Annotated in this window: 54 protein-coding genes and 3 pseudogenes (2 of these 57 only partly in view); 35 read left to right on the top strand and 22 right to left on the bottom strand. The window is 70.4% G+C overall.

Going from position 1 to position 56281, the window contains the following annotated elements; translation table 11 throughout:
* Positions 1-1131, top strand: the 3' portion of a protein-coding gene (locus OG607_RS16385; RefSeq protein ID WP_405723891.1) for an epoxide hydrolase family protein. The gene continues 12 nt to the left of window position 1, outside the view; only the last 1131 of its 1143 coding nucleotides appear in the window; its start codon lies beyond the left edge, outside the window; its stop codon occupies positions 1129-1131.
* A 64-nt stretch (positions 1132-1195) separates the two neighbouring features.
* Here OG607_RS16385 and OG607_RS16380 read toward each other — a convergent pair whose 3' ends face one another.
* A complete protein-coding gene (locus tag OG607_RS16380; RefSeq protein ID WP_405723890.1) occupies positions 1196-2686 on the bottom strand; it encodes a chitinase in 1491 nt (496 codons plus the stop codon).
* A 253-nt stretch (positions 2687-2939) separates the two neighbouring features.
* Here OG607_RS16380 and OG607_RS16375 point away from each other — a divergent pair, with 253 nt between their 5' ends.
* The 12 genes from OG607_RS16375 (at position 2940) to OG607_RS16320 (ending at position 12830) form a co-directional block, all read left to right on the top strand.
* Entirely contained in the window at positions 2940-3806 is an 867-nt protein-coding gene (locus tag OG607_RS16375) for a hypothetical protein (protein WP_405723888.1), read from the top strand.
* A 12-nt stretch (positions 3807-3818) separates the two neighbouring features.
* A complete protein-coding gene (gene cpaB / locus OG607_RS16370) occupies positions 3819-4532 on the top strand; it encodes a Flp pilus assembly protein CpaB (RefSeq protein ID WP_405723886.1) in 714 nt (237 codons plus the stop codon).
* 76 nt (positions 4533-4608) lie between these two features.
* A complete protein-coding gene (locus tag OG607_RS16365; protein WP_405723884.1) occupies positions 4609-6186 on the top strand; it encodes a CpaE family protein in 1578 nt (525 codons plus the stop codon).
* Positions 6183-6566: a TadE/TadG family type IV pilus assembly protein gene (locus tag OG607_RS16360; protein ID WP_405723882.1), complete on the top strand. Its 384-nt coding sequence runs from the start codon at positions 6183-6185 to the stop codon at positions 6564-6566. Before OG607_RS16365 ends, OG607_RS16360 begins: the two co-directional genes overlap by 4 nt.
* Entirely contained in the window at positions 6563-7903 is a 1341-nt protein-coding gene (locus OG607_RS16355; protein WP_405723881.1) for a CpaF family protein, read from the top strand. Before OG607_RS16360 ends, OG607_RS16355 begins: the two co-directional genes overlap by 4 nt.
* Positions 7904-7905: 2 nt before the next feature.
* A complete protein-coding gene (locus OG607_RS16350; protein ID WP_405723879.1) occupies positions 7906-8844 on the top strand; it encodes a type II secretion system F family protein in 939 nt (312 codons plus the stop codon).
* Between the two features lie 14 nt (positions 8845-8858).
* Positions 8859-9761 carry a DUF5936 domain-containing protein gene (locus tag OG607_RS16345; RefSeq protein WP_405723877.1) on the top strand — a complete coding sequence of 301 codons (903 nt, stop codon included), beginning with the start codon at positions 8859-8861 and terminating at the stop codon, positions 9759-9761.
* Positions 9762-10051: 290 nt separating this feature from the next.
* Entirely contained in the window at positions 10052-10261 is a 210-nt protein-coding gene (locus OG607_RS16340) for a hypothetical protein (protein ID WP_405723876.1), read from the top strand.
* Between the two features lie 32 nt (positions 10262-10293).
* Positions 10294-10851, top strand: a complete 558-nt coding sequence (locus OG607_RS16335) for a pilus assembly protein TadG-related protein (RefSeq protein ID WP_405736820.1) — start codon at positions 10294-10296, stop codon at positions 10849-10851.
* Positions 10852-10865: 14 nt separating this feature from the next.
* Positions 10866-11471 (top strand): hypothetical protein, encoded by a 606-nt coding sequence (locus OG607_RS16330; protein ID WP_405723874.1) that lies wholly within the window; start codon positions 10866-10868, stop codon positions 11469-11471.
* Positions 11472-11474: 3 nt separating this feature from the next.
* Positions 11475-12149, top strand: a complete 675-nt coding sequence (locus tag OG607_RS16325) for an OmpA family protein (protein ID WP_405723872.1) — start codon at positions 11475-11477, stop codon at positions 12147-12149.
* Positions 12150-12281: 132 nt separating this feature from the next.
* A complete protein-coding gene (locus tag OG607_RS16320) occupies positions 12282-12830 on the top strand; it encodes a Uma2 family endonuclease (RefSeq protein ID WP_405723870.1) in 549 nt (182 codons plus the stop codon).
* Positions 12831-12891: 61 nt separating this feature from the next.
* Here OG607_RS16320 and OG607_RS16315 read toward each other — a convergent pair whose 3' ends face one another.
* Positions 12892-13596 (bottom strand): class I SAM-dependent methyltransferase, encoded by a 705-nt coding sequence (locus OG607_RS16315; protein WP_405723868.1) that lies wholly within the window; start codon positions 13594-13596, stop codon positions 12892-12894.
* A gap of 114 nt (positions 13597-13710) precedes the next feature.
* Here OG607_RS16315 and OG607_RS16310 point away from each other — a divergent pair, with 114 nt between their 5' ends.
* Entirely contained in the window at positions 13711-13920 is a 210-nt protein-coding gene (locus OG607_RS16310) for a DUF397 domain-containing protein (protein WP_405723866.1), read from the top strand.
* 676 nt (positions 13921-14596) lie between these two features.
* Positions 14597-15808 carry an RNA-guided endonuclease InsQ/TnpB family protein gene (locus OG607_RS16305; RefSeq protein WP_405723864.1) on the top strand — a complete coding sequence of 404 codons (1212 nt, stop codon included), beginning with the start codon at positions 14597-14599 and terminating at the stop codon, positions 15806-15808.
* A gap of 85 nt (positions 15809-15893) precedes the next feature.
* On the opposite strand, the gene OG607_RS16300 is transcribed toward OG607_RS16305, so the two are convergent.
* A complete protein-coding gene (locus OG607_RS16300; protein ID WP_405723862.1) occupies positions 15894-16256 on the bottom strand; it encodes a DUF192 domain-containing protein in 363 nt (120 codons plus the stop codon).
* A 32-nt stretch (positions 16257-16288) separates the two neighbouring features.
* Between OG607_RS16300 and OG607_RS16295 the strand changes: the two genes are divergently transcribed.
* Positions 16289-17002: a prepilin peptidase gene (locus OG607_RS16295; protein ID WP_405723860.1), complete on the top strand. Its 714-nt coding sequence runs from the start codon at positions 16289-16291 to the stop codon at positions 17000-17002.
* A gap of 22 nt (positions 17003-17024) precedes the next feature.
* Here OG607_RS16295 and mgrA read toward each other — a convergent pair whose 3' ends face one another.
* Positions 17025-18089: an L-glyceraldehyde 3-phosphate reductase gene (gene mgrA, locus OG607_RS16290; protein ID WP_405736818.1), complete on the bottom strand. Its 1065-nt coding sequence runs from the start codon at positions 18087-18089 to the stop codon at positions 17025-17027.
* Positions 18090-18205: 116 nt separating this feature from the next.
* On the opposite strand from mgrA, the gene OG607_RS16285 reads away from it, so the two are divergent.
* The 7 genes from OG607_RS16285 to OG607_RS16255 all read left to right on the top strand — a co-directional run bounded on the left by OG607_RS16285 (position 18206) and on the right by OG607_RS16255 (position 26756).
* Positions 18206-18979 (top strand): isoprenyl transferase, encoded by a 774-nt coding sequence (locus OG607_RS16285; RefSeq protein WP_405736816.1) that lies wholly within the window; start codon positions 18206-18208, stop codon positions 18977-18979.
* A 270-nt stretch (positions 18980-19249) separates the two neighbouring features.
* The gene (locus OG607_RS16280) at positions 19250-20569 is read left to right on the top strand and encodes a PhoH family protein (RefSeq protein WP_405723858.1); all 1320 of its coding nucleotides are present in this window, start codon (positions 19250-19252) and stop codon (positions 20567-20569) included.
* A 417-nt stretch (positions 20570-20986) separates the two neighbouring features.
* Positions 20987-21667 carry a transglycosylase SLT domain-containing protein gene (locus OG607_RS16275; protein WP_405723857.1) on the top strand — a complete coding sequence of 227 codons (681 nt, stop codon included), beginning with the start codon at positions 20987-20989 and terminating at the stop codon, positions 21665-21667.
* Positions 21668-21845: 178 nt separating this feature from the next.
* A complete protein-coding gene (locus tag OG607_RS16270; RefSeq protein ID WP_405723855.1) occupies positions 21846-23186 on the top strand; it encodes an AI-2E family transporter in 1341 nt (446 codons plus the stop codon).
* Between the two features lie 173 nt (positions 23187-23359).
* Positions 23360-24943 carry a circularly permuted type 2 ATP-grasp protein gene (locus OG607_RS16265; RefSeq protein WP_405723853.1) on the top strand — a complete coding sequence of 528 codons (1584 nt, stop codon included), beginning with the start codon at positions 23360-23362 and terminating at the stop codon, positions 24941-24943.
* Between the two features lie 26 nt (positions 24944-24969).
* On the top strand, positions 24970-25905 hold the full coding sequence (locus OG607_RS16260; RefSeq protein ID WP_405723851.1) for an alpha-E domain-containing protein: 936 nt from the start codon (positions 24970-24972) through the stop codon (positions 25903-25905).
* Positions 25906-25913: 8 nt separating this feature from the next.
* The gene (locus OG607_RS16255; protein ID WP_405736814.1) at positions 25914-26756 is read left to right on the top strand and encodes a transglutaminase domain-containing protein; all 843 of its coding nucleotides are present in this window, start codon (positions 25914-25916) and stop codon (positions 26754-26756) included.
* 136 nt (positions 26757-26892) lie between these two features.
* Here OG607_RS16255 and OG607_RS16250 read toward each other — a convergent pair whose 3' ends face one another.
* The 9 genes from OG607_RS16250 to OG607_RS16210 form a co-directional block, all read right to left on the bottom strand.
* Positions 26893-29250, bottom strand: a complete 2358-nt coding sequence (locus OG607_RS16250) for an FtsX-like permease family protein (protein ID WP_405723849.1) — start codon at positions 29248-29250, stop codon at positions 26893-26895.
* Positions 29247-29948 (bottom strand): ABC transporter ATP-binding protein, encoded by a 702-nt coding sequence (locus OG607_RS16245; protein ID WP_405723847.1) that lies wholly within the window; start codon positions 29946-29948, stop codon positions 29247-29249. Before OG607_RS16245 ends, OG607_RS16250 begins: the two co-directional genes overlap by 4 nt.
* Positions 29945-30469, bottom strand: coding sequence for a PadR family transcriptional regulator (locus OG607_RS16240; RefSeq protein ID WP_405723845.1), 525 nt, complete (start codon positions 30467-30469; stop codon positions 29945-29947). The genes OG607_RS16245 and OG607_RS16240 overlap by 4 nt, the downstream gene beginning before the upstream one ends.
* 165 nt (positions 30470-30634) lie before the next feature.
* A complete protein-coding gene (locus tag OG607_RS16235) occupies positions 30635-31339 on the bottom strand; it encodes a hypothetical protein (RefSeq protein WP_405723843.1) in 705 nt (234 codons plus the stop codon).
* Positions 31336-32700, bottom strand: a complete 1365-nt coding sequence (locus OG607_RS16230; RefSeq protein ID WP_405723841.1) for an AAA family ATPase — start codon at positions 32698-32700, stop codon at positions 31336-31338. The genes OG607_RS16235 and OG607_RS16230 overlap by 4 nt, the downstream gene beginning before the upstream one ends.
* 191 nt (positions 32701-32891) lie before the next feature.
* Complete coding sequence (locus OG607_RS16225; protein ID WP_405723839.1) at positions 32892-35156, bottom strand: SpoIIE family protein phosphatase; 2265 nt, start codon at positions 35154-35156, stop codon at positions 32892-32894.
* A gap of 91 nt (positions 35157-35247) precedes the next feature.
* Positions 35248-35919, bottom strand: a complete 672-nt coding sequence (locus OG607_RS16220; RefSeq protein WP_405723837.1) for a class I SAM-dependent DNA methyltransferase — start codon at positions 35917-35919, stop codon at positions 35248-35250.
* 184 nt (positions 35920-36103) lie between these two features.
* A complete protein-coding gene (locus tag OG607_RS16215; RefSeq protein ID WP_405723836.1) occupies positions 36104-36775 on the bottom strand; it encodes a DUF402 domain-containing protein in 672 nt (223 codons plus the stop codon).
* A gap of 78 nt (positions 36776-36853) precedes the next feature.
* Entirely contained in the window at positions 36854-38263 is a 1410-nt protein-coding gene (locus OG607_RS16210) for a class II fumarate hydratase (protein WP_405723834.1), read from the bottom strand.
* Between the two features lie 189 nt (positions 38264-38452).
* Here OG607_RS16210 and OG607_RS16205 point away from each other — a divergent pair, with 189 nt between their 5' ends.
* Complete coding sequence (locus OG607_RS16205) at positions 38453-39121, top strand: hypothetical protein (protein ID WP_405723832.1); 669 nt, start codon at positions 38453-38455, stop codon at positions 39119-39121.
* Between the two features lie 17 nt (positions 39122-39138).
* Here the strand turns inward: OG607_RS16205 and OG607_RS16200 are convergent, their stop codons facing one another.
* Positions 39139-40800, bottom strand: a complete 1662-nt coding sequence (locus OG607_RS16200; protein WP_405723830.1) for a fumarate hydratase — start codon at positions 40798-40800, stop codon at positions 39139-39141.
* Positions 40801-41133: 333 nt separating this feature from the next.
* Between OG607_RS16200 and OG607_RS16195 the strand changes: the two genes are divergently transcribed.
* From OG607_RS16195 to OG607_RS16185, 3 genes are all read left to right on the top strand, one after another.
* A complete protein-coding gene (locus OG607_RS16195; protein ID WP_405723828.1) occupies positions 41134-41808 on the top strand; it encodes a DUF1707 domain-containing protein in 675 nt (224 codons plus the stop codon).
* A 137-nt stretch (positions 41809-41945) separates the two neighbouring features.
* The gene (locus tag OG607_RS16190; protein ID WP_405723826.1) at positions 41946-43061 is read left to right on the top strand and encodes an amidase domain-containing protein; all 1116 of its coding nucleotides are present in this window, start codon (positions 41946-41948) and stop codon (positions 43059-43061) included.
* A 166-nt stretch (positions 43062-43227) separates the two neighbouring features.
* Positions 43228-43584 (top strand): WhiB family transcriptional regulator, encoded by a 357-nt coding sequence (locus OG607_RS16185; RefSeq protein WP_405723824.1) that lies wholly within the window; start codon positions 43228-43230, stop codon positions 43582-43584.
* Between the two features lie 72 nt (positions 43585-43656).
* Here the strand turns inward: OG607_RS16185 and glpX are convergent, their stop codons facing one another.
* A complete protein-coding gene (gene glpX, locus OG607_RS16180; RefSeq protein ID WP_405723822.1) occupies positions 43657-44697 on the bottom strand; it encodes a class II fructose-bisphosphatase in 1041 nt (346 codons plus the stop codon).
* 175 nt (positions 44698-44872) lie between these two features.
* Between glpX and OG607_RS16175 the strand changes: the two genes are divergently transcribed.
* Positions 44873-45391, top strand: a complete 519-nt coding sequence (locus tag OG607_RS16175) for a DUF4245 domain-containing protein (RefSeq protein WP_405736811.1) — start codon at positions 44873-44875, stop codon at positions 45389-45391.
* Positions 45392-45658: 267 nt separating this feature from the next.
* Here the strand turns inward: OG607_RS16175 and OG607_RS16170 are convergent, their stop codons facing one another.
* From OG607_RS16170 to OG607_RS16155, 4 genes are all read right to left on the bottom strand, one after another.
* Positions 45659-46252: a malonic semialdehyde reductase gene (locus tag OG607_RS16170; protein ID WP_405723820.1), complete on the bottom strand. Its 594-nt coding sequence runs from the start codon at positions 46250-46252 to the stop codon at positions 45659-45661.
* A gap of 110 nt (positions 46253-46362) precedes the next feature.
* The gene (locus OG607_RS16165; RefSeq protein WP_405723819.1) at positions 46363-46605 is read right to left on the bottom strand and encodes an exodeoxyribonuclease VII small subunit; all 243 of its coding nucleotides are present in this window, start codon (positions 46603-46605) and stop codon (positions 46363-46365) included.
* A 9-nt stretch (positions 46606-46614) separates the two neighbouring features.
* Positions 46615-47832, bottom strand: a complete 1218-nt coding sequence (gene xseA / locus OG607_RS16160) for an exodeoxyribonuclease VII large subunit (protein ID WP_405723817.1) — start codon at positions 47830-47832, stop codon at positions 46615-46617.
* A 58-nt stretch (positions 47833-47890) separates the two neighbouring features.
* Entirely contained in the window at positions 47891-49252 is a 1362-nt protein-coding gene (locus OG607_RS16155; protein WP_405723815.1) for an APC family permease, read from the bottom strand.
* 52 nt (positions 49253-49304) lie between these two features.
* On the opposite strand from OG607_RS16155, the gene OG607_RS16150 reads away from it, so the two are divergent.
* A complete protein-coding gene (locus OG607_RS16150) occupies positions 49305-50297 on the top strand; it encodes a 4-hydroxy-3-methylbut-2-enyl diphosphate reductase (RefSeq protein ID WP_405723814.1) in 993 nt (330 codons plus the stop codon).
* 10 nt (positions 50298-50307) lie between these two features.
* The gene (ppgK, locus tag OG607_RS16145; protein WP_405723812.1) at positions 50308-51057 is read left to right on the top strand and encodes a polyphosphate--glucose phosphotransferase; all 750 of its coding nucleotides are present in this window, start codon (positions 50308-50310) and stop codon (positions 51055-51057) included.
* 12 nt (positions 51058-51069) lie between these two features.
* On the opposite strand, the gene OG607_RS16140 is transcribed toward ppgK, so the two are convergent.
* On the bottom strand, positions 51070-51546 hold the full coding sequence (locus OG607_RS16140) for a DUF6542 domain-containing protein (RefSeq protein WP_405723810.1): 477 nt from the start codon (positions 51544-51546) through the stop codon (positions 51070-51072).
* A gap of 169 nt (positions 51547-51715) precedes the next feature.
* On the opposite strand from OG607_RS16140, the gene ychF reads away from it, so the two are divergent.
* Entirely contained in the window at positions 51716-52804 is a 1089-nt protein-coding gene (gene ychF / locus OG607_RS16135) for a redox-regulated ATPase YchF (RefSeq protein ID WP_405723808.1), read from the top strand.
* 80 nt (positions 52805-52884) lie between these two features.
* Here the strand turns inward: ychF and OG607_RS16130 are convergent, their stop codons facing one another.
* Positions 52885-53322 carry a hypothetical protein gene (locus OG607_RS16130; protein ID WP_405723806.1) on the bottom strand — a complete coding sequence of 146 codons (438 nt, stop codon included), beginning with the start codon at positions 53320-53322 and terminating at the stop codon, positions 52885-52887.
* Positions 53323-53703: 381 nt separating this feature from the next.
* Here OG607_RS16130 and OG607_RS16125 point away from each other — a divergent pair.
* Together OG607_RS16125 and OG607_RS16120 are read left to right on the top strand one after the other, a co-directional pair.
* A pseudogene (locus OG607_RS16125) lies at positions 53704-53907 on the top strand (helix-turn-helix domain-containing protein); the annotation flags it as partial.
* A gap of 153 nt (positions 53908-54060) precedes the next feature.
* Positions 54061-54822 (top strand): peptidoglycan-binding protein, encoded by a 762-nt coding sequence (locus OG607_RS16120; RefSeq protein WP_405736808.1) that lies wholly within the window; start codon positions 54061-54063, stop codon positions 54820-54822.
* Between the two features lie 67 nt (positions 54823-54889).
* On the opposite strand, the pseudogene OG607_RS16115 reads toward OG607_RS16120, so the two are convergent.
* A pseudogene (locus OG607_RS16115) lies at positions 54890-55406 on the bottom strand (Uma2 family endonuclease).
* Between the two features lie 107 nt (positions 55407-55513).
* On the opposite strand from OG607_RS16115, the pseudogene OG607_RS16110 reads away from it, so the two are divergent.
* Positions 55514-55744, top strand: a pseudogene (locus OG607_RS16110) (DUF933 domain-containing protein); the annotation flags it as partial.
* A gap of 74 nt (positions 55745-55818) precedes the next feature.
* Positions 55819-56281 carry the 5' portion of a YceI family protein gene (locus tag OG607_RS16105; RefSeq protein ID WP_405723804.1) on the top strand. 110 nt of this gene lie beyond the right edge of the window, so only the first 463 of its 573 coding nucleotides appear in the window; its start codon is at positions 55819-55821; its stop codon lies beyond the right edge, outside the window.

Genomic DNA, 56281 nt, shown 5'->3' with positions numbered 1-56281 from the left:
ACCGCACTGCGGCCCTACCGGATCGACTTCCCCCAGGCCGACCTCGACGATCTCGTCGAGCGCCTGGCCCGCACCCGCTGGCCCGACGAACTGCCGGGCGCCGGGTGGGAGTACGGCGTCCCGCTCGGCTGGGTGAAGGAGGTGGCCGAGTACTGGCGGACCGCGTACGACTGGCGGGGGCAGGAGGCCCGGCTGAACGCACACCCCCAGTACGTCACCGGGATCGACGGCGCCGATGTGCACTTCCTGCACGTCAGGTCACCCGAGCCGGACGCGCTCCCGCTGGTGCTCACCCACGGCTGGCCGGGGTCGGTGTTCGAGTTCCTCGACATGATCGGCCCGCTCACCGATCCGCGCGCCCACGGCGGCGACCCGGCCGACGCCTTCCATGTCGTCGTACCCTCCCTCCCCGGCTTCGGGCTGTCCGGGCCGACCCGCGAGGCGGGCTGGGACCGCTCGCGGATGGCGCGGGCCTGGACCGAGCTGATGGACCGGCTCGGCTACGGCGGGAGATGGGGCGCCCACGGCGGCGACATGGGCTCGCTGATCGGACGCGAGCTGGGCGTGCAGCACCCGGAAGGGCTGATCGGCACGCATGTCACCCAGATATTCGCCTTCCCGTCCGGCGACCCTGCGGAGTTCGCGAAGCTGACGGAGGAGGACCACCGGCGGCTCGGGATCCTGGCCGGATTCCGGACCCGCAACGGCTATCAGGCGATTCAGTCCACCCGGCCGCAGACCCTCTCGTACGCCCTCACCGACTCGCCCGCCGGCCAGCTGGCCTGGAACGCCGAACTGTTCAACGGCTTCGGCGACGTCGCCGACTCCATCGACCGCGACGCCTTCCTGGCCAACGTCACCCTCTACTGGCTCACCGGCACGGCCGGCTCGGCCGCCCGCGTGTACTTCGAGGACGCCCGGGCGGGCGCCTGGGAGAAAGAGGAACACAACCCCGTCCCGACCGGGGTCGCCGTCTTCCCCGATGATTTCAACTCCATCCGGCTCTTCGCCGGGCGGGCCAACAACATCGTCCACTGGAGCGAGTTCGGGGAGGGCGGGCACTTCGCCGCCCTGGAGAAGCCGGAGCTGCTGAGCGGGGACATCCGGGCCTTCTTCCGCGGGCTGCGCTGAGCGGGTGGCGCTGAGCGGTGGCCGGGCGGGCGGGGCCTACCCAGGGCCCGCTCGGCCACCGGGCCTACGGCAGCGTGTCGAGGTGGGCGCCGACCGTGCCGGAGAAGGAGTTGCCGTTGGACGCGTCCCAGTTGGTGGACCAGGTCATCGCCCCGCGCAGTGCCGGGTACGTCGTGGACGGCTTGAAGGAGCCGCAGTTCGTGCCCAGGGTGAGGCAGTCGAGCGCGGCGTTCACCACGCTCGGTGACACATAGCCGCTGCCGGCCGCGCTGCTCGACGCGGGCAGGCCCAGGCCGACCTGGGAGGGCGCGAGGCCGCTCTGGAGCTGGATGCAGGCCAGGGCGGTGATGAAGTTGACGGTGCCCTGGGAGTAGACGTTGCCGTCGCAGCCGTTCATGGAACCACTGTTGTAGTACTGGGTGTTGACGACGGTCAGGATGTCCTTGATGTTGAGCGCGGTCGCGAAGTAGCCGCTGGATGTGGACTGCATGTCGATGGTCTGCGGGGCCATGGTGATGACCAGGCCGGAGCCGGCCTTCGCGTAGAGCGCTCGCAGGGCCTGGGTCATGTAGGTGGCGTTGAGGCCGTTCTCCAGGTCGATGTCGACCCCGTCGAATCCGTAGGTCTGCATCAGCGCGTAGACGCTGTTGGCGAAGTTGGTGGCCGAGGCGGAGTCGCTGACGCTGACGGTGCCGTTCTGGCCGCCGACCGAGACGATCACCTTCTTGCCGGTCGCCTTCTTGGCCGCGATGTCGGCCTTGAACTGCGACACCGAGTAGTTCAGCGACGAGTCGAGGGTGAAGGAGACCGCGCCGGCCGTGGTCGTGGCGTCGGCGAAGGCGACGGCGATGATGTCGTACTGGTCCTGCACCTGGGCGATGGTCTGGACGGTCGCGCCGTTATTGAAGTTCTGCCAGTAGCCGGTGAGGGCGTGCTTGGGCAGGGCGGTGCCGCCGGTGCTGGTGGCGGTGGGGGTCGGGGTCGGGGTGGGCGTGGGCGTCGGTGTCGGTGTCGGCGTGGTGGTCGTCGCTGTCGCCGTCGGGGTGGCGGTGCCCGCCGGGCCGGTGAGGCTCACGTCGTCGGCGTAGTAGGCGGGCTGGGCGTACCAGCCGTGCAGGTACAGGGTGACGGAGGTGGTGCTCGCGCCCGTCGTGAAGCTGGTGCTGATCTGGGTGTACGAAGTCGCGGACGGCGTCCAGGTCGACGGGTCGGCCGTGCCGGTGCCGGTGGCGCCGAGGTAGACGTACGAACCCTGGACGTAGGCGCTCAAGGTGTAACTGGAGCTGGGCTTCACGCTGACGGTCTGGGTGCACTGGGCGTTGTCGGACGAGGTGGGGGTGCCCGTGAGTGCGGCGGCGCCGCCGTGCACGGGGCTGCTGACGGCGGCGCCGCTGGACGACGTACACGTCCAGCCGGAAAGGCCGCTCTCGAAACCGGGGTTGGTGACGAGGTTGGTGTCGGCGGCCCTGGCGGTGCCGGTGGTGCCGGTGACGAGGCCGGCCACGGCGAGCGCGGCGGCCGCCACGAGGGCTGGAGCTCTGAGCGCACGTTCCACTACTGCCTCCTGGGGGAGAGGAGTTGGGACCAGGGCCGGGCCCTGGGGAGGTGAAAGAGCTGCACGAGTGGCCACCCTGCGCGGAGCAGTCTGGTCCAGACCAATGGATTGGTCAATACCTTTGGGGTGAGGGGGCGTTGGGGGTGGTGAGTTCGCCAACTGTTCGGCAACTTTGTGCGCAGGTCCGGTCACCCACCGATAGGCTCTGCCCGCGGGCCGGTCATATGCCCGGCCGTAGGGAGGTGCGGAAGCGGTGTCGAGCGTCATTGCGGTCACGGCGGACGATCTTGCGCTCTCGCTCGAACATCACCTCATGCGCATCGTCGCCTCCCTTGAGGCATACGGGCACGTCGTCGCCCTCGTGCCCCCCGATCCGGCCGACCCCGTACGCCGCCGTATGCACACCCTGCGCGCCGCGCTGGACGCGGACCGGGTGGCCATCGTCCCCGTCGACCTGCCGCCGCTGGCGGGGGCGCTGCTCGTCGAGCAGCTCCGGCAGCTGGCCAACACCGACCTGGGCCCCGGCGTGCTGGCCGGCGCGGCCCGGCTGCTGTCGCACTACCTCTACTCGGGCGCGCTGCTCGGCTCGGTCGCCAAGCTGGACCGCATCGACGTCCCCGTAGGCGCCCACCTGAAGTCCCTGGTCCCCGGGCGGCACTTCGCGGCGCTGGCCCACCCGGAGCCGTACCTGGGCGTGGCCGACGTGACCGCCATGCCGTCGGGGCCGTCCTTCCTCACCCAGCTCGCGGTGGCCACCGGGCACGGGGTGGACCCGGGGTGGGTGAAGGGCGCGCTGGCGCAGGCGTGGCGTACGCAGTTCACCCGGGACGTCCCGCTGCCGCCGGACTCGGCGAGCTGGTGGGGGACGGGCCGGCTGGTCGAATTCGTGGCGTACATCGCGGATGTGGGCGTGCTCTATCAGGTCGTGACGTCGGTGCGGCGGGACACCTGTGGCTGGTGCGGACTGGAAGTCATCGGAGATCAGTGCCTTTTCTGCTCTGCGAAGGTCGATGGGCGGGTAAGGACACCGCAACCGGTGGTAGTAGCAAGCAACAGCGGCAGCAGCATTCGCAGCAGCGGTAGCACCAGCAGCAGCGGCAGAAGAGCGATAGAGCGTTAGGGCCCCACACCTATGAATTCACGTCAGCGTCGCGGCATCGTCCTCCTCGTGGTCTCCGCCGTGTGCGCGATCGCCGCCTTCGCCGGAGTGCTCGCGGTCATCGGCGACACCCGGTCCGAGGTGGGATCGAAGGTCACCGCCTACCGGCTGACCAAGGACGTACCGGCGTACGAGTCCGTGACCGCCGCCCAGGTCAAGAAGGTCCAGATCCCCAAGCGCTGGCTGCCCAGCACCGCCGTGCACAGCCTGTCCGAGGTGACCGGGAAGATCGCCGCGACCGAGCTCAAGAGCGGCTCGCTGCTGCAGACCGACATGGTCGCCGCCCGGCCCGCGCTCCAGGCCGGGCAGATGGAGATCGCCATCATGATCGACGCGGAGACGGGCGTGGCGGGCAAGATCCGGCCCGGGGACAAGGTCAACATCTTCGCGACCTTCGCCGGCCGCAAGGACACCGACCCGGACATCTCCCAGATCATCGTCACCAGCGCCCAGGTCATCGACGTCGGCGAGATCAAGGCGTTCGAAAGCAACTCCGACTCCACGCGGGTCGCCGACCAGGGCGTCCCCATCACCTTCGCCCTCGACGCCGCGAACGCCCAGCGCGTCGCCTACGCCGAGTCCTTCGCCAAACACGTACGCCTGGCGCTGGTCGCCCCCGGCGACACCACCGTGCCCAGCCCGCGCGACCGCACGTACACCCTGGCGGGCGACGGGGTGACGTCGTGACACGGGTGGTGACACGGGTCGTGACACGGCCTGCGGCCGGTCGCTTGTCGCCGATCGATGAGAAGGGAGGACGTACATGACCGTACGGATCCTGTCCGGCACCCCCGACCCGGACACCGCCCGCGCCCTCACCGGCCTCCTCGGCCAACTGCCCGCCGCCGAGCCGGCCCCCGCCCTCCCCGACTCCACCACGCTCCTGGACGCCCTCGCCCGCGCCGCCGAGGCCGGCATCGACGAACTCCCCGAGGCCGTCGTCGTCCACGACCTCATCTCCCCGATGCCCGCCCTGGAGCTCATCCGCGAGATCGCGCTGCGCTTCCCGGCCGTCGGCGTCGTCCTGCTGACCGCCGAGCCCAGCCCCGCCGTCATGTCCGGCGCCATGGACTCCGGCGCCCGCGGCGTCATCGGCCTGCCCCTGTCCTACGACGAGCTCGGCGCCCGCATCGAGGCCGCCGCCGCCTGGGCCACCGGCGTACGGCGGCACCTCTCCCCGCAGCGCGCGGCTCTCCCCGCCGTCGTCGGCGGCCGGCTCATCGCCGTCTCCGGTGCCAAGGGCGGCGTCGGCACGACCGTCACCGCCGTCCAGCTCGCGCTGGCCGCCCACGCGGCGGGCAGGACCACGGCCCTGGTCGACATGGACCTCCAGGGCGGCGACATCGCCTCCTACCTCGACGTCCAGTTCCGCCGCTCCCTCGCCGACCTCGCCGACATAACCGACGTCACGACCCGCATCCTCCAGGACGCGATGTACGTCCACGAGGCGGGCCCCGCCCTGCTGTTGGCCCCCGGCGACGGCGAACGCGGCGAGGAGGTCACCGACCGCTCCGCCCGCCACGTACTGCACGCCCTCCGCCAGCGCTACGAGGTCGTGATCGTCGACTGCGGCACGCAGATGACCAGCGCCAACGCCGTCGCCGTCGAGACGGCCGACGCCGCAGTCCTCGTCACCACACCGGATGTCGTGGCTGTACGGGCCGCCAAGCGCATGGTCCGCATGTGGGACCGGCTCCAGATCCGCAAGCCGCAGGACGTCACCGTCGCGGTCAACCGCCACACCCGCGCCACCGAGATCCAGCCCTCCCTCATCGCCCGCATCACCGGCACCCGCATCGCGGCCTCCGTCGTCCCCGCCGCCTACAAGGAACTCCAGACGGTCATCGACGCCGGCCGGCTCCAGGACCTCGACAACCGCTCCACCATCAAACAAGGCCTCTGGGCCCTCGCCGCCGAACTCGGCCTCGCCGCCCCCGCCCACGCCCGCCCGCCCGCGAAGCGCGCCCGCCGCGGCGACCGGGGCGGCGACCGGGGCCAGGTGACGCTTGAGACCCTGGGCATGACCCCGATCATCCTTCTGACGCTGATCCTGGTCTGGCAGGCCGTGCTGGCCGGCTACACGTTCACCCTGGCGGGCAACGCGGCGGACGAGGGTGCGCGGGCCCTCGCCGTGGGCACCGCCGCGGACGCGGAAACCGCTGCCAAGAGCGACCTCCCGGGCGCGTGGAGAGGGAGCGCGACGGTCGGTACGGGTACGGCCGACGGCCAGGTCACCGTCACGGTGGCCCTCAATGTGCCGGTCCTCTTCCCCGGTTTCATCGACTTCCCGCTGACGGTGACCGGGCATGCGTCGGCCGTCGACGAGGAGACCGACCAGTGACGGGGCTGACGGGGCTGACGGGGCGCAAGCGCGATCGCGGCTCCGCCTCGCTCGAATACCTCGGCGTCCTCCCGATCCTGCTCCTGCTCGCCCTCGCCGGGATACAGCTGGGCCTCGTCGCCTACACGGCCGGCCAGGCGGGCACCGCCGCCCGCGCCGCCGCCCGCATGGAGGCCCGGTACGACCCGCCGGTCAGCGGCCAGACCGCGGGGAACAACGCCGTGAGCGACTGGCTGGACCCGCAGATAGGGATCGACACCACCGGCGACTCCGTCACGGCGACCGCCACCATAGACGTCCCTTCCGTCATCCCCGGCGTCAACATCTTCGGTCCCGTACACCGATCCGCCACGATGCCGAAGGAGGACACGACCTCATGAGCCTCCGCGACCGCCTCGTCACCGCCGTCGACGACAACGCCCCCCAGACCCAGGAGGGCCATCTCGTCGCCGTCTACCGGGCCAAGCTGCTCCAGGAGATCGACCTCGCCGAGATGTCGGCGCTGGCCGCCGCCGAGCGCCGGCTGCGCCTCGAACGCGTTCTCGGCCACATCATCAGCCGCGAGGGCCCGGTCCTTTCCACCAAGGAGCGCGGCGGCATCATCCGGCGCGTCGTGGACGAGGCCCTGGGCCTGGGCATCCTCGAACCGCTCCTCGAAGACGCCTCCATCACCGAAATCATGGTCAACGGCCCCGACAAGATCTACATCGAGCGCGGCGGCCGCATCGAGCAGGTCGACGCCCGCTTCTCCTCCGCCGAGCAGCTGCTCCAGACCATCGAACGTATCGTCTCGACCGTCAACCGCCGCGTCGACGAGTCCAATCCGATGGTCGACGCCCGCCTCCCCTCCGGCGAGCGCGTCAACGTCATCATCCCGCCCCTGTCCCTGACCGGGCCGACCCTCACCATCCGCCGCTTCCCGCGCGCCTACACCCTCAACGAGCTGATCGGCCTGGGCACCCTGGACGAGCACATGCTCATGCTCCTGTCCGCCCTCGTCCGCGCCCGCTTCAACATCATCGTCAGCGGCGGCACCGGCTCCGGCAAGACCACCCTGCTGAACGCCCTCTCCGGCCTCATCCCCGACATCGAGCGCATCATCACCGTCGAGGACGCCGCCGAGCTCCAGCTCCAGCAGGAGCACGTCATACGCCTGGAAACCCGCCCCCCGAACGTCGAGGGTCAGGGCCGCATCACCATCCGCGACCTCGTACGCAACTCCCTGCGCATGCGGCCCGACCGCATCATCGTCGGAGAGGTCCGAGGAGGCGAGACCCTCGACATGCTCCAGGCCATGTCCACCGGCCACGACGGCTCCCTGGCCACCGTCCACGCCAACTCGGCCGAGGACGCCGTCCTGCGGCTCCAGACCCTGGCCTCGATGTCGGAGGTCAAGATCCCCTTCGAGGCACTCCGCGATCAGATCAACAGCGCCGTGGACGTCCTCGTCCAGCTCCGCCGCGATGTGGACGGCACCCGCCGCATCACCGAGGTAGCCATCCTCTCCTCCCAGGGCCGCGACACCTTCCGCCTCACCACCGCCACCCGCTTCCGCGCCGAGCCGCTCGGCGTCGACCGGATCGTCCGCGGCTGGTACGAACACCACCCCGTCCCCCGAGCCCTCGCCGAACGCCTCTTCCTGGCCGGTGAACACGTCCCCGCCGCCTTCGGTGTCGGCGACACCGAGCTCGAACTCGCCACCAGGGAGGCGAAGTAGCGATGACATCCAGCCAACTAGTCTGGCTCGTCCTTGCGGTCTCCGCCCTCACCCTCCTCCTCGCCGTCCTCGGCCTCCACGCCTACGCCGGCGGCCGCCGCGACCGCGCCGCCCTCGTCGAGCGCCTGGCCGACATCCCCGGCGTCCAGCGCAGCTCCGTCCCCTTCGCCGCCCTCGACCGCCGCGTCCGCCGCACGGCCTGGGGCCGGCGCCTGGAGGGCCGCCTCGCCGCCACGGGTACGAACCTCACGCCGGGGCAGTTCGTCGCGGCCGGCACCGGTGTCATCGCCGGTGCCTGGATCCTCGCTGACGTGATCTTCGCGCCCTTCTTCGGCCCGATCGCCGCCTTGCTGGCGGGCTGGGCCGCCATGTCCTTCCTGAGCTGGCGGCAGCGCGTACGCAACGAGCGCTTCATCGCCCAACTGCCCGAGCTCGCCCGAGTCCTCGCCAACGCCACGCAGGCCGGGCTCGCCCTGCGTACCGCGGTGGGCATGGCCGCGGACGAGCTCGAAGCCCCGGCGGGGGAGGAGCTCCGGCAGGTGGACGACGCCCTCGCGATGGGGCATTCCGTAGAGGACGCGCTGGGCGGACTCCAGGGCCGCCTGCCGAGCCGCGAACTGGTGGTCCTTGTGTCGACGCTGGTGCTGTCCAGCCGTTCCGGTGGCACGATCGTCGAGTCCCTGCGCAACCTCACCGTCACCCTTGAGGAGCGCAAGGAGACCCGTCGTGAGATCCGCACCCAGATGTCCCAGGTCACCGTCACCGCCTACGCCGTCCCGGTCATCGGGATCGGCTCCCTGCTCCTCCTCAACCAGATGATGCCGGGCGCGCTCAGCGCGATGACCGGCTCCGGCCTGGGCCGGATCCTGGTCCTTGTCGCCCTCAGCATGTACGTCGTCGGCTTCGCCCTCATCCGCCGCATGTCCCGGATCGACGTCTGATGGGCGGCGCCGGCATGAGCATCGGCATCGCCCTGGGCCTGGCCACCCTGACCGCCCTCGGCGTCACCGGCGTCGTCTACGGCATCGGCATCTACCGCTCCGAGGTCAAGCTCCCCTCCGACCTCCAACTCGCCCTCGAAGTAGGCCGCACCCGCACCACCAAGGTCGGCAACGCCGTCGACCGCCTCGGCATCCGCTGGGTCCCCCTTGTCCTGCGCCTCATGGGCCCTGCCCGCGTCAACCGCGCCCGCGCCCGCATCGACCACGCCGGACACCCGTACGGCCTGACCGTCGACCGCTACGCCGCCCGCCGTGCCGTCTACGGCTTCCTCGGCGGCCTGGCCGCGCTGGCGGTTCTGCAGTCCGGCCACTGGCTGCTGGCTCTCGTGATGATCGCGTACGGCCTCGGCTGGACCGACCTCGGCATCTGGCTGGCGGTGCGCAGGCGACGTGACGAGATCGAGCGTGTCCTTCCGGATTTCCTCGACGTCCTGGCTGTCGTGGTGAGTTCGGGGCTGGCATTCCGCCAGGCCCTGGAGCGCGTCTCCACCGTCTACGAGGGCGCCTGGTCCGATGAAATCCGCATCGCCCTCAGGCAGATGGACGTCGGCATGAGCCGCCGGGACGCCTTCGACCAGCTGCGGAAGCGCAACCGCAGCGACCAGGTCGGTCAGTTCGTCACCACCCTGCAGCAAGGCGAGGAACTCGGCGCCCCGATCGCCGCCACGCTGCTGCAGATCGCCCAGGACATGCGCCGCACCGAGGCCCAGAACGCCCGGCGCCGGGCGGCTCGTACAGTGCCGCGCGCGACTGGCGTGATTACGACGCTGCTCGTGCCCGCCACCATGATCCTTCTGATGTCGGGCATGGTCTTCGGCTCGCGAATCAACTTCGGTGCACTCTTCGGGAATGGCTGAGGCGGGTGGTGGGTAGTGAGCCGAACCGTCATATTGAGTACATCGGTTGGCGCGGAAGGGGGTGCGGGAGTATGGGGTCGCGGTGTACCTTTGCATACGCAACCTTATTTGCACCTGCAACCCAGAACGAATCGCTACGGGCCGCAGACGGCTCAGTGAGAGGTGGGGGGCCATGGACGACATCAGCGTCACGGTCCGGCCTGCCGACCTCCGTAGCGGTAGCGAGAGGCCGATCCGCGCAAGGAGCGCGTTCGGCGTTCGTCGGTTGATGCAGGCAGGGAGTCGGTGCCATGAGCAAGTGGGTTGTGAACCGGAGAACCGCGCTGCGGGCGTGGTTGCGGCAACGTGGCGACGGCGGGCAGACGTCGTTCGAGTACTTGGGCATCGCGGTGGTGATCGTGATCATCATCGTGGCGATCGCGACGTCGGGCGTTGGTACCAGTATCGCCAACGGGATCACGCAGGCGGTCCAGGACATCATCGGCGCTGGGGGAGACTAGGCGGGCAAGCCCGCCGCGACCAGGGCCAGACCATCGGCATCTACATCGTGGCTGTGGCTGCGTTGCTCTTTCTTGCGTTCGCGTATTTCGCGGTCGGCCAGGCGGCAGTTGCCCGCAACGGTGCTCAGACCGCCGCCGACGCGGCGGCTCTGGGCGCCGCCCGTACCGCCCGGGACGGCGTCGAGGCCGACTTTCTCACCGCGTTGACCGCAGGCGACATCGACAAGCTGAACGACCTGCTCGCCGGCGTGGGCATGAATGGTGACGGAGCGGCCTGCACGGCTGCCACCACATATGCGGCTGACAATCACGCCGATCGAACGAACTGCGACCGGGTGAACAACCCGCCGGGGTACGCCGTGGGCGTTCTCACCCAGGGGACGGTTGGCAACTCGGTTGTAGCGGGCACTGAGAACATGCACGCGCAGGCGCGGGCCACAGCGGTCGTCGAGTCCGTCTGCACCGCTGAGGACGCCGGTGCGAGCGGGGTCACCTTCTCCTGTGACAGTGGCACGGTGACCGTCGACCCAACCGCCGTCGGTTTCCAACTGAACCTGGCGGAGTTCTACTCCGTCCATCTCAGCGGCTGAGGAACGGGGGACCCATGGGTGTTCGGTGGCGGGCGAAGGACGGCAGTACGCCGCTCGCAGCGGTGATCGCCGTATGCATCGCGTTGACGCTGACGGGCTGTGGCGGGGGCGGTGGCGGCAAGAAGAACAATGGCGCGTCGCAGACCACGTCCAGCGCCGCGCAGAAGACGGCCGGCTCGGGCGGGACGTCTTCTTCGCCAACGGCTGACTCAACCCAGACGCTGGCCCAGATCAAGGGGCCGGATGACATCACCGTCACCATCAACTCGGCCACGCGTGACTCCGGCGGCTTCGTGACGGTCAGCGGCACGCTGACCAACAACGGCAGCAAGTTCTTCAGCGCGATCAACTGGAAGGGCACGGAAGTCGCGATCCAGAAATCAGGCCCTTCCGTCGCTGGGGCGGTCCTCGTCGACGAAGCCGGCAAGAAGCGCTACTACGTCCTCCGGGACACCGAGGGCAAGTGCCTCTGCACGATGGGGCTGAACTACGTCAAACCCGGCGCGACCGTACCCATCTTCGCCCAGTTCCCCGCGCCGCCCGAGTCCACCACCCAGGTGCAGTTCCAGCTCCCGACGATGCCCCCCGCCAGCATCGAGATCTCCGACTCGGAGGGGTGAGCCATGCCCCGACCCGGCATCCGCCCCGGAGCCTCCGCCGCGCTCACCGCCACCTTCACCCTCACCCTGACCCTCGTCCTGATCCCGGCAACGACCGTCGCCGCGCACGCGGACGGCAACCCGACCTCGCAGCCCTCGGCCTCCGCCCCCACGAAGATCGACACCTCGGACCCCAACCTCGAACTGCCCGAGGGTGCGACGCTGGCCACGCCCAAGGTCCTGGACATCGTCTCCGTCACCGACGCCTCGACCTCCAAGAACTCCACCGCCGACTCAGGCGAGGAGCGGCAGACGTCGTCCAACTCCACCGTGACCTACGCCCTCCAGGCGGACGTCGTCTTCGGTAAGAACAGCGCCAAGCTCAGCTCCGGCGCGGCCGCCCGCATCAAGGCGATCGCCTCCGACATCGCGGGCAAGAAGGTCACCTCCCCGATCCGCGTCTTCGGTTTCACCGACAACCTCGGTTCGTACGAACACGGCCAGGTGCTCTCCAAGGACCGGGCGGACGCCGTCTACAAGATCCTCTCCCAGCAGCTGTCCTCCCTCGGCAGCGAGACCTACTCCTTCCAGGTCCGCGGCTACAGCGAGGACTACCCGATCGCCGACAACTCCACCGAGGCCGGCCGCAAGCAGAACCGCCGCGTCGAGATCACCTTCACCCCGCCCTCGGCCTCGTGATGCCGACGGCTATGTCATCTGTGTGCTGATAACCGTCAGTGTCTCTCTGATCTCCGTGCGTGTCGGTAGTTCGGTGTGTGTGGCGAGAAGGCCCATACACTGGGAGCAGCACGAACACTCAGGGAGCTTGCTGTGGACTACGCCAAGATGCGCGCCATTGCCGACCAGTTCGCTGAGCATGCCCCCCCGCAGGTGCGCGCGATCGAGATCAGTGGCGATCAGATCGTCATGATGATGTCGCCCTCCAACCCGCACGAACTCGTGGTACGTCGGCTGGGACGGCAGTTGGACGCGCAGCTCGAACTGACGATGCCCGGTGTCATCGCCCATGGCGGGGCCGACCTCGAAGATCCGGCCGCAGGCGTCGAGAGGCGTCCGGACCTTATGGTCTTCCCCGAGGAAGTCCTGGAATCGGGGGACGCGGTACACCCTCGGGATGTTCTGGCCGTCGTCGAAGTCGTTTCCAAGTCCAACCCGGAGAACGACTACATGGGCAAGGTCCGCGACTATGCGGTGATGGGCATCGCCTGGTACCTGATCGTTGATCCCCGCCAGGGCACCGGCCAGATACTGTCCAACCCGCAGGGTGGCAAGTACCGGACCTGTACCTCCTACTCCTTCGGCGAAACGATTGACGTCGCCGGGTGGACCGTGGACACCTCTGTCTTCCCCACGTACTGAGTCTGTTTGCCGTAGCCCGGCTGGGCGCGGACGAACCCTCGGCCACCCACCGGTCGGGCTCCTACGGCTTGCGGACGCGGAAGGCGAACTGGCCGCAGAAGGTGAGCTTGCGGAGGTTGGCGAGGGCGGCGGGGCGTTTGGTCTCGGCGGCCCAGCGGTCGATCTCGGTGTTGAGGGGGGACTCCTCGTCCCAGTAGCGGCTGTGCTCGGGTGGGCGGCCGCGGAAGGTCCGCATGATGAGGGCTACGCCGTCGAGGGAGGGGCGGATCTCCTCAAGGCGCAGGCCGGCGTCCTCGGCGAGGACGCGGAAGCCGTAGGGGGTGTAGTTCCAGAGGCTGAAGGAGTGGTAGGGCTCGAACTGGGAGGTGCTGCCGATGAAGAGGCCGCGGGGGCGGAGTACGCGGTGGATCTCGGAGAGGAGCTCGCGGGGGTGGGAGACGTGCTCGAAGACCTGGTGGGAGTAGACGAGGGGGAGGGAGGCGGAGCGGAAGGGCAGGCGGATGCCGTCGTAGTGGACGACGGGATCGGTTCGGTCGGTGCGCTGGCCGGCTTCGGGGGAGTCGCGGATGTCGACGCCGAACCAGTGGACCTCGGGGTTGTGGCGGCGGAAGTGGTCGGCGGAGGTGCCGCGGCCGCAGCCGAGGTCGAGGACCTGGGCCGGGGGGTCGGGGGCGGTCATGACGTCGTCGACGTAGTAGCGGGAGGTGACCTGGCGGGCGTGGTCGTCGGGGATGCAGTCGTGCATGAGTTCCCAGAGGGTCGCCATGGTTCCTGATGCTAGGAGCCGGCCGGGCGGGTGGCCAGGACCGGCTTGGCGCCGGGCCGCGCGGGTGGGGGACGATGACGCCAATAGCCCAAGGCAGAGGGATGAGGGGGCTCCGTGTCCGAGCTTGAATGGCGCAGGTCCAGCTTCTCCGGGGATGACGCTTCGGCGGGGGAGTCGATCGAGATCGCCTTCGGTGACGACGGGCTGATCCACATCCGGGAGACCGGGGACCCGGAGAATGTCGCGACGACGACCCAGGCGAAGTGGGATGCCTTCGTCAGGGGCGTGAAGGCGGGCGAGTTCGATCACTTTGCGGGGCTTTAGCGGGAGCCGGGCGTGGCTGGGGACGGCCCAGGGGGGCTCGGTTCACTCGTAGGAGTGGTTGGGGAGGGAAATCCGGCTAAATTTCCGGCCAAGTGGGTGGACACGGGGAGTTACGTGTCGGGCACGTTGCGAACCTGTGGAGACCGGAAGTTTCGCTTATTGGCGAGCATAACGCCCAAATGGCGCAGTTGATGAGAGCTTTTATACAGGGAACTTTCACATCTCCCTCATGACCATGGTCGAGATGGCCAGCTCACACGCGGTACGGTGGAAGCCCCCCCCTCGGGCCGGTTCGCTCTCCCCCCCTGCGAACCGGCCCGTTTCTTTTTTGGGCCGGCTGGGATCGTCCTCAATCGACGCCGGGGAACCGAACCGCCGCGGACCGTGGTCCGTCTCCGTACGTGGTGCATACGGAACGCGGGGGACATGGGCATGGACGACTCGCTCTTCGCGGTGATCATTCTCGTCTTCGCACTGCTGATCGCGCTGGTGTCGCTGTCGATGATCGTGAAGGTCGTCATCGGGATCCCTCCGTGGGCACCTCCGCCCTTCAGGACGGAGAGGAATCGGACTTCTGTGGAGCGGGGTGGGGGAAGACGATTCGCCGTCAGGGCGGATCGGTGTGTGCTACACGACACTCACAATGCTTACAAGGCGGCGTGGTAGATTGTGAGCCGTGACCACTCACGTGAAGCGGGCGTTCAAGTACCGCTTCTACCCGGACGATGCGCAGGCAGCGGAGCTGTCGCGCACGTTCGGATGTGTGCGGAAGGTCTACAACCTGGCCCTCCAAGCCCGTACCACTGCGTGGTACCAGCGGCAGGAGAGGGTCAACTACAACGCGACCTCGGCGATGCTCACCGCCTGGAAGAAGACCGAAGAACTCGCCTACCTGTCCGAGGTGTCCTCGGTGCCCTTGCAGCAGTGCCTGAGGCACCTGCAAGGCGCGTTCACCAGCTTCTTCGAGGGACGGGCGAAGTACCCGCGCTTCAAGTCGCGGAAGAAGTCCCGCCGCTCCGCCGAGTACACCAGCTCCGCGTTCCGCTACCGCGACGGTAGGGTCACGCTCGCCAAGATGCGCGAGCCCCTGAATGTTGTGTGGTCCCGGCCGCTCCCCGAAGGCGCGCAGCCGTCCACGGTGACCGTGTCCCAGGACGCGGCCGGACGTTGGTTCGTGTCGCTGCTCTGCGATGACACGATCACCCCGGCACCAGCCACTGCGCAGGCGGTCGGGATCGACGCGGGGATCACCTGCCTGGTGACCCTGTCCACCGGGGAGAAGATCACCAACCCTCGGCACGAACGCCGAGACCGCGCCCGTCTCACGAAGGCCCAGCGGGAGCTGTCCCGCAAGGCCAAGGGTGACGGCGCGAACCGGGCCAAGGCACGCCGCAAGGTCGCCAAGGTCCACGCCCGAATCACCGACCGGCGCCGCGACCACCTGCACAAGCTGACCACTCGTCTCGTCCGTGAGAACCAAACGGTCGTGATCGAGGACCTGACCGTCCGCAATATGGTCAAGAACGGCAAGCTCGCCCGAGCCATCTCGGACGCGGCCTGGCGTGACCTGCGGACGATGCTGGAGTACAAGTGCGCCTGGTACGGGCGCGACCTCGTCGTGGTCGACCGCTGGTTCCCCAGCTCCAAGCTGTGCGGGGCCTGCGGCACGATCCGGGCGAAGCTGCCGCTGAACGTCCGTGAGTGGACGTGCGACTGCGGCGCGGTGCATGACCGCGACGTGAACGCGGCAAGCAACATTCTCGCGGCCGGGCTGGCCGTGTCTGCCTGTGGAGACGGTGTAAGACCTCAACGGGAGTCCTCCCGCACGGGGCAGTCGTCGGTGAAGCAGGAACCCCAGTGGGCGACCGCTGGAATCCCCCGCCCTTAGGCGGGAGAGGAAGTCAAGCGCGTGTACTGGGTCGGCCGGCCGGGCGGCGGGCGGCAGCAGCCGGACAGTGCCGCCGCGCCAGCCGTCACGGCTTCGGTTCCAACCGCAGGCTCACGCCGGGGCGCAGCCCCCACGCCGCCATCGCGCCCGCCTCCGCTTCCAGGACGTGCCGTGCGCGCAGCCGGGGCCGGCCGAGCCGGCCCGGCGGCATGGTCCGTACGGCCAGCACGCGCAGGCGGCGGTCCAGGTAGGCGACGTCGATCGCGAACCGCATCCCCAGGGTGTGGACGCTCGACGCGGGTGTGAGCAGCAGCCCGCCGCCGCCCTCCAGGCCGTCGCGGCCGAGCAGGCCGCGGGTGCGGGCCCGGTAGGAGGCGGCGATCTCCACCGGGATGGGGGCGCCGTCCTCCACTCGCAGGGTCGTTTCGCCGTCCCGCCAGCGGCCCATCGGCGATTCCCCTCCCGTGTACGGTCGGCCTGATGCCTGTGCCTGAGCATGTCTACCTCACCGCAGCCGCCGCCGTCTGGGGAATCCTGGCCGGTGGCTTCCTGCTGCCGCGCCCCGCCCACCGGCTCGCCGTCGAGCCCGGCCTGCCCTGGCGCGACCGGGACGTCCATGGCCGCCCCTGCCCGGCGGGCCTGCGCGGCTGGGCGGGGCGGGGGCCCGGCGCGGTGACCCTCGCCGCGCTCTGCGGGGCGGCCGGGTCCGCGCTGGCGCTGCGGGTCGGTACGCGGCCGGAGCTGGCGGTGTGGCTGCTGCTGGTGCCGGCCGGGGTGCTCATGGCGCGGGTCGACCTGGCCGTCTTCCGGCTGCCTGACGTCCTCACACTCCCGGCCGGGGCGACGGTCGTTGTCCTCCTCGGCGTGTGCGCGCTGCTGCCCCGCGCCGCCGGGTCCTGGACCCGGGCCCTGCTGGGCGGGGCCGCCCTGTTCGGGCTCTACTTCCTGCTGCACGTCATCAACCCGGCCGGCATGGGCTTCGGCGACGTGAAGCTCGCGCCGACGGTCGGAATGGCGCTCGGGTGGTACGGGTGGGGAGCGGTCTTCGCCGGTACGTTCGCGGGCTTCGCCCTGGGCGCGGTGGTGGCTCTCGGGCTGATGGCGCTGCGCCGGATCGACCGCAGGACGGCGGTTCCCTTCGGGCCGTTCATGCTGCTCGGTGCGCTGGGCGGCGTCCTCCTGGCGGCAGGTTAGCCAGGAGGACACCACCCATACGTCAGGAATCGCTGCTGGTCGACCACAGGTTGACGCCGGACTCGACCGCGAAGCCGTCGATCGCCGCGAGCTCGTCCACCGTCAGGGCGGGCGCGCCGACCGCCGCGACGTTGGCCTCCAGCTGACGGACACTCGACGCACCGATGAGCGCGGAGGTGACCCGGGTGTCCCGCAGGACCCAGCTCAGGGCGAGCTGGGCGAGGGACTGGCCCCGCGACGCCGCGATGTCGTTGAGGCCGCGCAGCCGCCGTACGACCTCGTCGGTGATGACCGTCTGGTCGAGGGACTTGCCCTGGGCGGCGCGGGAGCCCTCGGGGATGCCGTTGAGGTACTTGTCCGTCAGGAGACCCTGGGCGAGGGGGACGAAGGGGATGCAGCCCATGCCCTCCTCGTCGAGGACGTCCAGCAGCCCGTCGTCCTCGATCCAGCGGTTGATCATGGAGTAGGAGGGCTGGTGGATGAGGGCGGGGACGCCGAGGCCGCGGAGGATGCGGGCGGCCTCCCTCGTCCGGTCGGCGCCGTAGGAGGAGATGCCGACGTACAGGGCCTTGCCCTGCTGGACGGCGGAGGCGAGGGCGCCCATCGTCTCCTCCAGCGGGGTGTCGGGGTCGAACCGGTGGGAGTAGAAGATGTCGACGTAGTCGAGGCCCATGCGCGCGAGCGACTGGTCCAGCGAGGAGAGCAGGTACTTTCGGCTGCCCCATTCGCCGTAGGGGCCGGGCCACATGTCGTAGCCGGCCTTGGTGGAGATGACCAGCTCGTCGCGGTAGGGGCGGAAGTCCTGGGCCAGCAGGGTCCCGAAGTTGGTCTCGGCGGAGCCGTAGGGCGGGCCGTAGTTGTTGGCGAGGTCGAAGTGGGTGATGCCGAGGTCGAAGGCACGGCGGAGCAGCGCGCGCTGGGAGTCGAGCGTGCGGTCGTCGCCGAAGTTGTGCCAGAGGCCGAGGGAGACGGCCGGCAGCTTCAGGCCGCTGCGGCCGGTGCGCCGGTAGGCCATGTCGTCGTAGCGGGTGGCGGCGGGGAGGTAGGTCGGTCGTACGTTCACGGGCCCAGGCCTATCACGGCCCATCACGACCCCGGTCAGCCGCCTCGGGCGCGGACCAGTAGAGTGCCAAAAGGGTGACGACCGCACCGCCGCAACGCACCGCCGCACCGCCGCATGAGGGGCCCCGCATGAAGCTGCGCATGAATCTGCACGACCTGGTGCGCACCAGCGTGGTCGAGTTCTACGCCCGCCGGGTGGAGCGCCGCCTCGATCTGTCGCAGGGCCCCAAGCACGTCGGTGTGATCCTCGACGGCAACCGGCGCTGGGCGAAGGCGGCCGGCAACACGACGGAGCAGGGGCACCGGGCCGGCGCGGACAAGATCAGCGAGATGCTCGGCTGGTGCGAGGAGACCGGCGTCGAGGTCGTGACGCTGTGGCTGCTGTCCACGGACAACCTCACCCGTCCGCCGGAGCAGCTCCTCCCGCTGCTGGGCATCATCGAGGACGCGGTCTCCGGCCTGGCCGGATCCGGCCGGTGGCGCGTGCACCACGTCGGGGCGATGGACCTGCTTCCCGAGCACACCCAGAAGGTCCTGAAGGAAGCCGAGCAGGCCACGGCCGCCATCGAGGGGATACTCGTCAATGTCGCCGTGGGTTACGGCGGCCGCCAGGAGATCGCCGACGCGGTCCGCTCCCTGCTCCACGAGCACGGCCGGCGGGGCACCTCGATCGAGGATCTGGCCGAGATCCTGGACATCGACCACATCGCCGAGCACCTGTACACCCGGGGTCAGCCGGACCCCGATCTGGTCATCCGCACCTCCGGTGAGCAGCGGCTTTCCGGCTTCATGCTCTGGCAGAGCGCCCACAGCGAGTACTACTTCTGTGAGGTGTTCTGGCCGGCCTTCCGCAAGGTCGACTTCCTGCGCGCACTGCGCGACTACGCGGCGCGCCATCGCCGCTACGGTGCGTAGTCGGGAGATTCGTCACACGGAATTTGGCCAACCGCTGTCATATGCAGCCGCATAGGCCCCCACGTTCGAGGGAATACACCGGTCAGGACGGCATGTGGTCGTCCGCCCGGGAGGCCCTTTGCACACGGACGAGCTGTCTAACGCTCTTGACAAAGACAGCATCGACCGCGTCGACTCGGAGGGCCGTGGCTCGGCCCTTGCGGTCGGTCCCGGCCCAGTTCCGCGCGACGCGCGTCGCACCCGACCTCTCCCGAGGGGGTTCGTCCACACGTGGTGACCAGCAAGAACCGCCGTGAGCACGACCGGCGCACTTACGTACTCGACACCAGCGTGCTGCTTGCCGACCCGAATGCCCTCACCCGCTTCGAAGAGCACGAAGTCGTGCTCCCGGTGGTGGTGGTCACCGAGTTGGAGGCCAAGCGCCACCACCCGGAGCTCGGCTACTTCGCCCGCCAGGCGTTGCGGCTGCTCGATGAGTACCGAATCCGGTACGGGCGCCTGGACGCGCCCATCCCGATCGGTGAGCTCGGTGGCACGCTCCGCGTCGAACTGAACCACTCGGACCCGGGAGTGCTCCCCGCCGGGTTCCGGCTCGGGGACAACGACTCCCGCATCCTGGCCGTCGCCCGCAATCTGCAGGCCGAGGGCTATGACGTGACCGTCGTGTCCAAGGATCTGCCGCTCCGCGTCAAGGCGAGCTCCGTCGGCCTGCTGGCCGAGGAGTACCGGGCGGAGCTGGCGATCACCTCCGGCTACACCGGGATGGAGGAACTGGTCGTATCGGCCGAGGATGTGGACTCGCTCTTCCAGGAGGAGTCGGTCTACCTTCCCGAGGCCTCGGACCTGCCGGTCCACACCGGCCTGGTCCTGCAGTCCGACCGCGGCAAGGCCCTGGGCCGGGTCACCGACGACGGCCGGGTCAGGCTGGTGCGCGGCGACCGTGAGGCCTTCGGCATCCACGGCCGCAGCGCGGAGCAGCGCGTCGCGCTGGACCTGCTGCTCGACCCGGACATCGGCATCATCTCGATGGGCGGGCGGGCCGGCACCGGCAAGTCGGCGCTGGCACTGTGCGCGGGCCTGGAGGCGGTGCTGGAGCGTCAGCAGCACAAGAAGGTGATGGTCTTCCGGCCGCTGTACGCGGTCGGCGGGCAGGAGCTCGGCTATCTGCCGGGCAGCGAGTCGGAGAAGATGAGCCCCTGGGCCCAGGCGGTCTTCGACACGCTGTCGGCGGTGACCTCGAAGGAGGTCATCGAGGAGGTCGTGGCGCGGGGCATGCTGGAGGTGCTGCCGCTCACGCACATCCGGGGCCGGTCGCTGCATGACGCGTTCGTCATCGTCGATGAGGCACAGTCCCTGGAACGGAATGTGCTTTTGACCGTGTTGTCCCGAATTGGGCAGGGCTCGCGCGTGGTGCTCACTCACGATGTCGCCCAGCGCGACAACTTGAGGGTCGGCCGCTACGACGGTGTCGTCGCCGTCGTCGAGAAGCTCAAGGGGCACCCGCTCTTCGCGCACATCACCCTCACCCGCTCCGAGCGCTCGCCGATCGCCGCGCTCGTCACCGAGATGCTGGAGGACGGCCACGCCTAGTAGCAGGCGCTGCAGGTGAGTTGACGGATCAGTAGGCTCCTCCGCCGAAAGGCGGAGGAGCCTACTGGCGTCTCGGGATGTTACGCAGCGGTTTCCACAAAGCCCCAGGCTCAAACGGCATGTGACCTTTGCCACTCAACTGGGAATTGCCTAGACGCGTCGGTCTGGGGCAGGCTGTCGGTTCTGTCAGGCCCCGCTTACGGCACTTCTGCACCCTCGGGCGCAGAAGAAGCAACAGAACCAGTACAAAACGGTACAAGTTCAACTCAACAACGTCAGCCGTAAGCCGCCCGAGCAACAAGCGGACCCTCGCCGCAAGGTGAGGACAAACCCACCGGGCCAGTGCTTCCAGTGACCAGTGCTGGAGGAAGTCAGCGCCAGGGGCAGGAACGCGTCCGCGAGGTCACCACGCGGGCGATGCTGGAAGGAAACCGTGTGAGCCGGATCTCGGTCCGGGGATTCGCGGTGGTCTCGGCCACTGCGGTCACCACAGTAGGCGCCGTCGTCGGCGTCGCAGCGGGAGAGACGCCGGCAACCGCCGCCGCTCAGCCCGTCGATGCGACGACCGTACTCGCCGACATACCCGCCGGTGCGGAGGTCCAGCAGGCCTCCCTCACCCAGCAGGTGCAGGCGCAGTCGGACGCCGCTGACGCCACCGCGCGCAAGACCGTCGAGGAGACGGCCCGTAAGGCCGCCGCCAAGGCCGCCGCCGCCAAGAAGAAGGCAGCGGACGAAGCCGCCGAGGCGGCGAAGGCGGCAGCGGCCAAGAAGAAGGCACTGGAAGCCCCGGTACAGGCCTCGTACACCGTGGCCGAGGTCCAGGCGATGGCCGAGGCCATCATCGGCGACGAGACCCAGTTCCAGTGCTTCTCGAACATAGTCACGCGCGAGAGCGGCTGGCGCTACACGGCGACCAACGCCTCCTCCGGTGCCTATGGCCTGATGCAGGCGCTTCCGGGCTCCAAGATGTCCTCGGTCGGCGACGACTGGCGGACGAACCCGAAGACGCAGATAAAGTGGGGCCTCAACTACATGAACAGCCGCTACGACAGCCCGTGCGGCGCGTGGTCCTTCTGGCAGGCCAACCACTGGTACTAGCCTGACCGTTTGCTTCCGACGCCCTCCGAGTACCCGCACTCGGAGGGCGTCGTGCTGTTCCGGCGTCCGGTTCACCGTCCGGCCGTGATTCGGCCGGGCGCGGAGGCAACCTCACCCCCACGTAGAGTCGTCCACACAAGGGCCGCACAGGGATCCACGGGGAGCAGAGGACGACGCGATGTCGGAGAAACGCCAGTGGGGCGCCGGATTCGCCGCAGAGCTGGCGAAGATCGCCGGGCGCGTGGAGGAAGCGCGCCTCGCCGCACGGGCGTCCGCCGAGGCCGAGGCCGCGGAGAAGGCCCGGGAAGCCGAGCTGGAGCGGCGTAAGGCGGCCGCGGCCGCCGCGCCCCGGCGGCGCGGCGCGGAGCGCGGCGACCCGGCGTCAGCCGTCCCGTGGAGCATGCGCGTCGCGGCGGAAGCCGGCTGGCGGCTGCTGGTGCTGGCCGGCACGATCTGGGTGCTGGGGACCGCGATCAACTCGGTGCGGCTGGTCGTCCTGTCCTTCGTGGTGGCCCTGCTGATCACCGCGCTGCTGCAGCCCTTCGTGGGCCGGCTCAAGCGGGCCGGGCTGTCGCGGGGGCCGGCGACGGCCATCGTCTTCGTCAGCGGCTTCATCGTGATGGGCCTGGTCGGCTGGTTCGTGGTGTGGCAGGTGATGGAGAACATCGACAACCTCTCCAGCAGCCTCCAGGACGGCATCACCGAACTCAAGAAGTGGCTCCTCAACAGCCCGTTCCATGTCACCGAGGACCAGATCAACCAGATCGCCAAGAACCTCCAGGACGCGATCGGCACCAACGCCAAGGATCTGACCAACGCCGGCCTGGAGGGCGTCACCGTCGTCGTCGAGCTGCTGACCGGCATCCTGCTGGCGGCGTTCAGCACGCTCTTCCTGCTCTACGACGGCCGCAACATCTGGGACTGGTTCCTCAAGCTGTTCCCCGCCGCCGCCCGCGAGGGCCTGTCCGGGGCCGGCCCGCGGGCCTGGCGGACGCTGACCCTCTACGTACGCGGCACGGTGATCGTGGCGCTGATCGACGCGATCTGCATCGGCACCGGCATCTACATCCTCGGCGTGCCGATGGCCGTGCCGCTCGCCGTCGTCATCTTCCTCGCCGCCTTCATCCCGCTGGTCGGCGCGGTCGCCTCCGGCGTGGTCGCGGTGATCGTGGCGCTGGTGACCGTCGGTCCGGGCATCGCCCTCGCGGTGCTCGGCGTGGTGCTGCTCGTCCAGCAGCTCGAGGGCCACATCCTGCAGCCCTTCATCCTCGGCCGGGCCGTGCGCGTGCACCCGCTCGCCGTGATCCTCTCGGTCGCCTGCGGCTCGCTCGTCGGCGGGATCGGCGGGGCGGTCGTGGCGGTGCCCATGGTGGCGGTGGCGAACACGGTCATCGGCTACCTGCGCTCGTACACGCATGAGGAGGAGCTGACGGCCGAGCCGGGCCCGCACGGCGCGACGGCGGTGGAGGTGGCTCCGGTCGAGGCGCCGCCGGGCGACGCCGGACCCGGCGCCGTCTGACGGCACCGCGCTCCCCGGACCGGCCCGCCCGGCAAGGGCTTTCGCAGCTCAAACCACCCCCGGTTTTACGTGCCTGTAAAACCCTGCTTCCGGCGGCCCTGTGACCTTGGCGCGCATTGTCCCGGAAATCCCCCCGTTATTGTTGCGTCACACAGGCCGCCTAACTTCGCTTCATGGCGGACATATTTGACGCGTATGCGTTGGCCGACGCATGGGACGAGATGTTTGAGCGGCCGGGTGTGGTCAGGACCGCCTACGAGCCGCTTCTGGCTGCCCTGCAGCCGATGGACGCGGCCGAACTGCGGTTCAGGGCCGACCAGATGGCCCGGTCGTTCACCGACCGAGGGGTCACCTATGCCTTCGCGGGCGAGGAGCGGCCGTGGCCGCTCGACCTCGTGCCGCGCATCCTCGACGCCCTCGAATGGGACCTGATCCAGCGCGGCGTGGCCCAGCGGGTCAAGGCCCTGGAGGCCTATCTCGCCGACGCCTACGGGCAGGCGCGGGCCTTCGAGGACGGCGTGGTGCCGTGGCGGCTGCTGGTCAACTCGCCCCATTTCCACCGGGCCGCGCAAGGCATAGAGCCCCCCAACGGCGTCCGCGTGCACGTCGGGGGCATCGACCTCGTGCGCGACGAGGAGGGCGAGTTCCGGGTCCTGGAGGACAACGTACGGGTCCCCTCGGGGGTCAGTTACGTCATCGAGAACCGCCGGGCGATGACCCGGATGTTCCCCTCCCTCTTCGCCGAACAGCCGGTCCGCCCGGTCGACGCCTACGGCCAGCGGCTGCTGGCGGCCCTGCGCGCCGCCGCCCCGGCCGGGGTCACCGACCCGGCGGTGGTCGTGCTCACGCCGGGGCCGAGCAACGCGGCGTACTTCGAGCACGCGCTGCTGGCCCGGCTGATGGGCGTACAGCTGGTCGAGGGACACGACCTGGTGTGCTCGGGCAACCGGGTCTGGATGCGGACGACGCGCGGCGAGATGCCGGTGCATGTCGTATACCGGCGCCTGGACGACGACTTCCTCGATCCGCTGCATTTCCGGCCCGACTCGGTGATCGGCTGCCCCGGCATTCTGAACGCCGCGCAGGCCGGCAATGTCACCCTCGCCAACGCGGTCGGCAACGGCATCGCGGACGACAAGCTGCTCTACACCTACGTTCCGGACCTGATCCGGTACTACCTCAGCGAAGAACCGATTCTGCCCAACGTCGAGTCCTACCGGCCGGACGAGCCCGGCCAGCTGGAGGCCGTCCTCGACCAGGTCGACCAGCTCGTCATCAAGCCGGTCGACGGCGCCGGCGGCTCCGGCATCGTCATCGGCCCGCACGCGGACGCCGCCACCCTGGAGCAGGTCCGCAAGGAGGTCGCGGCGGACCCGCGCGGCTGGATCGCCCAGCGGCCCGTCGCCCTGTCGACCTCCCCGACGCTGGCCCCCGGCGGGGTCTCGCCGCGCCACATCGACCTGCGGCCCTTCGCGGTCAACGACGGCAACGATGTGTGGGTGCTGCCCGGCGGACTCACCCGGGTCGCCCTCCAGGAGGGCAACCTCATCGTCAACTCCAGCCAGGGCGGCGGTTCCAAGGACACCTGGGTGCTCGCGCCCGCCCGCCGCGCCGCCGAGGCCTTCGGCGCCGAGACCGAGCCCGATGCCGCCGACGCGGAAGGCGCGGCCGCCGCGCCGCCCTCCGTCGCCCCCCGCCACCTCGGCCCGGGCGGGCGGCGCGCCGTGTCCGAGCAGGAAGCAGCGCAGCAGCAGTGACGACTCTCAGCGACGGAGGCACAGCGATGAACGACATCATCCTCTCCCGGATCGCGGAAGCACTGACCTGGACCGGGCGCTACGTCGAGCGGGCCGACGCCACCGCCCGTATCCTCGACGCCTACCTCCACCGGCTCCTCGAGGACCCCTGGCGCGACGAGGACGCCGCCTGCCGCTCCCTCTACGCGATCCTCGGCCTGACCGCCCCCGACGACCAGGCCTGCGACATGGACCAGGTCATGAGCGCCCTGGCCTTCGACGCCGAGAGCACCGGCTCCATCGAAGGCGCCCTCGGCGCGGCCCGCCTCAACGCCCGCAGCGCCCGCGAGGCCATCTCCTCCGACATGTGGGAGTGCCTCAACTCCACCTGGCACGCCCTCGGCGAGCAGCGCCGCACCGCCCGCCGCACCGGACCGTACGCCTATCTGGATCTCGTACGCCGCCGGGCCGCGCTCTTCTTCGGTCTCACCGACTCCACGATGAGCCGCGACGACAGCTGGCGCTTCGTGGTGCTGGGCCGCAGCCTCGAGCGGGTCGACATGACCGTCCGCCTGCTCTCGGTGCGCGTCCTGGACGCCGTCCACGCCCCCGACTGGCCCACCCTGCTCAGCGCCAGCGGCGCCGACGAGGCCTTCGCCCGGGTCTACGGCGGCTTCGGTGACACCTCCCGGGTGGCCGAGTTCCTGCTCCTGGACCGGGACTTCCCGCGCAGCGCGCTGCACGCCCTGACCACGGCCGAGGAATGCCTCGCCGAGCTGGGCCGCCCCCGGCACGACGCCGCCCGCCAGCCCATCGGCCGGGTCCGCACCCGGCTCGAATACCTGGAGACCGGCACGCTGGAGGAGGCTCTCCCGCGCCTGCTCAAGGATCTCCAGGCCGCCTGCATGGCCTCCGCCGAGGCCGTGGCGGAACGGTTCTTCCCGTACCAAGGCGCCATCGAGTGGGCGCAGGAAGGAGCGTGAGCGCGACCATGGGACGCCGACTGCGCATCCGCCACGAAACCCGGGTCTCCTACGCCGAGGCCGCGATCTCCTCCCACAACGAAGTACGCATGACCCCGCTCACCCTGCCCTCCCAGACCACGCTGGACGCCCGGGTCACCATCACCCCCGCCACCGCCACCTGGTCCTACTGGGACTACTGGGGCACCCAGGTCACCGGCTTCGACCTCATGGACCCCCACGGCGACCTCTCCATCACCGCCGTCTCCCTGGTGGAGACCTCGCCCCCCGCCCCGCTGCCCGAACCCGCCGGCTGGAGCACGATCGCCGAGCGCTCCGCCACCACCCGGCTCCTCGAACACGCCGGCCCCACCGCCCGCACCGCAGTCGCACCCGACCTCGTCGACGCCGCCCACGAGGTCGCCCTCGGCCTCGACGCCCACGAAGCGGCCGTCGCCGTCGCCGAGATGGTCGCCGACCGCGTCGCCTACGTGCCCGGCGCGACCGGCGTCCTCACCACCGCCCAGGAAGCCTGGGAACAGGGCGCCGGCGTCTGCCAGGACATCGCCCACCTGACGGCGGGCCTGCTGCGCGGCATCGGCCTGCCCACGCGCTACGTCTCCGGGTATCTGCACCCCGACCGCGACGCGGATCTCCACCGGGCCGTCGCCGGGCAGAGCCACGCCTGGATCGAGTACTGGGCGGGGGAGTGGTTCGGCTACGACCCCACCAACCGCGTGCGCGCGGACGAGTCCCACGTGGTCGTCGGGCGGGGGCGGGACTACGGCGACGTCACCCCCCACAAGGGCATCTACCGGGGGGCGGCCAGCGGTCCGCCCGAGGTGACGGTGGAGTTCACGCGGCTGGCGTAGTCGCGGCGCGCCTCTTGACGCCCTCCGGGCGTGTCCTCAAACGCCGGACGGGCTGAATTCAGCCCGTCCGGCGTTTGAGGACGGAACCGGTACCGGCGGAACCGGTGAACCGAATGTGCCGGGTGAGCCGGCGGAGCTATTCCGTCCGCAGTCCATCAGGACGCATCAACCGCCACAGCGGCGGCAGGCTGAGCAGCGTCACCACGGCGATGACGCCCGCCCCGATGCCGACGATCGGCAGGAAGGCCGTCCAGCTGGAGGCCCCGGCGCCGACCATGGACAGCAGGGCGGCGCCCAGGCCCAGGCCGCCGAGGACGGCGAGGGCCAGGCCGATCACCACCGGGACGGCGGTCTGCCAGAGGACGGACCAGCCGAGGGTGGAGCGGCGGGTGCCGAAGGCGACGAGGACGGCCAGCAGGCGCTTGCGCTCGCGCAGTTGCTCGACCAGGGACACCAGCATGCTGGTGGCGATGAGCAGCATGGTCGCGGTCGCGCCGACGAGCAGGCCCTTCTGGACGGTCGCGAACTGGTTGCTGCGCACGGTGGAGGTCAGCGTCTGGACGTCCATGCGGGGGTTGATCCGGGCGGCGGTGTTGCGCGCCAGGTCGGCCGCGTCCGCCCGGTTCGGGTCGAGCCGGAGCATGACGTCGGCCTCGGGGGCCTGCAGCTTGGTGACGGGCAGCGCCGAGGGCGTGGCCAGGATTCCGGTGCGCACCACGCCCCTGGGGTCGGTGCGGGCCCGCACGGTGCGGGCGTTGGCGGGGAGGGTCCACAGGACGGGATGGGCCGAGGGCTTGTCGCCGTCGAGGGAGGGGTTGAGGTCGACGGCCTTGCCCGGCCTGGCCACCTTCGCGCCGCCGTCGGCGGCGAAGCCCTCGCCGGTGGAGATGAAGGTGTCGCCGTCCCGGCAGGAGGTGACGTCGGCGAGCTCGCGCAGGGTCGCGCAGTCGGCGACGTAGACGGAGGCCGTCGGCAGGAAATCCTCGCCCTTGAGCAGCTTGCCCGGCCGTACGGCCCAGGAGTCGACCGAGCCAAGGACGGAGCGGACGCCGGGCGTGGTGCGGAAGTCGTCGATGATCCGCTGGGCCTGGGCGCCGGTGCTGACGGGCTGGGACACCGCGAGCTGCGCCCTTTTCGGGTCCTGACCGGTCCTCTTGGTGAAGCCGTCGCTGACGCCGCCGAAGAGCATCTGGAGCGCGATGGCCCCGGCCACCGCCACCGTGATGCCGCTGACCGCACGGCTGGCCGTGTCGCTGGACAACTGGAGCCGTCGGATGGCCAGCTGCCAGGAGACCGGGCCGCCCCGGACGCGCCGGATGACGGCGTCGCTGCCCCAGGGCAGCAGCGCGGTCACGCCCACCAGCACCAGCACCGCGCCGAAGGCGATCCGGTACGTGCCGATGCTGGTGTCGGTCGAGCTGATGCTGCCGCTGGTCAGCAGCAGGCCCAGCCCGGCGACCGGCAGCAGCAGCCGCCACCAGAGCCTGCGCCGCCGCTGGGCCGCGTTGCGCACGACGCCCAGCGGCTCGATGGCCGTCCTGCGCAGGGCGAGAAACGTGACCAGGACCGCCGAGGCGGGCACGGCCACTGCGATGAGCGCGGTGAGCAGCGGGCTCGGACTCACGTCCGAGGGAAAGGCGTTGAAGTTCCACACATTGACCAGGCCGGTGAACTGCCGCCCCACCAGGAAGAATCCGGCCCCCTGGAGCAGCCCGGCCAGGGCGCCGAGCAGCGCCTCGCCGGCCGCGACCCGGTGCGTCGTCGCGGTGTCCGCGCCGACCAGGCGCAGCGCGGCGAGCCGCCGGTCGCGGGCCTCGCTGCCGAACCGTACGGCGGTGGCGATGAAGACGGCCACCGGCATCAGCAGCACCACGCAGATCATGACGATGAGCAGCAGCAGGAACCCGCCGAGCTGTTCCGTCGTCCCGGTCGCGCCCATGTGCTTGATCCGGTAGGCCCGCTCGCCCTGGGTGAGCGTGTCGCTGCCGCTGTAGTAGGCGAGTTCGGAGGGGCCGGTCAGGCCCGCGTCCCCGATCGTGCCGACGATCCGGCCGTCCAGCCGCTCGCGCAGCAGCGCGCCGTCCGGCGAGGCGAGCAGCGTACGCAGCGCGGGCGAGACCAGCATCTCCCCGTCGCCCGGAACGGCCGCGACGCCGGGCGGCGTGGGCGCCTTCGAACCCTCGGCGCGCAGGATGACGCCATGGATGTCGCTGTCCCGGTAGGTGGTGTCATTGGGCGCGTAGAGAAGGGTGTCGTCGCCCTTCTTGATCCTGTCCTGGCGGAACTCGTCCGAGCTGTCCCGGGCGGTGCTGCGCGCATGCCGCGCGTCCAGCATCGCGGGCACCGACGCCGCGAACAGCAGCAGCGTCACCCCCAGCCCCACCCCGAGCGCCGTCAGCAGCGTCCGCGTCCAGCCCTGCCGGCCCCCGGCGGCGGCGAACCGCGCGCCCAGGGCGAGGTCCCTGGCCCAGCTCCCCGCGCCTGCGCCGGTCATGCGGCGGCCGCCATGTCCCGGGCCTTGCCGTCCCGTACGACGACCTCGCGGTCGGAGTACGCGGCCACCCGGGCCTCGTGCGTCACCAGGACCACGGCGGCGCGGGTGTCGCGGGCGGCGGCGGTCAGCAGCTGCATGACACGCTCGCCGTTGAGCGAGTCCAGCGCCCCGGTCGGCTCGTCGGCGAAGATCACGCTCGGCCCGGTGACCAGCGCGCGGGCGACGGCCACCCGCTGTCCCTGCCCGCCGGAGACCTCGCCCGGCCGCTTCCCGGCCAGGTCGTCGACCTCCAGCCGGGACATCCACTCCACCGCCCGGCTCTCGGCCTCCTTGCGCTTGACGCCGCCGAGCCGCAGCGGCAGCGCGACGTTCTCCACGCAGGTCAGCTCCGGCACCAGCTGCCCGAACTGGAAGACGAACCCGAACTCCCCGCGCCGCAGCGCGCTGCGCTGCGCGTCCGACATCGCCGTCAGCTCACGCCCCCGGAAGCGCACCTCCCCCGAGTCCGGCCGCACGATCCCCGCCAGGCAGTGGAGCAGCGTCGATTTCCCCGAGCCCGAGGGCCCCATGACGGCGACGACCTCCCCGGCCCGGATCGCGAACCGCGCCCCGTCCAGGGCGGGCGTCGGCCCGTACGCCTTGTGCAACTCCGCCGCCTCCAGGAGCGCTTCCCCTGTGGCTTCCCCCGTGGTTGTCACTTCCGTACCTCCGTGGCGAGCTGGCCGAGCCGGGCGGCGGTGAGCTCCAGCCACCGCAAGTCCGCCTCCAGATGGAACAGGGCGTGGTCGCAGATCAGCTGGTCGGCCAGATCTCCGCTCTGCTTGCGCCGGGTGAGCTCGCGCATCAGCCGCAGGTGCTCCGACCGCTGCGCGTCCAGCAGGCCCTCCGCACTGCGGTGGGTCAGCAGCGCCAGCACGACCTTCGTGTAGAGCGTGCTCTGCAGATACGGCTCCGGCTTCTCCGGCTCCGCGAGCCACCGCTCGACATCGGTGATCCCGGACTCGGTGATGGCATAGCGCTTCCGCTCCGGACCACCGCCCGGCTCGATGCCGTCGACCTCGACGAGACCGTTCTTCAGCAGGCGCGCCATGGTCGAGTAGACCTGGCCGTAGTGCAGCGGTCGGTCGTGCCCGAACCTCTCGTCGAAGGCGCGCTTGAGGTCGTATCCGTGACGGGGGCCGGACTCCAGGAGCCCGAGCAGGGTGTGTCCGATTGACATGCGAGGACTGTACACCACGCGTATACATGGTGTGTATAGATGGCGCTGCGTGCGCGGCGAGCAGCGAGCAGCCCCGGGACACGGGCAGGGCACGTGTTCCGGGGCTACAGAAGCAGTCAACTGTGCCGACGGCATGTCGGCAACAGCTTGGACCGAGTCCAGCCCTCAGCCCTGTGCGGCGTACACCTCGCGCCAGCGCGCCAGCGCCTCCGCTGTCGGGAGGTCCCGCAGCACGGTCCCGGCCGCCGCCGCGTCCAGCCGCTCCAGGCTGCGCAGCACATCGGCGTGCGGCGACTGCCGCAGGGCCTCGGCTGTCTCGGCCGAGCCGTGGGCATGCCAGTCGCGCAGGATCGCGCAGGTCATGACGAAGGCCGTACGGCGGCCCTGGACCAGATCCGGCCGGTTGAGGCCGAAGACGCGGATGGTGGCCGCACCCTTGGGCGTCAGGGCGTCGTACTGGCCGGAGGAGGGCAGAAGCAGCAGGTGATCGGCCGGATCCTCGGCGCTGGGGTCCACCAGCAGGCAGTTCCCGGCGGCGTCGCACGGATACTCGTCCCGCTTGAAATTGCTGTTGCAGCGCGAACAGGCCAGCAGATGGTTCGGCCAGTCGAAGGCGCGCAGCGGCGCCACCGCGATCGGCTGGAAGTGGTCGATGTCCGTGCCGTAGTTGTCCAGGCAGTACATGCACCGCTCGGCGCCGTGCGCCATACCGCGCAGCAGCTCCCGTATGCGCGCCTTGGGCGTGGCCGCCCTGCGCCACTCCGCCCGGGCCGCCGCCGTGGTCGCGCCGGTGGTCCGCACGGTCACGGTGCGGCGGTCCAGCAGTTGGAGCGTCGCCTGCGGCGCGGCGGTCCGCTGCACAGGGATCAACGGCTGCCGCCGCTGGTGCCACTGCCGCTGAGCCTCGCTGCCACTTCGGTCACCCGGGTCTCCAGCGAGCTGCTGAGCCGCTCGCTCAGCACGCCGTACTCCTGGCCCTCCGCCTCGCTGGCCCGCCCCGCGAAGACCTTCCGCTCCAGCTCCACCAGCCGCTGCCGCTGCTTCTCGGCCCGCGTCGAGTACGGCGTCTCCAGGCCGAACAGCTCCGACAGCGCGGCGTCGTCCCCGGTCCCGTACACGATCCGCTGGTACAGCTCCTCGTCCACGACCTCGGGCGCCCGGTCCTCATTGGGACCCGGCAGCCGGATCAGGCCCCCGGGATCGGCGGCCTGGCAGATGTAGGGGCTGTGCGTGGTCACGATGAACTGGATGTTCGGGAAGTGCCTGCGCAGCCAGTCACCGATCTGGCGCTGCCACGTGACATGCAGATGCGCGTCGATCTCGTCGATGAGCACCACCCCGGGCGCCGTGACCTCGACCCGCCCCGGCGCCGTGATCGCCGGCAGCTCGCCGTACGCGGCCTGGATCTGCCGTACGACATCCAGCACGAGCGCCGCCACCGTCCGGTAGCCGTCACTCATCTCCCGCAGCGGGAACGCACGCTGCCGGGCGCCCCGGCGGACCCACAGCCCGTCCGAATCCACCCGCGCCACGCGGTATCCGTCCGGCAGCAGCCCGTCCGACAGCAGCGCCGTCACCGTCTTCATCGTGCTCGCCGCCCCCGCCCGGCGCTCCAGCCTGCGCAGATGCAGATCGATCAGCCACGACACCCCCTCCGCCAGCGAGGCGTCCTCATGGAACAGCGTCGCCATCCGCCCCGCCGGCCCCGGCGCCAGCATCAGCCGCTGCGCCTCCCCCGACCCGCCCACCAACCGCCGGAACGGCCCGTACCCCGCACAGAACCACCCCTGCGGGTTCTCCCCCCACGGCCCCCGCTCCGCCCCCGGATACCCGTACTCCGCGTCATACGGCTCCATCGACGGCCGCAGCGGCTCCTGCTGCTCCCCCCTCGGCGCCCGCGGCAAGGACCACTCCAGCCCCAGCACCACCTGCCCCTTCGGCGCCCGGCCCCGTCCCGTCAGCGCGTCGAAGTACGGGTCCCGCGTGACATGCGCCTCCGCCCACCCCGTCCGCGTCCTCGCCGTGATCCACCCGCCGAAGTCCGGCACCAGATTGCGGCTCACCGACGGCCCGCTCAACGCCAGCGCCAGCGCCTGCAGCAACGTCGTCTTCCCCGACCCGTTCCGCCCCGCCAGCACCGTCCACCCGCCCCCGGTCGGAAGCGCGAGGTCCACCGTCCGGGCCCCCGTAAAGCCCCTGATGTTCGAAAGGCCGACCTTCGCGACGTACACCCGCGTCTCCTGCTCCTCGCCACCGTGCCTCCGGTGGGGGTCAGCTTCTCACGGTGCCGTTGGGTGGTGGGGAATGTCACCGGCGGCCTGCGGCCAGGATGGTCTCCACGTCCATCCGCTTGCCCGCTCAACTGGCCGCCGTGCCGGTGTGAGCGGGCAACCGGCCTCCCCTGTCCGGAGCAGGGGAGGCGCTAGCGGTGGAGGCCGCCGGGGATGCCCATTTCGAACCAGACGACCTTGCCGGTGCTGAGGCGGGTGGCGCCCCAGCGCTGGGCCATGCGGCTCACGAGATACAGGCCGCGGCCGCCCTCGTCCTGGGGCTGGGCGTGGCGCATGCGCGGGAGGGTGGGGGCGTCGTCGCCGACCTCGCAGCGGAGGACGTCGGTGCGGAGGAGCCGGAGGGTGATGGGGCGTTCGGCGTAGCGGACGGCGTTGGTGACGATCTCGCTGACGAGGAGTTCGGTGGCCTCGGTCAGGGGTTCGAGGTCCCAGCGGCGCAGGGCCTGCCGGACCAACCGCCGTGCGCGGCCGGCCGTTTGGGCGCGGGGCTCCAGGAACCAGTAGGCGACGTCGCGGGGGGCGATGCCGTCGAAGCGGGCGGCGAGGAGGGCTATGTCGTCGTCACGGTCGCCGGGGCCGAGGATGTCCAGGACTTCGTCGCAGAGAGGTTCGAGCGGGGGAGGGGAGACGATCTGGGAGGCGGCGTGGAGCCGTTCCCGGAGCATCTCGATGCCGCCCCAGACGTCACGGGTACGGGACTCGACGAGGCCGTCCGTGTAGAGGAGCAGGGTGGCGCCGGCCGGGGCCGGGAGCTCGACGGCTTCGAAGGGGACGCCGCCGACGCCGATGGGGGCGCCGGGCGGGACGCGGAGGACCTCGGCCAGGCCGTTGGAGTGGAGGAGGACGGGCGGCGGGTGGCCGGCGTTGGCGATGGTGACCCGGTGGGCTATGGGGTCGTAGACGGCGTAGATGCAGGTGGCCATACGGTCCTGGCCGAGGCGTTGGGCCTGTTCGTCGAGGTGGTAGAGGACCTCTTGGGGCGCCAGGTCCAGGCCGGCGAGGGTCTGGACCGTTGTCCGGAGCTGGCCCATGATCGCGGCGGAGGTCATGGAGTGGCCCATGACGTCGCCGACGACCAGCGCGACCCGGCTGCCCGGCAGCGGGATCGCGTCGTACCAGTCGCCGCCGACGCGTGCGGACTCGGCGGCGGGGAGGTAGCGGCTGGCGAGGCGGACGCCGGTGGGCTGGGGGAGGGAGTCGGGGAGCATGGCGCGCTGGAGGGAGTCGGCGGTGCTGGCCTCGCGGTCGTACATCGCGGCCTTGTCGACGCCCAGGGCGGTGTGGGTGGCGAGCTGGGCGGCGACGAGGAGGTCCTCGGACTCGAAGGCGGGCCGCTCGGGGCGGCGCAGCAGCACGGCCGCCCCGATGACGCGGCGTCGGCCGCGCAGCGGGGCGAGGATGGCGCGGCGGCCGGTGGGGAGGATTAAACCGTTGGGCGCGGCACCGGAGCCGGACCCGGGGCCGAGGTCGGTGGCGTCGGGGCAGCCGCCGACGAGTTCGTAGAGGGCGGCGGTGGCCTGCGGGGCCTCGGAGAACAAGGGGCGTACGCCGCGCAGGACTTCGGCGAGGGCGCCGTCCATGGGGACGTCGATGTGGTCGGCGGCGGCGCCGTAGGCGCCCTCGGTGGAGGGCACGACGGGCAGGAGGGCGCCGGTTTCGGGGGACTGCTCGGAGGCGTTCTCGTCGGGGGCGCGGTCGGTGCGGCGCAGCCGGAGGACGAAGGGGCCGGAGGGGCGTTCGTCGCCGACGGGGAGGGGATCGCGGAGGTAGACCAGGATGGCGTCCGCGAAGGCGGGCACGACGGAGCGGCAGAGGCCGAGGAGGATCTCGTCGAGGTCGATGCCACGGGCGATGCGGCGGGTGGCGGCCCCGACGTAGCGCAGCCGTTCGGACTCGGAGAGGGCCGGGGCGGCGGCGGGATTCGGCAGCCCGCGCCCATTCCGGCCGCCCACGCCGCCGAGGCCTACGCCACCCCCGCCGGCGCCGCCGGAGACCTGGGCGCCGAGTGCCTTGAGGGCCTGCGCGCCGCTGGACTCGTCCTCCGCCAGCGGGTGGGCGGTGGCGCGGTCCCGGCCTGCGGGCGGGGTGCCGGGCAGGGAGGAATCTGCCGAGGCGGCGGCCACCCGGGCCGCGGCCTTACGGTCCCGGTCCCGGTCCCGGCCCCGGTCCTGGTCTCTGCCCTGACCTCGGTTCCGGTCCCGTCCGCTCTTGCGCTTCGTACTGGCGGCGGCGGCCGTGCCCGCCGCGAAGCCGCTGCGCGGGTCCGGCACCGCTGCCTCGGCCACGGGCGCCACGGGCGCCGCGGGTGACACAGGCGGGGCGGGTACCGGGCGTGCGGCACCCGCCGCTGTCGCTGATGCGGCGGCGGCCTGCTGGGTCGTGCGCTCCGTGCTCACGCTCGTCGTTCCATCCGGTCGGGTACGTCACGGTCACGTGCGGGGTCGTGACGGGGCAGCCGTGTCAGCCATGTCCAGCGCGTGGGGGGCATCAGTGGCGTCGTCGACAGTGCAGGAAGAGTTGCTCCTCGGGCGGCGCGTCAAACGTCGCCGGGGAGTACGGGTAGGAGTCCTCCTTCACCACACTGAAGCCCGCCTCTTCCACCACCTGACGCAAATCATCCCGCAGATAACCCGATACCCGGACAGTGTTACCGAGGAACGGCATCTCGAAGTCATCCAGATCGGCTTCAACCATCCCCAAGGTGAACCAGCCGTCGGGGACGAGCAGATCACGCACAATCGCCAGTGCGTGGGGGATCTCGGCGCGGGGCAGCATCAGCAGCGAGAAGAACGCGGTGACGCCGTCGAACCGTTCGAGGCGCAGGGAGCGGTCGAGCCGGCCGATGGCGGTGATGTCGGCGCGGTGGAACTCGGCCTCGGGCACGGACTCGCGGGCGAGTGCGAGCATGCCCGCCGACAGGTCGATGCCGGTCACATCCAGCCCGGCGTCCACGAGCTGACGGCAGGTCGGCACGCCCGTGCCGCAGCCCACGTCGAGCACGCGGGCGCCGATGGGCAGCGAGTCGGCGAGCCAGCCACCCGCCGCGAGCTGCCCTTCCTTGTCAGGAAACGCCTCGTTGTAGCGGACGCCGATCGCGTCGAAGGCCTCGGCCTGGCCGGCCCGGTGGAGCTGTATGTCGCCATAAACTCCGACTCCCACAGCCTGGGCCTCCTGTGACGATGACGATGCTGACGTGTTACTGACGTGGTGCAGGCGTGCTGATGCGACTTGAGCGATGACGCGGCGTCAAACTGTAGTGCGGGACTGTGAATTGTGCAGTCTTGCGGAAGACGATCCTACGTTTGGGGTACGGGGGCGCATCAAGGGCTCACGGGTCACCGGTTCACATTGCCGGACGGTCCCAGTCAACCGGAAGGGCCGGTACCGGCCACGCCGGATTAGGACGCCAGTTCTCCCACCCGTCCCGGAACGGCCGTCCCCAGTCCCGGATCACCCCGACGGCCCGCCGTCCTGCCTCCCGTACCCGCTCCGCCGTCGCGGCCGGCATCAGGCCCACCGCCTGGGCCTGCGCGAACTCGTCCTCGTCCAGCCAGCGCCAGCTGCGGTCCGGGGCGACCGCGATGTCCAGAAAGTGATCCTCGGAGTCGATCCCGCCCGACCAGCGCTCCCCGGGCTGTTCAAGATTCACGTACCAGTTCTTGAACCGCCAGCCCTGTTCCCAGAACAGCCACACCGACCACGGCTCTCCGGGACGCGCCAGTTTCAGCACCCCGGTGCCCCACCATTGCTCGACGCGCGTAGTGCGCGGTTTCACATACCGCGTCTCCAGGGGCTCGCGGTGGATCGACGAGCCGTCCGCCAGCACCGGCTTCACACAAGGTGTCCCCGGGGCCATCCACACGGCCAGCATGTCGGGGTCGTCGCGCACCACGGTCACCGGGCGGCAGATGTGCAGCCGGTCTGTCGCGTTGCCCCGGTACCGCCACAGCACCTGCTCGCCCGGTGCCCAGTGGTCGTACCCCGTTCCTGGAGAAAGAAGGATGTCCGCTGTCATGAACAGATCTTACGGACCGTGTGTTTCACAGACATCACCTTTCCGGGCGGTTTGCGCTCACGGAGCACCGGGCGGGGCCTAGGGACGTGTCATGCGCAGGACATCCAGTGCATGGTCGAGCTGCTGTTCGGTCAGCAGGCCATCGGCGATGTAGCCCGACTCGAGGACCACCTGACGGATGGTCTTCCGCTCCGCCAGTGCCCGCTTGGCGACCTTCGCCGCCTCCTCGTAGCCGATGTACTTGTTCAGCGGGGTGACCACGGACGGTGACGACTCCGCGTACTCGCGAGCGCGTTCCGCGTTCGCCGTGATGCCGTCGACCGTGCGGTCCGCGAGCAGCCGCGAGACATTGGCCAGCAGCCGCACCGACTCCAGGACGTTCTTCGCGATGACCGGCAGCATCACGTTCAGCTCGAAGTTTCCCGCCGCCCCGGCCGTCGCGATCGTCACGTCGTTCCCGGTCACCTGCGCCGCCACCATCAGCATGGCCTCCGGGATCACCGGATTCACCTTGCCCGGCATGATCGACGACCCCGGCTGCAGATCCGGGATGTTGATCTCGGCCAGCCCGGTGCGCGGGCCCGAGGCCATCCAGCGCAGGTCGTTCGCGATCTTCGTCAGCCCGACCGCGATCGTACGGAGCTGGCCGGACGTCTCCACGATCCCGTCCCGTGCCCCCTGCGCCTCGAAGTGGTTCCGGGCCTCCGTGAGCGGCAGCCCGGTGACCCTGGCCACCTCCGCGATCACCGCCGCCGAGAAGCCGGGCGGCGTGTTGATCCCCGTCCCCACGGCCGTCCCGCCCAGCGGCAGCTCCGCCAGCCGCGGCAGCGAGGCCCGCAGCCGCTCGACGCCGTAGCGGACCTGCGCGGCGTACCCGCCGAACTCCTGGCCGAGGGTGACGGGCGTGGCGTCCATGAGGTGCGTACGCCCCGACTTCACGACCTCCGCGAACTCCGCCGCCTTGCGTTCCAGTGCGCCGGCGAGGTGCTCCAGGGCCGGGATCAGGTCCCGGGTGACGGCGGCGGTCGCGGCGATGTGGATGGAGGAGGGGAACACGTCGTTGGACGACTGGCTGGCGTTCACGTGGTCGTTCGGGTGGACGGCGCTGCCCAGGCGCTCGGTGGCCAGGGTCGCGATCACCTCGTTCGCGTTCATGTTCGAGGATGTGCCCGAGCCGGTCTGGAACACGTCGATCGGGAAGTGCTCGTCCCAGTCCCCGGCCGCGACCTCCGCCGCCGCCTCCTGGACGGCCTCGGCGATCTCCTTGTCCAGCACGCCCAGCTCCGCGTTCACCTTCGCCGCCGCCGCCTTGATCCGCGCCAGCGCCTCGATGTGCGCGCGTTCGAGGCGCTGGCCGCTGATGGGGAAGTTCTCCACCGCGCGCTGCGTCTGCGCCCGCCACTTCGCGTGCGCGGGCACGCGCACCTCGCCCATGGAGTCGTGCTCGATCCGGTACGCGGACCCGGTTTCCGTCTGCTCATCGGCCATCGCCGACCACCTCCGCTCAGGTCAGCGCGCTCCGCCGGGCCGTTGTTCCGCCGTCCCCGGGACGTACGCGGGATTCGCGTGTGACTTATCCCGCCCGGTGGGCTTCTATGAGCAGTTCGATTGCACGATCACACGGGTGGGGGAGAAGTGGTTTGTCGACCGGGGGTCCGCGCGACGCTCGCGATGCTGGTGGTCCTGTTGTCCGTCGCCGCGTGCGAGGGCAGTTCGAGCGGCTCGCCCAAGGCGTCGGGACAGGGCAGGGCATGGAGCCAGGCGGGCCTGGAGAAGGCCGTGATCACAGGCAAGGACGTCACCGGGTACACGGTGTACCCGACGCCGGGGACGCCGCGCGAGGCCGGCAGCAGAGAGACCGAACCCGCCGCGTGCGCGCCGATCGACACCACGCTCGGGCGGCCCGGTGGCACCTACGCCCCGACGGCGCGCGTTCTGGCGATGATCTCGCCCAAGGCGCACGGTCCCGGCGCCAATATGACCGTCGCGTCGTACCGCGCCGGCGACGCCCCGGAGGTCGTCGACGAGATACGGACGGCAGCCGGGCGGTGCGCGGCCTTCAAGGATCTCCTCGTCGACTTCGACTACGAGAACGTCGAGACCCGGCCCGGCCCCGGATACGGCGACAACTTCGTCTCCCTGCGGCTCACCCAGGTGCTGCCGGGTAAGGGCACGGACGGAAAGGTCACCAAGGTGTCCTACGCGGTGGTGGCCGCGAGCGTCGGTACGGCGGTCGCCTTGTTCTACAGCTTCAACGCCATGGACAAGGGGCAGGCCACCGTGCCCGACGCCCTGGTCAAGGCGCAGCTGGCCAAGCTCGCCGAACAGGGCGCCTCCTCGGCGTAGCCGGCCCGGAGCCCCCGTCAGGCTCCCGGCCGCACCGGAATGCTCGTGAAGGTCGGCGTCGTCGGGGCCGGGTCGGTGAAGAAGTCGTTGCCCTTGTCGTCGACGACGACGAAGGCGGGGAAGTCCTCGACCTCGATGCGCCAGACGGCCTCCATGCCCAGCTCGGCGTACTCGATGACCTCGACCTTCTTGATGCAGTCCTGGGCGAGGCGGGCGGCGGGGCCGCCGATGGAGCCGAGGTAGAAGCCGCCGTGGGCGGAGCAGGCGTCGGTGACCTGCTGGGAGCGGTTGCCCTTGGCGAGCATGACCTTGGAGCCGCCGGCGGCCTGGAACTGGTCGACGTAGGAGTCCATGCGGCCGGCGGTGGTGGGGCCGAAGGAGCCGGAGGCGTAGCCCTCGGGGGTCTTGGCGGGGCCGGCGTAGTAGACCGGGTGGTCCTTGAGGTACTGGGGCATGCCGTCGCCCGCGTCGAGGCGTTCCTTGATCTTGGCGTGGGCGATGTCGCGGGCTACGACGAGCGGGCCGGTCAGCGACAGCCGGGTCTTGACGGGGTACTTGGTGAGCTCGGCGAGGATGTCGTCCATCGGGCGGTTGAGGTCGATGCGTACGACGTCCGTCTCGTCCAGGTGCTCGTCGGTGGTCTCGGGGAGGAAGCGCGCCGGGTCGGTCTCCAGCTGCTCCAGGAAGACGCCCTCCGGGGTGATCTTCGCGAGCGCCTGGCGGTCGGCGGAGCAGGACACGGCGATCGCGACCGGACAGGAGGCGCCGTGCCGGGGGAGGCGGACCACTCGTACGTCGTGGCAGAAGTACTTGCCGCCGAACTGGGCGCCGATGCCGATCTTCTGCGTCAGCTCGAAGACCTTCTGCTCCAGGTCCTTGTCGCGGAAGCCGTTGCCCAGCGGGGAGCCCTCGGCGGGGAGCTCGTCCAGGTAGTGCGCGGAGGCGTACTTCGCGGTCTTGAGCGCGTACTCGGCACTGGTGCCGCCGACGACGATCGCGAGGTGGTACGGCGGGCAGGCGGCCGTGCCGAGGGAGCGGATCTTCGCCTCCAGGAACTTCATCATGGAGGCCTCGTTCAGCACCGCCTTCGTCTCCTGGTAGAGGAAGGACTTGTTGGCGGAGCCGCCGCCCTTGGCCATGAAGAGGAACTTGTACGCGCCCCCGTCGGTCGCGTAGAGCTCGATCTGGGCGGGGAGGTTGGAGCCGGTGTTCTTCTCCTCCCACATGGTCAGCGGGGCCATCTGCGAGTAGCGCAGGTTCAGCTTCGTGTACGCGTCGTAGATGCCCTGGGACAGCGCCGCCTCGTCGCCGCCGGCCGTCAGCACGTTCTGGCCGCGCTTGCCCATGACGATCGCGGTGCCGGTGTCCTGGCACATCGGCAGCACGCCGGCGGCGGCGATGTTCGCGTTCTTCAGCAGGTCCAGCGCCACGAAGCGGTCGTTGGGGCTCGCCTCCGGGTCGTCCAGGATGCGGCGCAGCTGCGCGAGGTGCGCGGGGCGCAGGTAGTGCGAGATGTCGTGCATGGCCTCGGCGGCAAGCTTGCGCAGAGCCTCCGGCTCGACCTTGAGGAAGGTGCGTCCGTCGGCCTGGAAGGTGCTCACGCCCTCCGAGGTCACCAGCCGGTACGGCGTGGTGTCCTCGCCCAGGGGGAGCAGATCCGTGTACGCAAACTCGGGCATGGCCGACAGTCCTCACTACGCCGCGTCGATGAAGCGAACCAAGCGTAGAGCTTGGCGGGACGGTCGAGCGTGTGAGGTCACACTCACTGGCAACCGGCCAGACCCTCAGGGGGTGTCTGGCGGATCTCCGTGGCGTCGCGTGCCCTGGCGCCAGCGCTCGCGGCGTTGTCGTCGGTCAACGACGTCCCCCAGCTAGACGCTGGGAGGTGCCCCCACCGCGTCGCTTCCCTCCTCCGCCTTGCGATCGCAGGCGCCAGACCCCGCTCCTTCACCCACGGATATCCGCCAGACACCCCCTAGTCGCGATCTATCGCGTTTGTGTACGGTGGTGCGGTGGACGAGTCCCCGCTCCAGAAGCGTGAAACAACCCAGCCGGTGAAACCCGTCGCCGAGGCCGATCTGAGGGCCTCCGATGCCGACCGCGACCGTGTCGCGGACATCCTGCGCGACGCCCTCGCGGAGGGCCGCCTGACGACGGAGGAGCACTCCGAGCGGCTCGACGGTGTCTACGCCGCCAAGACCGTCGGCGAGCTGGAGCCCTTCGTACGGGACCTGCCCGCCCCCGGCGCCACCCCGGCGCCGCGGCCCGCCGCGGGCCCGTACCCGTGGACGGCGGACGGGACGGGCGAGAACCCGAACCTGATCGGCATCCTGGGCGGAGCCGAGCGCAAGGGCCGCTGGCGGGTGGGGAGGAGCATCAACGCCGTGGCGATCATGGGCGGGGTCGAGATCGACCTCACGGAGGCGACCTTCACCGCCCCGGAGCTCGTGATCACCTGCACGGCGATCATGGGCGGTGTCTCGATCAAGCTCCCGGAGAACGTGAGCGTCCACGGCAACGTCGTCGGCATCATGGGCGGCGCCGACATCAAGCGGAACGACTTCCCGGACCCCGGCGCGCCGGTGATCAAGATCCAGGGCTTCGCGCTGATGGGCGGCGTCGACGCCAAGCCGAAGCGCGGCAAGCGGCTCAAGCCGAACGGCTCCGGCCCGAGCCTGGAGAAGTGAGAAGTGGGCTGAGCAACTGATCGTACCTGCTTGGGAGTTGGGTCTTCACAGCGTCTCCACAGAGTCCGGAGTTCGTGGAAGGATTCCCTCCCCCGGTCAGACCGGACCGGGTGTTGAGGGGAAACATTGTGAAACCAATGACGTTAAGCGCCGCTTTCGGTGCGGTACTTGCACTGGCGCTGTCGACGGCAGGCACGGCAGGGAGCGCGGCCGCTGCGACCACAGCGGCCGCACCGGCCACGACGTCGACCGCCGGCACCTTCGGGCGAATAGCCGAGGCCGTACTGACCCGGCGGACTGACGCGCTGCTGGACACCCCGCGGCCGCTGCGGGCCGGGCACGCGGCCCTGTCGGCCGCCCTTACGCGGTCGGAGGACGGCGCGCTGTCGGAGCTGCGGGCCCGCAAGTCGCGGCTGGCGGCCCTGGGGGAGGCGTACACGGCCGGCGACACCCGGGTCACCGTGGACCGGGTCCGCGCCGCGAAGGGGCGGGCCACGGCCTGGGTCACCGAGACCACCACGCTCACGTACGAGAAGATCCGCGGCGACGAGCCGCCCACCACCGGCTTCCAGGCCCACCACGAGCTGAGCTTCACCACCGCGCAGGACGGCACCTGGCAGCTGGCCGCCATCAGGTCCACGGACACGGGCGCGGGCACGGACACGGGCTCCCTCGCGGTCAACCAGCCTGTCGTCGCCGTGAAGACGGCGGCGGCCGCGGAGCCCGTCGCCAAGCGCGCGGCCACCACCACGCCCGTGGCACGGGTGCGGAAGACGTCCACGACGTACAACTACGCGGCCATGGCGGCGTACGCGGAGAAGTACTGGAAGAACTACAACCCGGCCTACCGGAAGTTCAACGAAGCGGGCGGCGACTGCACCAACTTCGTCAGCCAGTCCCTGAAGGCGGGCGGCTGGAAGAACGACTCCGGCACGGCCTCGGACTACCGCAACTGGTGGTACGACACCTCGGCCCAGACGGATTCCTGGGTGGGCGTGAACGAGTGGTCGTGGTTCGCGCTGTCCTCGAAGCGGACCACCAGCCTGGCCAACGTCTACCAGGCGGAGGTCGGCGACGTCGTCCAGATGGACTTCGACCGCGACGGGTCCAAGGACCACACGATGATCGTCACCTACCGGAGCAGCAGCGGCGTCCCGTACCTGACCTACCACTCGGTCAACACCTACCGGAAGTCGCTCGCCAGCATCCTCGCTTCGTACCCGCGCTCGTACTACTACGCGTACCGCACCTGACACCCCTCACGCCCCGCGTCATGTGCTTCACGGACGGCCACTGTGCGCATGAACGCCCGCACAGCGGGTAAGGCTTGGGGACACGTCGCACGCCGCCGCCGCGCGGAGCGACAGGCAAAGGTGAGACATCCCCGAGACAACGCCGAGCCGTCGTCAGGAGTATCCGGTGCTTCAACCGATCGAGTCCCCGGCCGTATCCACACCGCGCGTCCAGGGGGGCCAACCACGGGATCTCGGCGGCCCATGGCATTCGGAGGCGGCTTGCCGTAGCGACGAGGCGGGCCTGTTCTTCGCCCCGTCCAAGGAGCCGACCGCGGCGCGGCTCTCCCGCGAGGAGGCGGCGAAGCGCGTGTGCGGTGGCTGTCCGGTCATGCTGGAATGCCGGGAGCACGCGTTGCTGCAGCCGGAGCCTTACGGGGTGTGGGGCGGGCTGACGGCCGCCGAGCGCCGCGTGGTGCTGGCCCGGCGCCGCCGCCGCGACGCGGAGATCCAGCGGACGACCCGGATGCCGGCCGCGGGCTGAGAGCGAGAACGGGCCAGGGCCCCGCCGAATCGGCGGGGCCCTGGCTTTTTCGCCTTACTGTTCCGCTGTCGCTCAGCGCGCGCGGTCGAAGTCGATCGAGCTGTACGCCCGCAGCTTCGACAGCCGGTGCGTGGAGTCGATCTGCCGGATCGTGCCGGACTTGGAGCGCACGACCAGCGACTCGGTGGTGGCGGTCTCCGCGCGGTACCGCACACCGCGCAGCAGCTCGCCGTCCGTGATGCCGGTGGCGACGAAGAACACGTTCTCGCCACTGACCAGGTCGTTGGTGGTCAGGACCCGGTCCAGGTCGTGGCCCGCGTCCAGCGCGCGCCCGCGCTCGGCGTCGTCCTTGGGCCACAGCTTGCCCTGGATGGTGCCGCCGAGGCACTTGATGGCGCAGGCCGCGATGATGCCTTCCGGGGTGCCGCCGATGCCCATGAGCATGTCGACGCCGGTGCCGTCCCGTACGGCCATGATCGCGCCCGCGACATCGCCGTCGGAGATGAACTTGATCCGGGCGCCGGCCTCCCGGATCTCCCTGACGATGCCCTCGTGCCGGGGCCGGTCGAGCACCACGACCGTGACGTCCTCGGGGGCGCCGCCCTTGGCCTTGGCGACCCGGCGGATGTTGACGGCCGGCGGGGCCATGATGTCGACGTAGTCCGCCGCCTCGGGGCCGGTGACCAGCTTGTCCATGTAGAAGACGGCCGACGGGTCGTACATCGTGCCGCGGTCGGCCACCGCGAGCACGGAGACGGCGTTGCTCATGCCCTTGGCGGTGAGCGTGGTGCCGTCGACGGGGTCCACGGCGACGTCGCACTCCGCGCCGGTGCCGTCGCCGATCCGCTCCCCGTTGTAGAGCATCGGGGCTTCGTCCTTCTCGCCCTCGCCGATGACGACGACGCCGTTCATCGACACGGTCGAGACGAGGGTGCGCATGGCCTTCACGGCCGCGCCGTCCGCGCCGTTCTTGTCACCGCGCCCGACCCAGCGGCCGGCGGCCATGGCGGCGGCCTCGGTCACCCGGACCAGCTCCAGGGCCAGGTTGCGGTCCGGGGCTTCGGGGCTCACGTCGAGCGCGGGCGGCAGATGGGTTTCGTGCTGATCGGTCATCGCAGCGCACCTTTCTGTACGAGGACGGCCGGAAAAGAGGGTGCTACGACCTTATCGGGCCACCGTGAGAATGAGCAGGGCGCCCGTCACATGAGCGCACTCGGTTCGCGATTCCCCGTGCGCACCCCTTGCAAGCGTGCTATCGGGGATGGGGGACGATAGGCGCGTGGCAGACATGCGTGGCAAGCAGACAGTGCGGGACCTGGTGCTCTCGATGGCGGCGATCGGCGTCGTCGTCTTCGGCATCTACTTCTTCGTCCCCCACAGCGAGGGTGACCCCGTCAAGACCGTCGGCTATTCCGTCGAGCTAGGCCAGGCGCGCCGCGACGCGCCCTACGCCGTCGCGGCCCCGGTCGGCCTCGGCAAGGACTGGCGGGCCACCTCGGTGACGTACGACTCCACCGACCCCAAGGCCGTCACCTGGCACCTGGGCTTCGTGGACCCGCAGGAGGAATACGCCGCCGTCGAGCAGAGCAATGCCGGGGCCGCCGCCTTCATCGACGCGAAGACCTACGGCGCGGCCCGCTCCGGCAGCCGCACGGTGGACGGCGTGACGTGGACGAAGTACGAGGGCCCGAAGTACGACGCCCTCGTACGGGAGGCGAACGGCGTGACGACCGTGGTCACCGGCACGGCCTCGTTCGGGCAGCTCGCGGAACTGGCCGCCGCGCTGGAGGAGCGCGGCGGCCAGTAAGGCTGGAGCGGGGCTGATCAGACGGTCGTGACGACCTCGTCGAACGCGAGCCGCGGGCTGCGCGGACTGCGATCTCCCGGGGGATAACCCCCGTACCCCCAGCAGGGGGCGTGACCGGGCGAGCGGTGCCGGAACATCAGCCTCAGACGGTCGTGACGACCTCGTCGAACGCGAGCCGCGGGCTGCGCGGACTGCGATCTCCCGGGGGATAACCCCCGTACCCCCAGCAGGGGGCGTGACCGGGCGAGCGGTGCCGGAACATCAGCCTCAGACGGTCGTGACGACCTCGTCGAACGCGAGCCGCGGGCTGCGCGGGTACCAGGCGTTCTCGCCCGGCTTGCCGATGTTGACGACGGCGAGGACGGAGTGGTCGCCGTCGCCGAAGAACTCCTTGTTGATGCCCTCGGCGTTGAAGCCGGTCATCGGGCCGGCGGCCAGGCCGGCGGCGCGGACGCCGACGATGAAGTAGCCGACCTGCAGCGCGGCGTTGAAGCGGGCGGACTGCTCACGGGCGGCGCGCTCGGAGAAGAAGATGTCCTTGGCCTGCGGGAAGGCCGGGAACTGGGTCGGCAGCTCCTCGTGGAACTCGTTGTCGGCGGCCAGGATCGCGACCAGCGGGGCAGCGGCGGTCTTCGCCTGGTTGCCCTCGCCCAGGTGGCCGACCAGGCGCTCGCGGGCCTCGGCGGAACGGACCAGGACGACGCGCAGCGGCTGCTGGTTGAAGGCGGTCGGCGCGTACTTGACGAGGTCGTAGATCGCCTGGATCTGCTCGTCCGTCACAGGCTCGTCGGTGAACGCGTTCGCCGTCCGCGCCTCGCGGAAGAGGAGGTCCTGAGCGGTGGCGTCGAGCACGAGAGACATGTCTACCTCTTGGGGGGATTGGTGGCATTCACACCCGTTTGCGGGCGCGCTGACTACCGTATCCAACCTAGGTGAACTTTCAACCATTCCCCGGCTTCACGTGACCGGCCTCACACCCCCTGGTCTTCGCCGTCGCCGTCCCCCGTCCCCGTCCCCTCCGCCGAGAGTGCCGCGTCCAGCCGCGCCCGCGCACCCTCCAGCCAGCGGCGGCACACGCGCGCGAGCTCCTCGCCGCGCTCCCAGAGCGCGAGCGACTCCTCCAGCGTGGAACCGCCGGCTTCGAGCCGCCGTACGACATCGACGAGCTCGTCCCGGGCCTGCTCGTACCCCAGCGTGTCCTGATCTGCTGCCATGCGCCCAGCCTAGGGGCGGGGTACGACAGCCCGGACCGCGAACTCGCCCTCGGCGACGCGCGCCCGCAGCTTCTCCTCGTCCGCGACCTCGTCCGCCGCCCGCACCACCGTGCCGTCCTCGTGCTGCAGCACCGCGTACCCGCGCTTCAGCGTCGCCGCCGGGGACAGCGCCACCACCCGCGCCCGGGTGTGCTCAAGCTCGTCCTCCGCGCGCTCCAGCCGGTGCCGCAGGGTCTTGCGTGAGCGGTCGAGCAGCGCCCCGATCTGCTCCTCCCGCTCCTCCACCATCCGGTGCGGCCGCGCCATGGACGGCCGGCTCAGCGCCGCCGACAGCCCGTGCTCCTCCCGGTCCAGCAGCCCGCGCACCACGCGCAGCGCCCGGTGCCGCATCTGCTCGACCCGGGCCAGCTCCTCGCCCACATCCGGCACCACCCGCTTCGCCGCATCCGTCGGCGTCGACGCCCGCAGGTCCGCCACCAGGTCCAGCAGCGGCGAGTCCGGCTCATGCCCGATCGCCGACACCACCGGCGTACGGCACTCGGCCACCGCCCGGATCAGCTGCTCGTCCGAGAACGGCAGCAGATCCTCCACGCTCCCCCCGCCCCGCGCCACGATGATCACGTCCACCTCCGGATGCGCGTCCAGCCCGCGAACCGCCTCGATCACCTGCGGCACCGCGTACGCCCCCTGCACCGGCACATTCCGCACCTCGAACCGGACCGCCGGCCAGCGCAGCCGCGCGTTCTCCAGTACGTCGTGCTCCGCCGCCGAGGCGCGGCCGCACACCAGCCCGATCAGCTGCGGCAGGAACGGCAGAGCCTTCTTGCGGTCCGCCGCGAACAGCCCTTCCGCCGCGAGCCGCTTCTTCAGCTGCTCCAGCCGCGCGAGCAGGTCCCCGATGCCCACCGGCCGTATCTCGGTGGCCCGCAGCGACAGCTGGCCGCGCGGCGCGTACCACTCGGGCTTGGCCAGCACCACGACCCGCGCGCCCTCGCCGACCAGGTCCGCGATCTCGTCGAACACCGAACGGCGGCACGTCACCGTGAGCGAGATGTCCTGCGACGGGTCCCGCAGCGTCAGGAACACCACCCCCGCGCCCGGGCGCCGGGACAGCTGCGTGATCTGCCCCTCCACCCAGACCGCCCCCAGACGGTCGATCCACCCCCCGATCAGCCGCGACACCTCGCCGACCGGGATCGGCGTCTCCACGGATGTGTTCAGAGCCATGCGCCCGAGACTAGCCGCCGCGACCGACAGTCACCCGCGACCGTCACCCCCGCCGTGCTCACCCCGGTGCCGCCGCGCCCTGCACGGCCAGGACCACCAGCCCGACCCCCACCCAGACAAGCCCCACGAGCTGCGCGGAGCCGGCCGCCTCAAGGATGACGGCACCGGTGATGGCGAGCCCGAGCAGCGGGACGAGGACGTGCCGAACGGCACGAAGGGGAGGGCCGCCGTCCGGACGCCGTACGGCGAACCAGCCGATGACCGACAGATGGAGCAGCGCGAAAGCGCTGAGCGCGCCGACGTTGACGACCGACACGAGCCGGTCGAGCCCGTCGTCATGGCCGGCGGCCCACACAGCCGCGGCAAGCGTGACCGCCGCCGAGACGAGCAGTGCCCGCCGGGGCACGCCGCTCGGCTCGCTCACCCGCGAGAGCGGGCGCGGCAGCCGCCGGTCGCGGGCCATCGCGAACAGCAGCCGGCCGGCGGCGGCCTGCCCGGCCAGGGCGGCGAAGGCGGCGCCGATGGCCTTGCTCGCGGCGACGAGGTCATGGAGCCAGGCGCCCGCGGCCGAGTCGACGGTGTCGTAGAAGGCGGAGCCCTGCGCGGCCGGCCGCGCAGCCAGCCCGGCGGCCGACATGGGGGCGAGCAGCGCCGCGAGGTAGGTCTGCACGACGAACAGAACCCCCGCCACCACCAGGCAGAAAAGAACCGCCCGCGCCACCTTCTCCGAGCCACCGGTCACCTCCTCCGCGAAGGAGGCGATCGCGTCGAAGCCCAGAAACGACAGCACCGCCACCGACACCCCGCCGAGCACCGCCGCCAGGGAGAAGGGGCCCTCCCCCGTGAAGGGCGCCGTCCATCCCCGCCGCGCCCCATCGGCGGCCAGCACCACGACCGCGGTCACCGCGAAAACAACAAGCACCGCGATCTCCATCGCCAGCACCACGAAGCCGACGACCGCGGCCGCCCGTACGCCCCACAGGTTCAGCCCGGTCGTGATCACCACCGCGAGTGCGGTCCACACCCACCGGTCGACCGCCGGCACCAGCGCCTCCATCGCGATCCCGGAGAAGAGGTACGCGACGGCCGGGATCAGCAGATAGTCGAGCAGCACCATCCACCCGGCGATGAAACCGGCGCCCTCCCCCAGCCCGGCCCGGGCGTACGCGAACACCGACCCCGCCCGGGGGACGACCCGCACCATCTGGGCGTAGCTGAACGCGGTGAAGGCCATCGCGACCGTCGCCACGGCGTACACGAGCGCGATCGCGCCGTGCGACTTCGCGATCAGCGCGCCGAAGATGCCGACCGGAGCCATCGGCGCGATGAACAGCAGGCCGTAGACGACCAGATCCCGGAAGCCGAGGCTCCGGTGCAGCCCGCCCTCCTCGCCGCCCTCCTCGCCGCCCTCCTCGCTCATGCAGCCAGCTTGGTTCAAAGCCGCGGTTCCCGCGCCCCGTACGATGGTGGGCATGACTGCTACGACAGCCGCCCGCCGTGTTCTGCTCGCCGCTCCCCGCGGCTACTGCGCGGGCGTGGACCGTGCCGTGATCGCCGTCGAGAAGGCGCTTGAGCAGTACGGTGCGCCGATCTATGTCCGTAAAGAGATCGTCCACAACAAATACGTCGTGCAGACCCTGCAGAAGAAGGGCGCCGTCTTCGTCGACGAGACCGAAGAGGTGCCCGAGGGCAACATCGTGGTCTTCTCCGCCCACGGCGTGGCCCCCGAGGTGCACGACGAGGCGGCGGCCGGAAGGCTCGCCTCCATCGACGCGACCTGCCCCCTGGTGACCAAGGTCCACAAGGAGGCGCAGCGCTTCGCCTCCGAGGACTACGACATCCTCCTCATCGGCCACGAGGGCCACGAGGAGGTCATCGGCACGATGGGCGAGGCCCCGGACCGGATCCACCTCGTGGACGGGCCCGAGGACGTGGCCGGGCTCCAGGTGCGTGACGAGAAGCGGCTCGTCTGGCTGTCCCAGACCACCCTGTCCGTCGACGAGACGATGGAGACCGTCGGCAAGCTGCAGCAGCGCTTCCCGGCGCTGGTCTCGCCGCCGAGCGACGACATCTGCTACGCGACCCAGAACCGCCAGATCGCGGTCAAGCAGATCGGCGCCGACGCCGACCTGGTGATCGTCGTCGGCTCCAAGAACTCCTCGAACTCCGTACGGCTGGTGGAGGTCGCCCTCCAGGCCGGCGCGAAGGCCTCCTACCTGGTGGACTTCGCAGAGGAGCTGGAGGAGGCCTGGCTGGAGGGCGTCACGACGGTCGGCGTCACCTCGGGCGCCTCGGTGCCGGAGATCCTGGTCGACGGGGTGCTGGAGTGGCTGGCGGCGCGCGGTTTCGGGGACGTCGAGATCGTGAAGTCGGCGGAGGAGAGCATCACGTTCTCGCTGCCGAAGGAGCTGCGCCGGGATCTGCGTGCGGAGGCGGCGGAGGCAGTGGCTCCCACCGCCAAGTAGCGTTACTGCTATGAAGGTTTTCGGTGTGGACATCGGCGGGTCCGGCATCAAGGGCGCGCCCGTGGATCTAGAGGTCGGCGATCTCGCGGACGAGCGCTTCAAGGTGCTCACCCCGCACCCGGCCACCCCTGAGGCGGTCGTGGACTGCGTCGGGCAGGTCGTGGAGCACTTCGGCTGGTCGGGCCCGATAGGCGCGACCTACCCGGGCGTCGTCACGAACGGCACGACCCGCACGGCCGCCAACGTCGACCAGGGCTGGCTCGGCCTGGACGCCGCCAAGCTGCTCTCCGAGCGGGTCGGCGCCCCCGTCACCCTGCTCAACGACGCTGACGCGGCCGGCATCGCCGAGATGGCCTTCGGCGCCGGCCGCGGCCGCAAGGGCACGGTCATCATGCTCACCCTCGGCACCGGCATCGGCAGCGCCGTCTTCACCGACGGCCGCCTGCTCGCCAACACCGAGCTCGGCCACCTCGAGCTGCACGGCCACGACGCCGAGAAGAAGGCCTCCACCAAGGCCAAGGAGGACGAGGAGCTCACCTGGGAGCACTGGGCTCACCGCGTCCAGAAGTACCTCGCCCACGTCGAGATGCTCTTCTCGCCCGAGCTGTTCGTCATCGGCGGCGGCGTGAGCCGCAAGTCGGCCAAGTTCCTGCCCCTGATCGAGGGCATCCGCGCTGAGATCGTCCCGGCCGCCCTCCAGAACAACGCGGGCATCGTCGGCGCGGCCATGGCCGCCGCGGCCGCCGCCGCACAGGACTAGAACAGGCCCCAGTCACCGCCGCCGCTGTCGCCGTACGTACGCCACCTTGCGTACGGCGGCGATGGCGGCCGCGCACAGCGTCCCCGCGTACAGCCATCCCGTCAGCAGCGCCAGCGCCGTGATCGCGCCCATCGCGTGCCCTGCCACCCCGCCCTCACCGCTGTCCGCGGTCAGCACCACGGTCACCGCGAACGCGATCGGCGCGGCGATCGGCGCCGCCGACAGGTCGTACGGCCGTACGAACACCGCGGCCGCGATGCACGCCAGCACGAACCACACCCCGAAGAACGCCCCCGGCTCCCCGGCGAACAGCGTCTCCACCGCCCCGCCGGCCAGCGTGACGGCCGTCAGCCCCAGGCCCGTGCCCAGCGCGGTGAGCCGGGATTCCGGTCTGCGCAGCGACGCGGGGGCGGTGGCGCCGACCCGGGTCTCGCGGGGGCGCGGAAGACGGGGTGCCGAGGACTGTGTGCGCGCAGTGTGTTGCTCCACGTACCCAAAGTAGGCGCGCAAGGCAGGGAAAACAGGGGCAGGACACGCCTTTTCGCCGCCCTTGTCGCAGTGTTCGACCTGATATGAGGCCGGAGCGGGCCGCACGGTGTGCCCCGTAGACTGTTTGCTTCCACCCGCCTCGCTCCACATCGCTACGGGAAGTCGCCACGTGTCGCTCACGATCGGAATCGTCGGCCTGCCGAATGTCGGCAAGTCGACCCTTTTCAACGCCCTGACCAAGAACGACGTGCTGGCGGCCAACTACCCGTTCGCCACCATCGAGCCCAACGTCGGCGTCGTCGGCGTCCCCGATCCCCGGCTCGCCGTCCTCGCGAAGATCTTCGGCTCCCAGAAGATCCTCCCCGCCACCGTCGACTTCGTCGACATCGCCGGCATCGTCCGTGGCGCCTCCGAGGGCGAGGGCCTGGGCAACAAGTTCCTCGCCCACATCCGCGAGTCCGACGCGATCTGCCAGGTCATCCGCGCCTTCGTCGACCCCGACGTCGTCCACGTCGACGGCAAGGTGTCCCCCAAGGACGACATCGAGACCATCAACACCGAGCTGATCCTCGCCGACATGCAGTCCGTCGAGAAGGCCCTTCCCCGGCTCACCAAGGATTCCCGCCTCCACAAGGACAAGGCCGCCGTCCTCGCCGCCGTCCTCGACGCCCAGAAGATCCTCGAAGAGGGCCGCACCCTCTTCTCCGCCGGCATCACCGCCGGTACCGAGCAGGCCAAGCTCCTCCACGAGCTCCACCTCCTCACCATCAAGCCCTTCCTCTACGTCTTCAACGTCGACGAGGACGAGCTGGTCAACGAGGACTTCAAGGCCGAGCAGCGCGCCCTCGTCGCCCCCGCCGAGGCCATCTTCCTCAACGCCAAGATCGAGTCCGAGCTCATCGAACTCGACGACGACGAAGCCCTTGAGCTGCTCCAGTCCATGGGCCAGGAAGAGCCCGGCATGGCCACCCTCGGCCGCGTCGGCTTCGACACCCTCGGCCTCCAGACCTACCTCACCGCCGGCCCCAAGGAAGTCCGCGCCTGGACCATCAAAAAGGGCGCCACCGCCCCCGAGGCCGCCGGTGTCATCCACACCGACTTCCAGAAGGGCTTCATCAAGGCCGAGATCGTCTCCTTCGACGACCTCGTCGAATGCGGCTCCATCCCCGAGGCCCGCTCCAAGGGCAAGGCCCGCATCGAGGGCAAGGAGTACGTCATGCAGGACGGCGATGTGGTGGAGTTCCGCTTCAACGTCTAGCGGGTGATACAGCGGATGGTGTGCGCGTGGGCGGCCCGAAGCTGCTGCGGGCCGCCCACACCACCCAGGACACTCAGGCGTCACGAGTAGTCGTACACCACTCCGCTGCAGTCGTAGTCGAGACCGGTGCTGGTCTTGTACTTGCACACCTGGTACGAGACGAGGTAGTCCTCCTCGAACTCGTAGTTGCATGTCTTCGCCGCTCCGGCGGCGCCGTTGGTGTTCAGGCAGGTGTGGGTGTACTGGTCGCCGGGGCTGTAGCTGTAGATGTACCCGACCGTGGAGTACCCGTCCGCATCGTAGTCGTGGACGGTGAAGACCTCACCGTACGACTGGAAGTCCGCCGCCGCCTCGCAGCCGGGGTTGCAGATGCTGCTGTCGGCTTGCGCGGAGGGAGCGAAAGTGACGGCGGCCGCGGCAAGGGCGCCCGTGGCGGCGAGGACGCTCAGGGACCGGCGGATGCCTGCGGTCCGGCCTTTGGTGCGGGGTGTCGCGGTGAAGCGGGAGATCGACTTCATCGGTGCTTCCTCTCTGGTGCGTTGTCGGGCTGCCTGCCCGCCGAAGCCGGCGCTGCTGAGCCCCCCCCGTGGGGTGCCGTGTCATGCCCCGGTCCAGCGACGCAGACACTGGCAGGCGCCGTAGTTCACCGACAGGTGATCAGCGCCGGATGGGACGCTGGGACGCCGCGACCTCGGTGACCTGGCGCTTGGGATGACCTGTTGGGACGCACGTGGGACGCGCGCGTGCCCGGAGGGCTATGATCCGGTCGCCGGGATCGAACACCGGTGCGTCGATGGGCCTGTGAGCTTGACTCAACCGGGCCTGATGAGGCGCGAACGCAGGGCCTCGGGGGCGGGGAGTCGGCCTGGCGGCGGTAGGGGACCGAGGGGTGGATCGCCATGGCTCAGACTGAGGAATTCGACGAGTTCGCCGCCTGCCTGCGGGCGTTGAAAAAGCGCGCGGATCTCAGCTACGAAACGCTTGCCCAGAAGACCGGTATCAGCAGCTCCAGCCTGCACCGCTACTGTTCGGGCTCTTATGTCCCGCAGGATTATGGGTCGGCACACCGGTTCGCTGCGGCCTGCGGGGCCTCACCGGAGGAACTCCGACGTCTGCACCGGCTCTGGGCTCTGGCGGATGCCAGCCGGGGCTCGGTCCAGTCGCCGGAACCTGAATCCGAGCCCGAGCCCGAGCCCCAGCCCCAGCCTCAGCCTCTCCCGCATTCCGGGCCCCGGAAGACGACGAACCTTGAGCCGGTGCTGCTGGCGCCCGGAGACGTGACGCGGCGGCGACGAAAGCCACTGGTCCTCGGTGCGGCCGCGCTGGTCCTGGCACTGGGGGCGGCGTGGGCCACGGTGGGCACGACGACGGTCCTGGGGAGCACCGGCGCCGGGGACGACGACGGACGTCTCTTATTCTCCGAGGCGTGTGCCCAGCCGGTGAACCTGGGCCAGCACGACGCCTGTGTGGGGGAGGTACAGCGGCTTCTCGCGCGGGTCGGGGCGGACATCGGGGTGGACAGCGAATTCGGGCCGCAGACGCTGAGACGCGTGACCGCTTTCCAGGTGCTGTCCGGCATCAGCCCCAACGGGGTGGTCGGGGAGGAGACCAAGAAGGCGCTCTACGAACCGAAGGTGCGGATGACCACCTGGACGCCGGACAAGGTACGCAAGCGGGTCCGCGAGGTGTTCTCCGAAGAGCCCGACCACGCGGTGGCCATCGCCGACTGCCAGTCCTTCCTCGACCCGTTGCACATACTGCCGAACACCAATGGCACAAGGAACTGGGGGCTCTTCCAGATCTCTGACGCCAGGCTGCGCGAGTTGGGGGGCACACCGCGCAAGGCCCTTGATCCGGAGTGGAACATCCAGGCCGCGTACCGTCTGTGGAAGTCTGCCAAGGACTTCGGGGACTGGCCGTACTGCGACCGCGCGTACCAGAACTCGCCATCCGCCTCGCCATCCCCCTCGCCATCCCCCTCGCCATCCCCCTCGAGCCGGGCTTCGGCGACTGGGTGATTCCGGACGGGCCGTCCGACGCCAAGCTGGATCCGTTCTGACTTGGTGCTGACCCGGAAGCTCTGTGTCAGTCGCTACGACCGGGCGCGAGTTTGTCCAGATCGAGGCTGATCTCGAATGGCAGGGACCGCTTGAGCGTGTGGCGGAAGATTCCTGCTGGTGCGTACGACCTGGTCGGCTCATCGAGTTCGTAGACGTGCACGGCGGGGACGTGTCCTCGTCCTCGATGCACCAGTAGTGCCGGATTCCCGCCTCGGCGTACTTGCGCAGCTTTACTGTCCGCTCGCGGTGGGCGGACTCGGGGGAGACGACCTCGATGACGAGCTGGACGTCTTCCGGAGCGAACCAGGTGCAGTCAGGGTCATACGGGGTCGTGGCTTGAATCCCGACGGGGCCTGTGCCCTGAGGGCAAGCGTGAGGTCGGTGACGATCTCTCCGTGCCACCAGCGCTGGGGCCACATCATGAATACGAGGGCCCCGTCGATCAGCTCGGTGTGGCGCGGCGCTTCCGGGAGGCGGTCCAGGTCCTCCGCGAACCAGCCTTCCGGGCGAGGCGGGCGCATCCAGCCGGGCAGTGCGGTCATGCTGCGACCCTAGCCATTTCGTCCGTCGGACGCGGGCGTATCGTGCCGCCCGATGACCGGCGCATGGATGTCGGGATACTTGAGCCCGCCTCTCTGCTTGCGCCTAGGAAGAGCCCGGCATGGCCACCCTCGGCCGCGTCGGCTTCGACACCCTCGGCCTCCAGACCTACCTCACCGACTTCCAGAAGGGCTTCATCAAGGCCGAGATCGTCTCCTTCGACGACCTCGTCGCATGCGGCTCCATCTGCGAGGCCCGCTCCAAGAGCAAGGCGCGCATCCAGGGCAAGGACTACGTCATGCACGGCGGCGATGTGGTGGAGTTCCGCTTCAACGTCTAGTGCCTGTCCGGCGTCCCTCGCACGTCGAAGCCGCCATCGGTGCCGGCCCTTCGGCGCAGTCGTAGGCTGGAGCCGTGACCGGGACCGTGGCGGTGGCGGCGGGTGAGTACGAGATCGGTCCGGGGACCGGTCGGCTCGTCGTGCGTACGTACCGGGAGGGCGCGGCGGCACGGGTCGGGCATGATCTGGTCATCGAGGCCTCCGAGTGGCGGGGCCGGGTGACCGTGCCGGCGGATCCGGCCGCGGCGCCGGCGGCGTCGGTCGAGGTGGAGCTCGGGGCGCTGGCGGTCGTGGAGGGCACGGGCGGCGTCAAGCCGCTCAGTGACGGGGACAGGCGGCAGATCCGGCAGACCATGCACAAGGTGCTGGGACTCGACCGTCACGGGCGTGCCGTGTTCACCACCAGACGTTTGGAGCCTGTCGGGCCGCACGGCGACAGCGCCGTGGTCCTCGGTGATCTGGACCTGGCCGGTCAGACGCATCCGCTGCGCCTGGAGGTCCGGCGGCAGGACGAATTCACCGTGGTCGGCAAGGCGA

This window comes from Streptomyces sp. NBC_01537, from assembly GCF_045040445.1.
Classification (GTDB): domain Bacteria; phylum Actinomycetota; class Actinomycetes; order Streptomycetales; family Streptomycetaceae; genus Actinacidiphila.
The sequence above is the reverse complement of the archived record's forward strand: the minus strand, read 5'-3'. Positions and strand labels throughout refer to the sequence as shown.

What these genes read in the sequence shown, in the direction of transcription:
- cpaB (WP_405723886.1), top strand. Translation starts at nt 3,819, where the DNA reads ATGAATTCACGTCAGCGTCGCGGCATCGTCCTCCTCGTGGTCTCCGCC.
- OG607_RS16365 (WP_405723884.1), top strand. Translation starts at nt 4,609, where the DNA reads ATGACCGTACGGATCCTGTCCGGCACCCCCGACCCGGACACCGCCCGC.
- OG607_RS16355 (WP_405723881.1), top strand. Translation starts at nt 6,563, where the DNA reads ATGAGCCTCCGCGACCGCCTCGTCACCGCCGTCGACGACAACGCCCCC.
- OG607_RS16350 (WP_405723879.1), top strand. Translation starts at nt 7,906, where the DNA reads ATGACATCCAGCCAACTAGTCTGGCTCGTCCTTGCGGTCTCCGCCCTC.
- OG607_RS16345 (WP_405723877.1), top strand. Translation starts at nt 8,859, where the DNA reads ATGAGCATCGGCATCGCCCTGGGCCTGGCCACCCTGACCGCCCTCGGC.
- OG607_RS16340 (WP_405723876.1), top strand. Translation starts at nt 10,052, where the DNA reads ATGAGCAAGTGGGTTGTGAACCGGAGAACCGCGCTGCGGGCGTGGTTG.
- OG607_RS16330 (WP_405723874.1), top strand. Translation starts at nt 10,866, where the DNA reads ATGGGTGTTCGGTGGCGGGCGAAGGACGGCAGTACGCCGCTCGCAGCG.
- OG607_RS16325 (WP_405723872.1), top strand. Translation starts at nt 11,475, where the DNA reads ATGCCCCGACCCGGCATCCGCCCCGGAGCCTCCGCCGCGCTCACCGCC.
- OG607_RS16315 (WP_405723868.1), bottom strand. Translation starts at nt 13,596, where the DNA reads ATGGCGACCCTCTGGGAACTCATGCACGACTGCATCCCCGACGACCAC.
- OG607_RS16300 (WP_405723862.1), bottom strand. Translation starts at nt 16,256, where the DNA reads ATGGGCCGCTGGCGGGACGGCGAAACGACCCTGCGAGTGGAGGACGGC.
- OG607_RS16295 (WP_405723860.1), top strand. Translation starts at nt 16,289, where the DNA reads ATGCCTGTGCCTGAGCATGTCTACCTCACCGCAGCCGCCGCCGTCTGG.
- mgrA (WP_405736818.1), bottom strand. Translation starts at nt 18,089, where the DNA reads ATGGGCCGTGATAGGCCTGGGCCCGTGAACGTACGACCGACCTACCTC.
- OG607_RS16285 (WP_405736816.1), top strand. Translation starts at nt 18,206, where the DNA reads ATGAATCTGCACGACCTGGTGCGCACCAGCGTGGTCGAGTTCTACGCC.
- OG607_RS16275 (WP_405723857.1), top strand. Translation starts at nt 20,987, where the DNA reads ATGCTGGAAGGAAACCGTGTGAGCCGGATCTCGGTCCGGGGATTCGCG.
- OG607_RS16270 (WP_405723855.1), top strand. Translation starts at nt 21,846, where the DNA reads ATGTCGGAGAAACGCCAGTGGGGCGCCGGATTCGCCGCAGAGCTGGCG.
- OG607_RS16265 (WP_405723853.1), top strand. Translation starts at nt 23,360, where the DNA reads ATGGCGGACATATTTGACGCGTATGCGTTGGCCGACGCATGGGACGAG.
- OG607_RS16260 (WP_405723851.1), top strand. Translation starts at nt 24,970, where the DNA reads ATGAACGACATCATCCTCTCCCGGATCGCGGAAGCACTGACCTGGACC.
- OG607_RS16255 (WP_405736814.1), top strand. Translation starts at nt 25,914, where the DNA reads ATGGGACGCCGACTGCGCATCCGCCACGAAACCCGGGTCTCCTACGCC.
- OG607_RS16250 (WP_405723849.1), bottom strand. Translation starts at nt 29,250, where the DNA reads ATGACCGGCGCAGGCGCGGGGAGCTGGGCCAGGGACCTCGCCCTGGGC.
- OG607_RS16240 (WP_405723845.1), bottom strand. Translation starts at nt 30,469, where the DNA reads ATGTCAATCGGACACACCCTGCTCGGGCTCCTGGAGTCCGGCCCCCGT.
- OG607_RS16215 (WP_405723836.1), bottom strand. Translation starts at nt 36,775, where the DNA reads ATGACAGCGGACATCCTTCTTTCTCCAGGAACGGGGTACGACCACTGG.
- OG607_RS16210 (WP_405723834.1), bottom strand. Translation starts at nt 38,263, where the DNA reads ATGGCCGATGAGCAGACGGAAACCGGGTCCGCGTACCGGATCGAGCAC.
- OG607_RS16200 (WP_405723830.1), bottom strand. Translation starts at nt 40,800, where the DNA reads ATGCCCGAGTTTGCGTACACGGATCTGCTCCCCCTGGGCGAGGACACC.
- OG607_RS16190 (WP_405723826.1), top strand. Translation starts at nt 41,946, where the DNA reads ATGACGTTAAGCGCCGCTTTCGGTGCGGTACTTGCACTGGCGCTGTCG.
- glpX (WP_405723822.1), bottom strand. Translation starts at nt 44,697, where the DNA reads ATGACCGATCAGCACGAAACCCATCTGCCGCCCGCGCTCGACGTGAGC.
- OG607_RS16175 (WP_405736811.1), top strand. Translation starts at nt 44,873, where the DNA reads ATGCGTGGCAAGCAGACAGTGCGGGACCTGGTGCTCTCGATGGCGGCG.
- OG607_RS16170 (WP_405723820.1), bottom strand. Translation starts at nt 46,252, where the DNA reads ATGTCTCTCGTGCTCGACGCCACCGCTCAGGACCTCCTCTTCCGCGAG.
- OG607_RS16165 (WP_405723819.1), bottom strand. Translation starts at nt 46,605, where the DNA reads ATGGCAGCAGATCAGGACACGCTGGGGTACGAGCAGGCCCGGGACGAG.
- xseA (WP_405723817.1), bottom strand. Translation starts at nt 47,832, where the DNA reads ATGGCTCTGAACACATCCGTGGAGACGCCGATCCCGGTCGGCGAGGTG.
- OG607_RS16155 (WP_405723815.1), bottom strand. Translation starts at nt 49,252, where the DNA reads ATGAGCGAGGAGGGCGGCGAGGAGGGCGGCGAGGAGGGCGGGCTGCAC.
- OG607_RS16150 (WP_405723814.1), top strand. Translation starts at nt 49,305, where the DNA reads ATGACTGCTACGACAGCCGCCCGCCGTGTTCTGCTCGCCGCTCCCCGC.
- ppgK (WP_405723812.1), top strand. Translation starts at nt 50,308, where the DNA reads ATGAAGGTTTTCGGTGTGGACATCGGCGGGTCCGGCATCAAGGGCGCG.
- OG607_RS16130 (WP_405723806.1), bottom strand. Translation starts at nt 53,322, where the DNA reads ATGAAGTCGATCTCCCGCTTCACCGCGACACCCCGCACCAAAGGCCGG.